The following is a 45,954-nucleotide window of genomic DNA, read 5'->3' on the forward strand; positions in this document are numbered from 1 at the left end:
GCCCTTCGACCGGGCTGGGACTGGAAAAGCGAGGAATTCATCCCCCAATATGGCCCTTTATTGGTCGTTTCCTTTACCTTTGTCTGTTTGCCTGGCTTTTACCGGCTTTAATCAGTGCTTCCTTAAAGCTGCTGACCTGCCCGGAGCGCTTCCCGGACCCGGAGCGCCGGCGCGCGTGGGTCCTGCGTGTGACCATCAACTGCTGCAAGGATTTGAAAAAGTCCGCCTGGGCCCGGAAAAGAGTCTCTCTCGAGGCGGCGGCGGACGCGGCGGTCACCATGCCGGAAGCGGGGGAGAGCCCGGTGCTGGAGGCGGTGCTGGCCCTGCCGGAGAAGTACCGGCAAGCCGTTTACCTGCGCTATTATGAGGAATACGGAGTTGACGAAATCGCCGCCCTGCTGGGCTGCCGGCCCGCCCAGGTCAGCACCTGGCTCTACCGGGGCAAGGCGAAGCTGAGGACCATGTTAGGAGGCAGCTATGGACAAGAATGCTTTTCAGACTGAAATGAACCGGGTGGCCTTCACCCCCGCGGGGCGGGAAGCCCTGACGGAGGCGCTGATGGAGGGCGCCCCTGCCCGCCGCTCCATGGGCTGGGCCAGGCGGGGCCTGGCGGCGGCACTGGCGGCGGTGGTGCTGGCGGGCTCCGCCCTGGCGGCGGGGACGCTGTGGGAGCGCTATTTCGGGCGGCTGGATGAAACCCAGCAGGAGATCATCGGGACCCTGAGCCAGGAGCTCCCGGCGGCGGAGTCCAACGGGACCACCATGACCCCCCTGGCGGCCTTCGGGGACCAGGACTTCTACTATTTGATGCTGGAAATCCGCGCCCCGGAGGGCACGGTCCTGCCGGACTACGGCGAGGACGAGGGCTATTACCAGCTCTTCGGCGACACCCTTGAGGAGCGCTTCACCCTGACGGACAGCGCCGGGCAGGATGTGCTCTGCACCCTGGATTATACGTGGCTGAACGACGACCCAACGGACAATGTCCTCACCGCCGCCATCCGCCTCTGGTCCCTGGAGGGTACGGACCTTTGCGACGGGGCGGACAAGATTCTCCACATTCCCGGCCTCTGGGTCCAGAGCCCGGACAAAATCTACACGCCCGTTCTCACCGGCGGCTGGGACTTCAACATCGGGGCTCACTCCGGCGGCGTCGAGAGCCTGACACCGGACGTGGCCGGAGTGACGGTGGAGGACGCGGACTGCGGGACCATGACCATGGAGTATCTGCGGCTGTCCCCCCTGGGGATGCGGATTCGCCATAGCTGGTCGGAACCCAAGGAAGGGATTTACCCCGGCGCGGCCCTCTCCGTGGTAATGGAGGATGGGAGCGAGGTCTTTCTGAAGGATACCGTGGGGAGCGGCGGCGAGAACTGGAACGAGGAATTCGGCCCCTTCGAGGTTCCCGTCGACCTCGGCAAGGCCGTGGCCGTCCGCTGGGGCACGGCGGAGATTCCCTTGCGTTGAATCACAGGGCAGACGCGAAAAAGAGACACGGCGTAAAGCCGTGTCTCTTTTATGCTCTGAAAGGAAATCAGATATGAATGCCGCCCACGAAGTATGTATTGTAGTAGCCGTCGGTCAAGTCGGAGTAAATCACGCCGCCGCTCCGGGAGGAGGAGGAGTGAATCATCTGGCCGCCGCCGATGTAGATGCCCGCGTGGGAGCAGGCCTTGCCGGCGTTCCGGGCGGGGTCGTTGAAGAACACCAGGTCGCCGGGCTGGAGCTCGCCCAGGCTGTACACCCGGGTGCCCAGGCCGCTTTGCCACTGGCCGGTGGCCGTGTGGGGCAGGGAGACGCCGAACTGCTTGTACACATACATGGTAAAGCCGGAGCAGTCGAAGCCGCCGGGGGCCGCGCCGCCGTAAGCGTACCGGGTGCCCAGGTACTGCCGGGCAAAGTCCACGATGCTGCTGTCGCCCGCGCTGGCGCCGGGGGTGAGGGGGGTCTCGTTGGTCAGGCTGATATAGTCGCTGCGGACCCAGCCTTCGCCGTATGTACCGGTAATGTGATACCAGCCGTTTTCAATGCCGGTGACCGTGACGCCGGAGCCCAGGCCCAGGTTGTTCACGATTTCGCTGTCGATGTTGGACTCGGCCCGGACGTTGACGCCCCGGGCGTTGATCCGGCCGTAGTACTCGAACTCGGTTTCCTCGCTCATGGTGAAGAAATCGGCGGAGACGTATCCGTCGTCCCCGTTGTGGGCCACATGGTACCATCCGTCGGCCTCGCCCAGCACGGCGATAATCCAGTCCTTGTCCAGCATGGTGATGACGGAGGCGTCCAGGGATGGGTTGGAGCGGAGGCGGAGGGAGGAGCCGGTGGTTTTGCCGATGCCCACCACCAGGGGGTCTCCTTCAGCGGCGAAAGCCGTCAGCGTCAGGCAGAGCATGGTCATCAGGGTAAGCGCCAGAACCTTGGCGGCTTTTCCAGCAAGTCGATTCATAAGTGGTTGCTTCCTTTCTCGTATCTTTTGTAAAACGGTTGGGGTAAGCGGCCGGCTTTATTTCTCCTTGCCTGCCAAGGCCCGGTTCAGCCAGACGGTGGCGATGTCCATCGCCGCGTAGAGGCTGTCCTTTTCGCTTTTCTTCACCACTCGGTCCCGGGATTTCAGATCCGGGTCCGTGAGCTGAAGCTGGATGGAAACCTTGGAGGCCAGGTCCAGGTCCTGCTCCTTCTTTGTCTCCAATACCTGCATCATGATGATATATTTTTCAGCCATCGTGCCGTAGTAGATTAAGTTTCCTGTCCGGCGGAGCGGATGGCCCTTATATACAAGGCCCTCGGTTTTGCTGTTCTTGCTTCCAGCCATAAAAACCTCCCTCAAAAATTTTGTAACCAAATTGTAACATCTTTTTCCCGTTTTGTCAACAATGGAATCTGAGCAATCTGACGAAAAAGAACCAAGCGCTTTAGATATATCTGACAAAAAACGCAAAAATCCCGTGGAACATGGCCTCCCACTTGGGGAGCGGCAGGCCGTGTTCCACGGGATGCGCGTCGAAATTAATGACAATTTGTAACTCTTTTTGTTACTGACCCAGATACTTCCGCACCAGCACCTGCAGCAGCTCGTCCCGGTCAATCTTGCGGATCAGGGTCCGGGCGTTGTTGTGGTTGGTGATATAGGTGGGGTCCTCGGACAGGATATAGCCCACGATTTGATTGATGGGGTTATAGCCCTTCTCCTCCAGGGATTTGTAAACGGTGGAGAGAATCTGATGAATCTCCTCGTCCTTTTCCAAAGCGAGACTGAACTTTCTGGTGAAATCGTCCATAGGTACACCACCTTCCTTTCTGGTCACGTTCTAGTATACTCGATTTTTTCCGGACTGTAAAGGGTTTCGGCGGGAATTTTACGAAAGATTTTTACTGGAAGCCCTCCGGCTCAGCGCAGGACGGAGTCCAGCTCCTTCGCCAGCAGCTCCAGAATGCCTTTCACATCCTCGTCGGCCTCCTGGGAGGTGAGGCTGCGGTCGTCGGCCCGGAGCTCCAGATTGAAGGCCACGCTCTTCTTTCCCTCGGGCACGCCCTTGCCGGTGTAGACGTCGAAGAGATGGACGCCCTTCAAAAGTCCCTTGGCCCCCCGGCAGATGCACTCCTCCAGCTTGCCCACGGGGAGGCACTTGTCGCAGACCAGGGCAATGTCCCGGGTGACGGCGGGGAAGCGGGGCAGGGGCTCATAGACCGGCGTGCCGCCCATGCCTTCAAAGAGGGCGCTGAAGTCCAGCTCCGCGGCGTAGAGCTCGCAGTCCACGCCGTAGTTTTCCGCCACGGCGGGGTGAATCTGGCCCAGGGTGCCCAGGAGGCGCTCTCCCCGGCAGACCCTGGCACAGCGGCCCGGGTGATAGGAGGGGTTGGCGGTTTCCGCCTCGAAGCGGAAGCCCTCAATCCGCAGGCCCTCCAGCACGGCCTCCACGGCTCCCTTCATCCCGAAGAAGTCCATGCCGCAGCCATAGGCCCCCAGGGACAGCACCTTGGGCTCGTCAGCCATGCCGGAGCCGTCGTTTTTGGGGAAGTAGGTCCGGCCCAGCTCATAGAGCCGGACGGCTTTGCTGCGGTAGTGGCAGTTCCGGGCCAGGATTTCCAGCATGGAGGGCAGGGTGGTGGTGCGCATGATGGAGGTATCCTCCCCCAGGGGATTCAGGATCTTCATGGAGTTACGGAGGGGGGAGTCCGCCGGGAGGTTGATTTTGTCATAGCAGGCGGGGCTGATGAAGGAATAGGTGATGATCTCGCTGTACCCCATTCCCCGGCAGAGGGCCCCGGCGGCGTTCTCCGCCTGCTGGACAGGATTCCAGCCCCGGCGCTCGTTCAGCCCGGCGGAGAGGGTGTTGGGGATGTTGTTGTAGCCGTAGAACCGGGCGGCCTCCTCGGCGATGTCGGACCAGTGCTCCACGTCGGACCGCCAGGAGGGCACGGTGATAACGTCTCCCTCCAGGCCGAAGCCCAGGGCGGCCAGCGTCTTCCGGGTGTCCTCCTCGGGGATGTCCACCCCCAGGAAGCGGTTCATTTTCTCCGGCTCGAACTTTACCGTGACGGGGTTGGGGACGTAGTTCAGGATGTCAATGACGCCGTCCACCACCTCTCCGGCCCCCAGCAGCTCCACCAGCTCGCAGGCCCGGTTCACGGCGGGGAGGGTGTTGAGGATATCCAGGCCCTTTTCAAACTTGGCGGAGGCCTCCGTCCGCATTCCCAAGGCCAGGGCGGTTTTGCGGATGCAGCTGCCCTCGAAGTTGGCGGATTCAAAGACCACGTCCACGGTGTCTCCCACAATCTCGCTGTTCAGTCCGCCCATGACGCCCGCCAGGCCCACGGCCCGGGTGTCGTCGGCAATGACCAGCATATCGGGGGTCAGCTTCCGGACGTTCCCGTCCAGGGTGGTGAGCTCCTCCCCGGCCCGGGCCCGGCGGACCACGATTTTCCCGCCCTTGACATAGCGGTAGTCAAAGGCGTGCATGGGCTGGCCGTATTCCAGCATCACATAGTTGGTGATGTCCACAATGTTATTGATAGGCCGGACGCCGCTGGAGCGGAGCCGCTCCCGCATCCACTTGGGGGAGGGGCCGATCTTCACGTTCCGCACCATCCGGGCGGTGTATCGGGGACAGAGGTCCGGGTCCGGGGTCTCTACGTCCAGCAGGTCCGGGAGGGCGCCCTCCGCTCCGCCCTTAACCTCCGGGTCGTGGAGCTGGAGGGGCTTGCCGAAGGTGACCGCCGCCTCCCGGGCCAGGCCGATGACGCTGAGGCAGTCCGGGCGGTTGGGGGTGATTTCAAATTCCACCACATGGTCGTCCGCGCCGATGACGGGGCGGATGTCGTCCCCGGGCTTGCAGTCCTCGCGGAGGACAAAGATGCCGTTGGGGATGCAGTGGGGGAACTCCCTCTGTTCCGCGTGGAGGTCTTCCAGGGTGCAGATATGCTCCCGCGTCATATCCAGGGCCACGGTGTCGCAGGCGTGGATATTGGGGCAGCTGGTCCCAATTTTGTGGGTCCGCCCGCCGCTGTCGCACTCTACAAGGAAGCGTCCATTGCCATCGGGAAGAACCTCTGTGACAAATGCGGCTTTCACATCCCCGAAGATTTTGTATCCGGGGATAACGTCCTTGGGAATCGATGGCTTCTCCGGGTCGATGGGCTTGTAGTCGTTCAGCAGGGCGGCGGCCTCGATGACGGCGTAGGGGAAGTCCCGCTCGTCCAGGTTCAGCTCCTTCAAAGAGCAGAGCATCCCCTTGGACTTCACGCCCCGGAGATTGCCCCGGGTGATGTGCTTGCCGCCGGGAAGCCAGGAATTGTCCTTGGCCACGGGGACCAGGTCCCCCTCATGGATGTTCCAGGCCCCGGTGACGATCTGGACGGGCTCGTCCTGGCCGGCGTCGATTTGGCAGACCCACATGTGGTCGCTGTCCGGGTGGCGCTCCATTTTGTCGATGCGGCCCACCACCACGTTTTTGATCTCGGCCCCCAGGTCCTCGGTGACCTCCACCTTGGAGCCGGAGATGGTCATGGCCTCGGCGAAGTCCCGGTCGCTGACCGGGCCCACGTCTACGAATTCTTGTAACCATTTACGGGATAGCTTCATAGCTGATAACTCCTCATTTTCATTTAGCGGTGGGTTAGAATTGTTCTAAGAACCGGATATCGTTTTCGAAAATCAGCCGCATGTCGCTGATTTTATAGCGCCCCAGGGCCAGGCGCTCCAGCCCCATGCCGAAGGCAAAGCCGGAGTACTCCTCCGGGTCGATGCCGCAGCCCCGCAGGACCTTGGGGTGGACCATGCCCGCCCCCAGGATCTCAATCCAGCCCTCGCCCTTGCAGGTGGGGCAGCCCTTTCCGCCGCACTTGTAGCACTGGATGTCCACCTCGCAGCTGGGCTCCGTGAAGGGGAAGTGGTGGGGGCGGAAGCGGGTGACGGTCTCCGGGCCGTAGATTTCCCGGATGACGGCGTTCAGCGTCCCCTTGAGGTCCGCCATGGTGATGCCCTTGTCCACCACCAATCCCTCGATCTGGTGGAACATGGGGGAGTGGGTGGCGTCCACCTCGTCCTTGCGGTACACCCGCCCAGCGGAGATCATGCGGATGGGCACACCGTAGCCCTCCATGGCCCGAATCTGCATGGGGGAGGTCTGGGAGCGGAGGAGGACGGAGGAGTCCTCCGTCAAATAGAAGGTGTCCGTCCAGTCCCGGGAGGGGTGGTTTTCCGGGGCGTTGAGCTTGGTGAAGTTGTAATCCGCCTGCTCGATTTCCGGGCCGTCCATGATCTCAAAGCCCATGTTCAGGAAAATCTCCTTCATCTCGTCCAGCACGGAATACATGGGGTGCTTATGGCCCATGGGGGGCTTCTTCCCGGGGATGGTCACGTCCACGGCCTCCGCCGCCAGCCGGGCCTCCAAAGCCTTTTGGGAGAGGATGCCGGACTGGCGCTCAATAGCGGTTTCCAGGCTGGCCCGGACGTCGTTGGCCAGCTGGCCCATGACGGGCCGCAGCTCGGCGGAGAGGCCCCCCATCTGCTTCAAGACGGCGGTGAGCTCGCCTTTTTTGCCCAGGTACTTGACCCGGAGGGCCTCCAGCCCGGCGGTCTCCTGGGCGGCGGCAATGGCCTCCAGGGCCCCCTTGCGGATGGCTTCCAACTGTTCTTTCATAGACTGCTACTCCTTTTCTTGGATGTGGTTGGCTTACGTGTTTTTCAGCAGCGCCGCGAGGGAGCGCTCCATGGTGACGGTGAAGCGGGGCAGCTGGTGGAGCCCCTTGGAGAGGTTCGCGGCGTATTTGCCCGGCCCCGTCACCACCGTCAGGGGGAAGAGGCCCTCCAGATAGGCGTCGGCGTCCGGGTCCGTCTTGCCGAAGGGATAGGCGAAAAAGGTGGGCGGGGCTCCGGTCTCCTGGGCGATGCGGTCAAAGCTGTACCGGAGGTCGTCCAGGACCCGGCAGTAGAAATCGCTGCCGCTCTCCCCCTTGCGCCGCTGGACACCGTTGGCCTGGCCGGGGACGAAGTTCCCCATGCGCCCGTCCAGGTTGTGGATGGCGTAGCCGTGGGAGCCGATTTCCACCAGGCCGGAGGCGGTCATCTCCCGGCACATGTCCCAGGTGAGGAAGTTCCCCCCGGGGTTGTCCTGCATATAGGCCATGACGGCAATGGCGGCCTTGGTCTGGTATTTTTGAAGGAGGGGATAGGCAAGGTCGTAGTTGCTGCGGTAACCGTCGTCAAAGGTGATAAGGACGGGCTTTTCCGGCAGGGGCTCACCCGCCGCCAGCTCCCGGGGGAGGACGGATTCATAGCCGCTCTCCGCCAGCCACTGGAGGTCCCGCTCCAGCCGCCCCTCGGTGACGGTCATCTCGTTGCACTCCTGCCAGTCGTGGACCACATGGTGGTACATCAGCACCGGCAGATGGAGCTCATAGGTTACCGGCGCGCCCTCCGGCGAGGAGGGATAGACCTTGGGAACCTCCGGGACGGCGGCCTGCCGGATCTGAATGGCGGGCGGCTCCGGGACGGCGGCAAGGACGGCGGCGGGGGAGAAGGGAGCGGACAGCACCAGGGACGCCGCCAGCGCCAGGGGAAGGGAATACATGGCAGTCAGATCCTTTCTCAAAAAAGTCAAGGGGAGAGGGCAAAAGAAAAAACCCTCCGCCCCAGAATCATGGGACGAAAGGCAAGCCCTTCCGCGGTACCACCCAAATTCGCGCCATGCGGCGCGCTCTCGAGGCCCCGGTAACGGAGGGCGGACCGGCCGTGTCTCCACGGCGGCTCCCGGGCGAACCAAACGGCGCGTCGCGGAGGGGCTTGCAGCCGGCGGCCCTTCCTCTCTTGGCGAGGCGTGATCGTTATTTTCCCGTTCATTGCGGATTTGTGATGTTACCTATTATTTATAGCACAGGGGGTGGAGAAATGCAAGAGGGAAGTTTTCGATATTTTTCGCGGCGTGCTCAAGGGCAAGGGAGCGGTTGAAAATCCCGCTTCCTTTTTTCTCATTATTTCCGGAAACTGCTCTAAGTCAAAAACAAAGGCCCGCTCCAAAACCGGAACGGGCCTTTGCCTTTGTCTATTCAAAATGCTTCCATGCGTCCGCCCCGTTTCCCGCCTGGACCGCGGCACTCCGCCGGGCGCCGCCGGGAAGAAGCGCGGGGCCTTCCGCCTTCGGCTTACTCCACCCGCTCATAGGACTGCTCAAAAACCGTCCTCGGGATAACGTACGCGTTCTGGTGGTCGTCCTCCTGGCAGACCAGCCAGTCCCCAATTTCGCCCAAATGCCAGTCTCCCCACACAAGGACCTCCAGCCGGCAGTTCAGCTGGGCGGCCCAGATGCGGGGGCTGTCCTTGGCCACGCACTTTTTGGCGCAGGGAGCCAGCAGCATCGCCTCTTTTTTGCCAGCGTGGTACGCCTTGGGCTGCCACAGCCATTCTCCGTCCATGGGAAATTCCTCGTCCGTCAGCTCATAATCTCTCCGCAGAGTCTCTTCCGTGATGTAAGAAACTTCGTGCCTCTCGTCAATCAGGATGCAGAGCTCGGGGGCGGCTTTCTTGATGATATCGCCCTCCGGCGTGCGGAGAAGAATCTCCGTTCCCTCCGGGAACATGTCCATGGTCCGCACATAACCGGCAAGCGCCTTTTTCTTGTGGTAAAGCTCCGCCTTCTCTTTGCAGAACTCCTCCGCCCGCGCGGGCTCATACTCCTCCGCCCTGGGGGCGAGCCGCTTGAGGGGGGTGTGGAAATAGTCGGTCAGCCGCTGGAAAATCAGTTCTCCGGCCGTATAGAGCAGATTGCCGTCCGGGCAGTTCTTTTCCAGCAAAGCAAGCGGCAGCCGTCCCGCGGCTTTGGTCCGGTCGCCGCCGCCGTCGTTCCCCATGTCCCGGACAAGCCAGTGCACCACTTCATCCGCCCGGTCCCTGCGCTTGCAGCAGCGCACGGAAACCTTGACGCACCGCTCTCTTTCCAGCAGGCAATAGGCGACGCACACGGAAAGCTCATGGACGTCCATCATCATGTCGCTGACGATGCCCAGCATGTACGGCTCGGAGGTGTTCACCGGGGCCAGGGCAAAATGGTAGTCCGGATGGTAGCGCAGATTCATAAAGGCGCTGCCTGCGATCCGGAAGTCATCCAGGGCAAGGGCCGCGCTCTGGAGCAGGAGAATGATGTCCCAATCGAACCGCAGGGCGTCCAGCATTTCCCGGTCCAGCTTCTCGGTGCCCTTGAACTTCTGGGTATCCATGTACAGGCCGTAGTACAAAGCGGTGGACAGCAGGCGGTCCTCAATGGGGAACCCGGCCTTTTTCAGCATGGCCCATATCACGGTGACGCAGGCGCTGCAGTCCTGCCGCACCTCCTGCAGCTCCGGCAGGACCTCTCCCATGTCAAGCTCATGGTGGTCAATGACCGCGAGAGTCTGGCAGGGCAGCGCCGATACGTTGCGCTGTCCGGCCCTGCAGTCCACCGTAACCAAAAGCTCGGCCTCGCCGTCCATCCCCCGCAGGTGTTCCAGGGGGATGTTCAGCTTCTCAATCATCAAAAGCAGATTGTTTTTCGTGACCTTCCGTCCGCCGCTGTATACCAGCCGGGGGGACTTCCCCTTGCTCTGCAAGTATTTCAGCAGCGCGTAGCCGCTGGCGATGGCGTCCGCGTCCGGGTCATCATGGCATTGGATTACAATATTTTCATAGCGCAGTAAATCTTCTAATGTCATCAAACCGTACCTCCTCGTCAACTTTTGGCGCCGTCTCAAACAACACCGCGCCTCTTTGTTGCACAGCAGCAAAAAGGGCCCTTCCCCTATCCATACCGGCTGGCGCTTCTCATTATATCCGCCGTTGTCTCTTTTTTCAATACATACTTTTCAAGTTTATAAAAACGGAAGGTTTTACAGCGCAAACAGACAGCCGCGCAAGCCGGCCCGGCGTTTCCGCGCTTACAGGCGGCCGGTCAATCCGGCTGCTCCGGAGGAGGCCCTTTCTCCGCCTGTGTACAGCCCGGACCTGAATCCCATTGAAAAACTTTGGTCTAGAGAGTTCCCAGAAATCATGAGAAAAAAGGAAGCGAGGGCAGGGAGCGCAGGGCAAGGCGGAGGACGAAGACGGGCCGACGCCCGTCAAGGACGGCAATGCGGCCCTGCGATTCCTGGACCGCTGAACGTTTCTCTTTATTTTTAGGTGCGGCTCTAGAACGTGGAAAAGGTTACAAAGCGCCGCAGGAATGTGACCAACCGTCACCATTTTACTGATATAATCTTTCTTATTCAGCAGGGTGGTGTAAATTGTGATATATTGTCTTCCCGAAAGGCTCAAAAGGCTCCGGCAGTCCATGCACCTTTCACAAAAGCAGCTGGCGCGTCTGCTGAGAGTGGACAGAAGTACCATTTCCTCCTACGAAAGTAGTATCCGCCAGCCTCCGCTGGACACACTTTCCCGGATCGCCGACGTATTTGGCGTAAGCACGGACTATCTTTTGGGGAGGGCAAGCAATCTCTCCTTTGACATATTTGACCTCACCGGAGAGGATACGGCTTTGCTTTACAACATGGCCTCCAAGCTAACGGAGAAGAACCGCAGGATTCGCCAATTAGAAGAACCGTAAATTCAACAGCCGGGAATTTGAAAAAGGAGGTGCTTTCATGCCCATCCACGATAGGGAAGAACCGGGAAAGCCGGATCAAAGCGAAGACGGCGGCAAAGTGTTCATACCCGCTAAACCCAAAGTCCATTTTGACGACCCGGCGCAAATCTTCAGAGTGTGCGCCTACTGCCGCGTCTCAACAGACAGCGAGGAACAGCTTTCCTCCTTTGAACTCCAGCAGGCGCATTACCGCCAGCTGGCGAAGGAGCGGCCCAACTGGGATTTAAGGCACGTCTATGCGGACGAGGGCATCTCCGGTACATCCCTGAAAAACCGCGCGGAATTCAATGCCATGATCGCCGCCTGCGAGAGGGGTGAATACGACCTGATCGTGACAAAAAGCGTTTCCCGCTTTGCGCGAAATCTGGTGGACTGTATCTCCCTGATTCGCAAGCTTAAGAATCTCTCCCCTCCGGTGGGTGTGTTTTTTGAGACGGATCACCTGAACACGCTGGGGAAAGACTCTGAATTGATGCTGACCTTTCTCGCCTCCATTGCCCAGGAGGAATCCATTAAAAAGCGGGAAGCCATGGTCTGGTCCCTGGCCCAGAGGTTTAAGGACCGCAAGCTGCTGACGCCCCCGCCGCTGGGCTATGACCGGCAGAGGGACGCCGCCGGAAACTATATCAAATACGCGCCCCTTGTGGTCAACGAAGCAGAGGCCAAAGTGGTCCGCTTTATTTTCGACGCATATCTCCACGGCTGGTCCCAGGCGGATATCGCAGATTTTCTGACGGATATCGGCTGCCGGACAAAAACCGGGAGCACGGGCTGGAACAGCGGCTCCATCGGCTACATTCTCACAAATGAGCGGTACTGCGGCGACGTCCTGACCTGGAAAACCTTTACCTCGGATTTGTTTGAGCACAAGCGCAGAAAGAACCGGCAGGACCTGGACCAGTACCACTATCTGGGCCAGCATGAGGCCATCGTCTCGCGGGAGACGTTTGAGATGGTGCAGGCGCTTCTTCAAAACCGAAAGCACCATATCCGCGGCGGACTGCCCAGCCTTCAGGTCATAGACGGCGGAGTTTTCCGCGGATTCGTTCCCATCAACCACCACTGGGTCAACGACGATCCCGGACTTTACTACGATGCATCCAACAGCGTCAAGGGACCGGATCGGAAAAACCGGGTGCGGAAAAGCACGTTTTCCGCCTTTGATCTGGAGGGCTATCAGGTCGTCCGAAGCCAATTTTTGCAGGCCCGGTATGAGGGCCCGGCAATGACGGTCTCCAGGGACCGGATCACCTTCAATCTTTTCTGCATGAGACGGTTTGCGGATATCGCTTATATTCAATTGCTTCTCCATCCTTCCGAGCGGAAAATCGCCATCAGGCCCTGCGGCAGGGACGCGGTCCACTGCGTCAAATGGCGTTCCGACGCCGCTAAGCCGCTGTACCCGAAGGCGCTGTGCTGCCGGCACTTCGGCGCGGCGCTTTTCGGCATCATGGAGTGGGACCCGGACCTGCTTTACCGGGTCCGGGGGACCTGGATACGGCGCAGCGACGGTCAGATCATCCTGTTCAACCTGGAAAACGCCGTATCCGTGCTGCTTGCGCCAGCGGAGGACGCAGGAAAGAAACGGATTGAACTGCTCCCGGAGCAATGGGAACATGGCTTCGGCGAGGAATTCTATGGCCATATTGTAGAAAATGATATTTTCTACATGGCGAAAAGCGCGGCCTGGCAGTCCCACAGGCCCAGCGTCCCGGCTCCCGGTATGGCGCAGTACGGCGGTTCGACGGAAGAGGAGCTGCAAGCCATGATGGAAACACTCACAAGAGAGGCGGCTGCCGGTCATGCTGGAACGTAGTCAATTGGACGATATTTTTTCGAGCGCAAAGCCGGTGGACGGAGAGGAACCGGAAGCCGTGGCGGACCTGGCTGGATATCAGGTAACCAGGGCGGAGCTTTTCTCACACACCTACGAGCCGGCCATTACCATCTGGCCAACCCGGATCAAGTTCAATATGGCCTGCTTGCGGAGGTTTCCGGGTGTGACCCATATTCAAATTCTAATTCACCCGGAACAGCGGCGTTTGATTATACGCCCCTGTCTCCCCGACGCGCCGGACTCTCTGCGGTGGGCGAAAGGCGGGGGAGAAAAAGAGCTCTCTAACCGGGACATGCTGTGCAGAATCTTCGCGGCAAAGGTCTTTGACTTGATGAAATGGGATTCGGAATACCGCTATAAAATGCTGGGCAGACCCGCTGTTTATCAGGAGGAAATGCTGTTTTTGTTCAAGCTGACGGATTTTGAACTGTTTATGGGCGGGAAAAAGCGGCGGTCCTATCTTCCGGGAGAGTGGCGGGATTACTTTGGAGCCCCGGTGGAATCTCACGAAGAGCAATACAAAATCGATCTTGCGGACGGCTACATCACAACGGACAGAGTATAGGAGGTATACCGATGACAGCGGTTCCTTTCAGCAATGAGATTGAGGAAATATCCATGGATGGGTTTCAGGTGGTCAGCGGGGAGTATTTTACCCGCAGAGTCGCCTATTTTTCCCCGACATGCACCATCTGGAGCGCAGGAATCACCTTTAACAAGGTGGCCCTGACGGCGCTGAACAATTGTGAGCGGGTGCGCATTGAAATCCATCCTCAGAAGAAGAGCGTCCTGCTTGTGCCGGTGACACTCAAGGATAAGGATGGTATTCCCTGGAGGAAGAACATCAAAGATTACGCACCCCGGCGCATGGAGTGCGTCAAGTTTTCTTCAAAGCTTTACGAAATGTGGGGCTGGGATACCGGCTGTGTCTATAGGACGGCAGGGCGTATCGTGACAGTGGACAACAAGGTCATGCTGCTTTTTAATTTCAGCTCTCCGGAGCAGTGGAGAGGCAAAGAGAAAAAAATGGAGAAATGAACGGCGTCCATATCTCGTTTTATCTGAAGACAAGCCGAATCCACATTTTCACGGAAACGCTCCGGCTCATTGGATGCCCTAAGCGGATATGCTTTTTGATTTCCGCGGATGGACAGGCGCTGCTGATCCGTGCCCACGAAAACAGGGACCTCAAATCCCACAAGGTCCCGCAGGATGTGTACGATGGCAGGCGGTCCTTTGAAATCTCCAGCTGGAAGCTGTGCAAAATTCTGGCCGATCTCCACAGCTGGGATCTGAAACACTCTTACCGTATTCCCGGCGTACTGATGCGGGATCGGCGCTCGGTACGGTTTTCTTTGGCGAAGGCGGAGGTGATTGGTAAGGAATCATCTTGAGCGCCCGCTATCTCATTACGCCGGACGGAGGGAATCCGTCCGGCATTTTTTGTCCCCCAAGCATATTCATGAAGGGAGGTGGTGCGATTTGGAAAGCGCACGCCCCGGGGACCGAGCGGGGGGGCGGGCAGACGGTTCATTTCCATGGTGTTCGTTCCTTTCCTGATGTTCTCAATCGTACAGGACGGCGGTCTTTCGCTTCCGGTTCATAAGTTCCCTCCCCCTTTACACGGCACGGAAGGCCCACAAATTGCTGATCTGGGGTTCCAGCGTCTCATAATCCCAGAGCATGCTGCTTCGCTCGGCGCTGTTGGGGTCGTTGACGGTAAACTGCCCGTCCCGCATCCCGGTGATAACGATGAAGTGCCCGCTGGTGGTAAAATCCCCGGGGCCCACCACGCAGATGATGGGACGGCCCTCCCGCAGGGCGCTCTCCATCCTGGACTTCATCAGGGGCAGCTCCTCCCCCTCCAAGCCGAAGTGGGAAGCCCCCCGGCTCATGAGGCTCCAGGACGTTCCCGCGCCGTAGACATAATAGCCCTCCTGGCCGGCGTATTGGGCCACGGCATAGGGCGTGACCGTATTGTCCCCCGTCAGCCCGGCCGCCACCATGGAAAGACACGCCGGTCCGCAGCCGCTGACCGCCACGGAGCTGGCCCCGTAAGCCCCATAGCCCCAGCGCTGGTCGTACTGGAGCAGGAGCGGGATCTCCCCGACCTCCACCTCGCCGATGGTGTCGGCAAATACCCGCCCCTGCTTCTCCGGGTATTCCAGAACAAAGTCCAGCATATCCAGATTCCGGGACAGCATGTGCAGCAAATCCTCCGGGTAGTCCTGACAGCGGTCGATCACGTTCTGCACCCGCTCATCCTGAACCGCCAGATCCCGCAGGGCCTGTAAGGTCTCATCGTCCAGAGGAGCCTGGATGACTTCCGCCTGCCCGCTGCCCGCCGGTTCGGCCCCTTGATAGGCCGAGCCGGTGGGCGGGGGGGAGATCCGACGGAACGTGGAGATCATCTCCCGCCCCAGAACAATCAGCCCGGCAATGGCCAGCACCCACACAACGGCCTGAAGGAACCGTGCCCTCCGAATCTGTTTGCGCCGCCGCTCCCGGCGGAGGGCCTGCCGGCTTTCAAAATCAATCACTCGTTCTTCCATCGTAAGCATTCCTTTCTTGTATTCTTTGGTAAATGGAAAAGCGCCTCTGTTGGGTTTGATTCTATCAGACAGAGGCGCCGCATGCTTTAAGATGGTATTGCCGAATGATTAAAAATTTCCTAAGAAAACGCTGAGATTTTATAAGTCTCCTCCGGGCAGGCGGATGGCGAAGGTGACTGTGTGATTTTCACTGGACGCCTGGATGCTCCCGCCATGGAGAAGGACAATCTCTTTCGCAATGGCCAGCCCCAGGCCCGTGCCTCCCGTGCCGGTGGAGCGGGCCTGGTCCAGCCGGTAAAACTTATCGAAAAGGGCCTCCAGCTTTTCCGCCGGAATGTCCTCCCCCCGGTTCTGGAATCGAATGATGACGTCTTGCTCCGCCCGCCTGGCGGAAACCGTGATCTCGGTCTGGGGGTCGCTGTAGGCCGCCGCGTTTTTCAGGATGTTGCCGAACACCCGCGCCAGCTTTTCCGCGTCTCCCCGGACCGTCAGGTTCTCGTCCATCCTCAAAACCACCCGGTTGCCCCGTTCCGCCAGCAGTGGCGTCATCTCGTCCGCCAGTTGCACCAGCAGGTAGTAGAGGTCCACAGGCTCCTTGGACAAGGCGATCTGCTGGGAGTTATACCGGGTGATTTCAAAAAATTCATTCATCATCGTTTCCAGCCGGTAGGCCTTGTCCAGGGCGATGCGTACCCGCTTGGCCCGCTGCTCCGGCGGGCTGTCCGGCTCCTCCTCCAGGAGACTCAGGTAGCCGATTACCGAGGTCAGCGGCGTTCGGATGTCGTGGGCCAGATACATGACCAGCTCGTCCTTCCGCCGCTCCGCCTGGGCGGTTTCCTCTTTCCGCTCCGCCAGGGTCCGCTTGACGGCGTTGAGCTTGCGTTCGAAGGGCAGCATCTCCGGCGAGAGGCGGATCTGCTCCCCGTCGTCCGCCAGCAGGGACTCAATCCCCCGGTTGATCTCGCCAAAGTAACGGCTCATACCCCGGAAGACCCGCCACAGCATGAAAGCAAAGATCAGGAATACCGCGCCGCAGAAAAAGAGGTCCTTGTTGAGGCGGAAGTGATCGGCGTAAAAATAAAAGGCCTCCTGGCGGCTCATGTTCAGGACATGGACCAAAAACCAGACGATCACATCGCCCATCCGCCGCTTCCAGAGCAGCCGGTACAGGGCGGCGACGATGAAAACCGACAGCGCCACGCTGCCGCAGACCCGCCGGGTAAGCTTGGAGTGAAAGACCGAATACTCGTCCCTATCCGTTCGCTTCAATTTTATATCCCACTCCCCATACCGTTTTGATGTATCTGGGCTTGTCCGTGCCGTCCCCCAGCTTCTCTCTCAAATGCCGGATGTGGACCGTGATGGTATTGTTGGATTTGCTGTAGTACTCGTCCTTCCAGATTTGATGAAACAGCTCCTCGGCGCCCACGGCGCTTCCCCGGTTTTCCAGCAGGATGCGGAGGATGGAGAACTCCGTGGGGGTCAGATCCAGGGACCGGCCGTTCAGCGTGCAGGCGTGGGCCTTTTTGCTCAGCACCAGATCGCCGTGAATCAGCGTATCCGCCGGAACGGCGGGGCCCGTGTCCCCGGCGCGGGCGGGATTGTACTTTTTATAGCGGCGAAGCTGGGACTTCACCCGGGCCGCCAGCTCCAGGGGACGGAAGGGCTTGGTCACATAGTCGTCGGCCCCCAGGGTCAGGCCGGTAATTTTGTCGGTCTCCGCGTCCTTGGCCGTCAGCATGATGATGGGCCAGGTGTGGGTTTCCCGAATTTTCCTGCACAGGGCGAAGCCGTCGATGTCCGGCAGCATCACGTCCAGGATGGCGAGATCAAGGTCCGTGGTTTCGATGCAGGCCAAAGCGTCCCTGGCTGAGTAGAACTTGAAGATCGTGTAATCCTCTTCCGCAAGATACGTTTCGATCAGATCCGCGATTTCGGCTTCGTCGTCGACGACCAGAATCTTGTGGGGCATACGCATCCTCCTTTTTGCTCCGTTCCATCGTAACAGAAAGGGGCTTCCGGTTTGTTGCCTTTTTCCTAAAAAACGATGAAGATTTTCTTAAGCTGGTCTTTCATAGAAGGCGGCGGGACCGGAAAAGCAAGACGCCGGAGAACAAAGCCCCCTATCCGATTTTGAAAGCCCGCAGGGCTTCCGCCATCGGATAGGGGGTTTTTGTCACGGTTTAGTCATGTCTTCCGGCTGCGGGGCCTCAGCCGCGCCTTGCCGCGGGATTCCTCATTCAGCCGTATGGCGGCGCCTCCGCGTTCCGGCCCTTTACTCCGCCGCGGGCTTCAGCTTGGCAAGCTCCACCCGGGTTCCTCCGATGTCCACCGCCACTACTGTGGCGGGGTCGATGGGGTAGGCATAGCTGACGCCCACGTCGCCGTCGCAGGTCCCGTCCGGCGAGGTGCCCATGCTGCTCCCGCCGCCCCGCTGGGAGAGGTCCACATATTTGCCGTCCTTGGTCCAAAGGCCCTGGATGAGTTTGAGGACCGCCTTGCGCACGTCCTGATGGTCCAGCTTGTCCTGGTCCGGCTGGGGTTCCGGCTCGCCGGGCTTCGTAACCCGGATGGAGTTCACCGGGGCCAGGACCTCGTAGTCGACGTTCACCTCAAAGGGGCTGATTTCAAAGTCCGTGAGCCGGAAGGGGATGTCCTCCGCTGTGATCCTCACGTCCCCTGTGTATGCCGCCGCCGGGAGGATGTTCTCCAGCTGAAAGGTGAACTCCATGGGTCCCTTCAAAATGACGTCCTTCGGTCCAGGGCCGGTGCGCTTGCCGTCGTGCCAGGTCACCCGGTCGCCCTTGCCGTCCTCATAGGTGGCGATGTTCTCCAGGCGCAGAGTGAGCTTTGGTTGCTTCAGATAATCTTTGAAGGACATCCAGACCTCGAAGGTGAGGGTATCCTTCTCCCGGCTGACCAGGGGGAAGTTTAGCACGTTGACATGGTTCCAGTAGTCGGCCTGCCCCATGTCCAGCATGTTCTGAATGGACTGCTCCACCAGCTCCTGAGTGCCGCCGCCCACCTCGGCAAAACCGCGCTCAACGTCCTTCCGCACGTAATCCTTCCAGTCCTTCTCCGGCAGGGCGATGGAGCATTCCTCCGTATAGAGGTTGGTCTCTCCGGTGACCTCCTCGGGGATGTTGGGGGCCTTTACCGTCAGGGACATCCGCAGGGTATCCCCGTCCCAGATGGCGCCGTTCAGCGTGGCAGTCACGCCGTTTTTCGTTTTGCTCTGCCTGACGGCGGTGCCCATTTTGGCCAGGACGGCCTCCACGGCCTCCGGCGCGGCGGGGTCCTGCTCAAACCGGGGGAACCACTGAGAGAACTGCCCGGCGGGTTTCGGGGCCTTCTCCGTCTTTGCCGTGGGTTCCTCCGCCAGGGCGGCGCAGCTCAACGACGCCAGTAGGGTCAGGGCCAGCAGCCCTGAGATCAAATGCTTCCAAGTTTTCATGTGTGATACCATCCTTTCTTTTCCGGCAAGGGAAGAAATGCCCTCCCCGCTCCGTTCTGCTTAGTAAACGGAGCGGGAGGGCATTGTATCCCAGGATTTTGAAAAATTCTGAAAAATTTTTTACTCGGCCAGCCGCTCCAATTCGTCCAGCTCCACACGGGCGCCGTTCAGATTGACCGCCGTCACCGTGGCGGGGTCGATGGGGTGGGGATAGCTGACGCCCACGCTGCCGCCGAAGACTCCCTCCGGTGCAGTGGTTGAGCCCAAGCCGCCGCCCCGCTGGGAGAGGTCCACATAGCCGCCGTCCTCAGTCCACAGGCCCTGGATAACCCCAAAGACCGCCTTGCTCACGTCCCGGTCGTACAGTTTGTCCGGGTTCTGCTGTTTCAGCTCGTCGTACTCTTCGGGGCGGGTGTACTCCACCGGGGCCGGGACCTCAAAGTCAAGGTCCATGTCAAAGACGGATATCTCAAACCTGGTGAACCGGAAGGGAACGTCCTCCGCCGTGACCTCCACGGCCCCCTGGTAGTGAATGGGCCGGATGGGTTCCCCCAGGGTAAAGGTGAAGTCGATGGGGCCTCTCAAAATGGGGACGTCCGGTCCGGGACCGGTGCGCTCGTTTCCGATCCATCTAATCTCACCCTTTCCGTCCACATAGGTGGCGATATTTTTCAGCCGCAGGGTGATTTCCGGCTGTTCCAGATAGGCGTCGAAAGCAATCCAGGCCTCGAAGGTGAGGGTGTCCCCCTCCCGGCTGATCAGGGGGAAGTTCAGCAGGCCGACGTGGTTCCAGTATCCGGCCTGGCCCATGTCCAGCATGTTCTGAATCGTCCGCTCTATCAGCTCCTGAGAGCCGCCGCCCATCTCGGCAAAACCGCGCTCCTCATCTTTCCGCACGTACTCCTTCCAATTCTCCTCCGACAGAGAAAAGCTGCATTCCTCTGTGTAGAGACTGGTTTCCGCAGCCACCTCCTGGGGAATGTCCGGGGCCGTCACCGTCAGGGACATGTGCAGATAGCTTCCGTCCCACACGGCGGCGTTCAACGCGGCCGTCACGCCGTCCACGGTCTGGGTCTGTTCGATGGCCGTGCCCGTGCGGCTCAGGACCTCCTCTGAAATCTCCGGGTCCCTGGGGTCCGCCCCCATCCTGGGGAACCACTGGGAGAACTGCCCGGTCACCACGGCTACGGCGCAGGCGGAGAGGAGCAGCAGCGCCGCCGCGATGGCGATTACCCGCCAGTCCAGCCGCCGCCTCCGGCGGGGGCTCACGGTCTCCCGCCGCCGCATCCAGCCCCAGGGGTCCGCCAGGAGCCGCATCCGCTCCCGGAGGTAAGAGGGGGAGAAATCCGGCTGGGCCGCGTCCGCGTCTTGGAGCACCCGCTCATACTGGGCCAGGTTGGCGTCCATCAGCCCCCGGCGCAGGGAAGACTCAAACCGCGTCATAAGCATATCCCTCCTTTTTCAGCTGCGAGCGCAGCATGGCCCGGCCCCGCATCACCCGGCTGGCCACGGTGGACTCGTTGATGTTCAAGCGCCGTGCAATCTCCTTGTTTGTCTGCTCCTCCACGCACTTGAGCTCCAGAATCCGGCGGTAGCCCTCCGGCAGGGCGCGGATGAGGGACACCAGGTAGTCGTACTCGTCCTGGCGGTCCTCCGGGGCCGGGGGGTCCCAGTCCTCGGGGAAGGCCACGGTCCTCCGCTCCGCCCGGAGCATGTCCAGGGCGCAGTTTTTGGACGTGGTGACGGCGTAGCCCTCCGTCTCCTCCCAGGGGAGGGCGGAGACTCGATCCCAGCGTTTCAAAAGCTGAAACCAGGTCTGCTGGGCGGCGTCCTCCGCCCGGACAGGGTCTCCCAGAATGCGCAGGGCGACGGCGTAGACCTTCTTTTCATAGGCCTCATAGAGTTTGGTGAACCTCCTCTGGTCCTCCTCGCTCTCCAGCATGGCGAGGAACATAGCAAGCATAAGCGGTCACATCCTTTGTCTTGGTTTTGCGGTGCTTGTTAGGTAAACGGCGGGGAAGGGAAAAGTATCCCATGCTGAAAAATTTTTATGGAATTGTTTTGGATGGAGGGGCCGGTTCAGAAAGGGCTTGCACTCTTTGGAACAAGCGAATATATTATTTCCGAGCTTTAAGCTCGGAAATAATACCACTGCTTCGCGGGGTGCAGGCGAAAACGCCGCGTTCCGCACGACGCGCTTTACTGCGAGCGCTGGGCCACCGCCTGGGGGAGAACATGGAGCGGGATGCAGCGCCGGCGTTTTACCGGCCGCTATTGGAACCGCATAATCACTTGATAGCGGCGGTCAACCGCCTTCACAACCGGCTCATAGACCGCCTGGACCATCTTGGGGGCAAGCTCATCCGCGGCCTGCACGTTTGCCGCAGTATCAAACTTCTCTCCCAAACGGGAGCGCAGATCCCGTTCAATGGCCCTGTAATCCGCCAGGGTCAGTTCAATGTCTCCCCGCGCCAGCAGGCTTTCCTCAACGGCGTCTATGATAACGTCGTTCGGATCGATTTCAACTGCCTGCAAATAAGGGTGGCCGATTCGAATTGTGACCGTTTCCTTGGTCGGGTCCTCGATTACGTTGGCGGCTGTCAGATTGTCTAAAACGACAACGAAGCAGCCCGTTCCGGTATAGGATACATTCTGCGTCTTCTTCAGAATGTCAAGCTGTTTGATGAGGCGGTCGGTCAGCTTGGTGGCGACCGTGGCCTTTTGCACGCTGACGATCAGCTTTCGGCTCTCGTTCTGATCGGAGAGGATGACGTCGGAAAAATTGACCGCCATGCCGCTGGACTGTAGGTAAATCGTGTCTATAGCAATCCAAGAAATTAGCAAGGAATACCAGCGGCAGAAAACCAACCAATGCAGTCGGATGGGCAGATCAGCGAGAAAGCCTCAGCAATACCATGCGGAAGCTGTGGCAAGTACCGTAATTTCATGCCAGCCCCCTCCAAAAGCGTCCGGACCTCTTTGCCGTGATGCGTACGCATATTATCCATGACAACAATATCCCCTTCGTGCAGTGTGGGAATGAGCGTTTCCTTAAGATAGTCCAGAAATTTTGCGCGGGTCGTTCCACCGCTGTAAATCGTATAGGCCGTCTCACCATTGCGTCTTATGGAGGAAAGAATCGTGGTATTGGCAGGCGTATTCAAGGGAGTCTTGTCTGCTGACCGCTCCCCGATTGTAATATCCGGCTGGGCTGCGATCAGTTGGTCTATGCCCTGCAAATCTTCTTCCGTCAGGGCCGGTTTCCTTCCTCGCTGACTGGTTTGACGTTCTACACTGCCGGTTTTCTTCTTTTGTCCGCTCAAACGATACACGGTACTGGTACTTATCACCTTCTGATAACATTCTACACCTTTAGTCAATTCACTGTTGTTTGAGCTGGTGGACCGTATCGAGGTTGGCGAGGCCCAAAAGTGCGGCAATACCCGCATCCAGGACGTAAAGGTGTTTTATCGTTACGTTGGCTGTGTGGATAATGCGTTGTCCCAGGAAAGGCGGGCGGCGGTATGAACAAGCTGTATAAGGTGGGTATCTACTGCCGGTTGAGCGTGGACGATGCCTCCAACTCCGCCAAGGCCAGAAACTATATCCCCGCTGATGAATCCGTCAGCATCGAAAATCAGCGGGAGCTTCTGTCCAAGTTCGCCATGCTCAACGGCTGGGTGGAGACCAAGACCTATTGCGACGATGGGTACAGCGGGGGCAACTTTCAGCGGCCCGGATTTCTGGAAATGCTGGAGGACGCCCGGAACGGCATTATCAACCTTATTCTCGTCAAAGACCTCTCCCGCCTGGGGCGGGACTTCGTGGAGGTAGGCCGGTACACAGATGTGTAATTTATTTAAGGATACACGCTGACAACTTGCACTTACAGATACTCATGCCAAGCCAGCATATAACCTGAACCAGCAGTAGGGAGCAGCTACATCGGTAGTTGCTCTCTACTGCTGGTTGTTGCAGTCCCGGTTATCTTGATTTATGCCACATTTCTGTATCTTGTGTAGAAATACTCATAGATACGTTGGCGATATTCGGAAATGCTGATCTCATCAAAGCTCTCAGGCAACCCTTGCCACAGTGTATCGCGGATCAAATTATCAACGGCGGCTTTGGTCTCCTGCTTATCTGTCCAGTGGTCAAACTCCGCAATCTTGGCTTTAATCTTGGAGAGCAACTCTACCGCAACCATTTTAATAGCCTTTATATCCGATTTGGACAAGTTATCCTTAAACAGCATATCATAAAGTGACAGTTCTTCGTCGCTGGAAAAGCCCTCCCGAATGTAACGTTGCTGTTCCTCGCTCATGCTATTTGCCAAATCCATAAGATCCATAAATGTCTTTTCGATGGTTGCCCTGTCCTGTTCACTGTTGTAGGCTGCGATGATTTCCTGATAGCGCTGCATATAATCTATGCGATTTGGATTTGCTGACAACATTCCACTGAGCCGAATCTGTATCAACTCCTGAAGGTCTTTCAACACTAAATTTTGCGTTTTCTTTCTGGAAAATTCACGCATCAGGAGTTCAAAGTCGATTTTGCTGATATCAAATTGCTTGGATTGTATAATACCTTTTTGATGTGGTTCGATGGAAACATACTCATTCACGATTTTGTTGATCTCCACCATAAGATCAGTGTTATCTGCATGTTTGCGTTTTTTCTGAAGAGCATCGTAAATCGCAATTATCGCGTCTTTATAAGCCTTCGTTGTTGAATCTATATCATCCCTGTCCACATATTTCATCAAACGACTCAATTCGCCTGCATAGGTCAAATAGGTTTTTCTGACCTCCAAAGACTCACACATGGCATTAACCGCGTCTTGTATCAACGAAAGCTTCTCAAATGTACCTTTCGCCGCATTTACCAAGACTTTCAACGAGAAATTATGCTCCGCTAGAAACGCATCAGCCGATGTGATTACCTCATGAATCCGTCCAATGAGCTTGTCCTTGTCTACTGTGGGATCGCTACCGCCTGCGCCTCTATTCCCAGTATAATCCGCTAGTGCCTGCCGCAGCGCCTTTACAATACCAACATAGTCTATGATAAGGCCATTACTTTTTCCCTCTGCCACACGGTTGGCCCGAGCAATGGTTTGCATCAGCGTGTGAGCCTTGAGGGGCTTATCCAGATATAGGCACGACAAGGACTTCACATCAAAGCCTGTAAGCCACATAGCGCATACAAATACAACTCGGAACGTGCTTTCAGGGTCCTTAAAATCTTTATCCAGCTCTCGTTTCTCCATCTTTTTACGGTGAGGCAAAATATCCAGTCCCCATTTTCGGAAAGTTTGAACCTCGTTCTGTTCCTGGCTGATAACCACACACATCTCTGTCTCTTGCATCCACTGAATCTTACGCTGCAACTCCTGCGCTTCTTGCTGAGAGATATGTTTGAGTTTCTCCCGTAATGCTTCTATCTCCAAGGCCCAGTATTTCTGGACAAGGTTATACATCCGCACACAGGTGACCTTGTTGAGACAGACAAACATCGCTTTTCCGCTGGTCCAAAGATCGGAGTAATGCCCCACAAAATCCTTGGCTATGGAATCCAGGCGTGGTTCCGCTGTGAGCAAGTGTATCTCCTTGGCAAACTCCCGTTCCAGCTTTTCCTGCTGAGTAGGGTCCAGATCAGCCCTCTCAATGGCCTCCAAAATCCGATCATTGATTTCGGGATTGTCGATATTCAGGATTTTCTCGCCCCTGTTTTCATAATAAAGCGGCACGGTGGCCCCGTCCTCCACAGCCCGTTTGAAGTCATAGATGGATATGTATCCGCCAAAGGTTCGCTCAGTGATGTTGTCGCTGGACAGCAAGGGTGTACCGGTAAAACCTATCCTTGCCGCCGTTGGTAACAATGCACACATATTCTCCGCAAAAACACCATACTGGCTACGGTGAGCTTCGTCGGACATGATAATAATATCGTGGTCGGGTAAAATCGGGGTTTCCATCTGGCAGTTAAATTTCTGTATCAATGTAAAAATAAAACTGGGGTTGCCTCTGAGTTTATCCACCAAGTCAGAACCATTGGAGGCAATGAATTGAGACGCTTTCGCCATACCGAGTAGTCCGCAGTTCTCAAAAGTGTCACTGATCTGCTTGTTCAGTTCATGCCGATCCGTCAGAATCACAATGGTAGGGGCGCCAGCAAACTTTCTGCGGATTTTTGCCGACAAAAATACCATAGAATAGCTTTTGCCGCTCCCTTGGGTGTGCCAGAAAACGCCCAGCTTACCGTCCCGCAGCTTTCGCGTCTCGTAAGCTTTGACAGCCTCGTTGACACCCAGGTACTGGTGATTCCGAGCAAGAATTTTGACCGTCCGACCATCGGAGTGGTCATAAAGGATAAAGTTTTCCAGCAAATCAAGGAAGGTCTCTTTCTTGCAGATACCCCGAAGCATGGTTTCCAGCGCTACATTACCTTCATCATCTTCAGAAAGCCGTTTCCATTCATGGAAAAACTCAAACTTACTTCCCAGCGTTCCTACCTTGGCCTCCACACCGTTGGAGAGAATGAGAAAGGCGTTGTAATAAAAAAGATGGGGAATCGAATCCAGATAATCGGTGTAGTTATCCGTGTAGGCATTCTCCACATCTACTGTGTTCTTCTTCAATTCCACGAAAAGCAGTGGGATGCCATTGACAAAGCCCACGATGTCTGTCCGGCGGCGGTAATAGTCCCCGTGGATTTTCATCTCCTTAACAGCGAGAAAAAGGTTCCTGCTCTGGTCGGTGGGATGCTGAAAGTCAATGACTTGAGCGTATTTAACCTCTGTCCTGCCACCCGGTTTCCGCACCGTGACCGGGATGCCGTCGCGAATTAGCGCGTATTTCTCCTCGTTGATTTGCATAAGGGATGCGGTAGAGAGGGTGCTTTTCATCTTCCGCTGGGCCTCGTCCATCTGTGCGGGGGTAATCCACGGATTGAGGGTCTGCAAAGCGGCACGGAAATAACGAGTCAGAAGGATTTCCTTGTACGATGTTCTCCCAAAGGTGCCGTTTTCACCAAACTGTTCGGTGTTGTAGGCAAAGGCAACCTCCCAGCCAAGCTCATCCTCCAGCAGATGGCCGGTGCTTTCTTGAATGAGGATATTTTCGGAGTAATCATAGCTCATCACACCACATCCTTATTTTAGGAAGTTCATTATCAGTTTAATCATTGTTTCTTTTTCATCGGGACGCGATTCAGCAATCATCACTATAACTGCCACTAATGTATGATCTGCAATAACTTTATCGCCATTCTCATTGAACAAAAGATTATTTCTTTCGAGGAAATACAAGAATATTGCGGCTGCAATGCGCTTGTTTCCATCGGCGAATGAATGATTTTTTGTAATAAAATACAAGAGATTTGCCGCTTTTTCTTGTACTGAAGGATAAACATCAACCCCGCCAAATGATTGGTATATATTTCCGATACTGCCCTTAAACGAATCATCTTTCTCATTTCCAAAGAGAGTACTTTCGGCAGAAAACCTCATTTTGGAAATCAATTCCATACACTCGTCGTATTTCAAAGAGTAAACGGCACCATCGCCTTTGGGCTTCTCTAAACGATCGTGATCATAATCGTCAAGCATATCCAGCGCCAACGAGTATTGCTCGATTACACTTAAAACCTGTGCGACATCCAGTTTATTGTCTGATCTTCTCATAATATTCACAGCCTTTCGGATTTGATCTATAAGGCTATGATATGCTTTCTCGGTATTCGCTATGTATTCATCCTTGGCTACCTGTATAAATGGTGCAACAAGTTGCATAAGTCCCATAGTTTCTGCTACTTGTCTACTATCGAGCAAATATTTAGATGTGCCATCCACTCTATCTACTAAAAAGCAAGCAGTATTTTCACTTTTAGTTTGACTGTAAAAAGCCGGTGAATGTGTTGTAATAAAGATTTGACGTTCGCCGGTATATAACAGAAACTCTTTTGCCATTTCAAAGCAAGCAAGGTATTCTACTCCATTTTCTGGTTCCTCAAATCCCCAAATGTACGCACCACCTACGGAGCGTTTCGGTCTACCTTTCTCAATATTATCTTGCAAATATCTTAAAATTGAAGGAATGTGTCTTGCCTTTATTCCATCACCACGGTGGCTCAAATCGATTCCTTGCACATATTTATCACTTGTAGAAAAAGACATATCTCTAAAAAGTGTACTTAAATTCGATGGCATTTGAATGGCGGACCTTATCCCCAGTACCTGCCTTAACTGATTAGTCAAGCCAGATGTTAGGTCTTCCAACCGTTCTGAGTACTCATCATTTAAGTCCTTAAGTGCGCTGTTTGCCGTATCTGTCATGGACTCATACAATTTGGCAAGCAAATTCTTAAAATAATCGTCGCTTTTTACAGCAGGGATATATTGGTATTGTATTCTTTGCAACCAAGTAATTCCACGAGATGCTGGCTTGAAAAGAGTGTCCATATTATCGGAATGCAAGCCATTGATGCGCCACGTTTTTTTCCAAGTTTTCACGCCATGTTCAATAAATGTTTCAGGAACTACAATTTCCAATGCAATAGAAATCTCCCTTGCTTGTTTTTGCCCGCGTTTTGCAAACTTGGAATAGTCGCTTTCAAAGTCAAAAGGCGTATCGAAATCTGTTTTTTCATTAAAAAACAGATTTAATGCTTTCAAGACATTTGATTTGCCTGAATCATTCTTTCCAACAAAGCAATTGAAATCTTTAAGTTCAATTGTTTCATCGACAATGGAGCGAAAATTTTTTATATGAACTCTTTTTATGGTTACCATATTTACACCTCAATTTCTCCGCTCATCAGCTTCGGCAGCAGACGGTCGCGGGCTTCAACAAGCAACCCTATTTGAGAGTTCAAAGCAGTTATTTTATCATGTATTGCAGAGAGTATATTATCTGCTTTGTTTAGAATTTCCTGTGTGGGAACCAATATCAGTAAACCTTCAATTACTCCACGATAAAGTTCTTGTTGGTTGGTAGAGCCGCGCCCCATTCCCATTAAAAATTCCTGTTGGTACTTTATTGATTGATAAATAAAATTTTGATATTCTTTAGTTCTTACAAGAGTAACATGAGAATCAAAAGTTGTATTTTGGTATACTCCAAATACTTGTCCCACTCGCCCAAGTGTGCCAGTCCCAGTGGAACAGATAACAGTGTCTTTGTCTTGTAAATTTAACTCTAGCGAATAGTCTCTTGATTCTCTCCGCACCTCACTAATATCCATAATGGATCGACGTATGCACTTCTGGCTAATTACAAAATATTTCCCATTATCATCATATTTTGGGGAAATCCCACGTCTTAAAACGGAGGCTATTCTGCCAAGGCTTTGTTGCTCCCACCCCTCCGGCACTCCGTCCACAACCGGCGTGGTTTCGTGCCCCGGAAACCGCAAATCAACGAACCATTCCTTATACAGCCGCTGGGCTGCTTCTTCCAATAGCTTGATTTGCTTTTGGTTGTTTTCGATGAGATTGTCGTAGGTAGAGAGTACATCAATCACTCTTTGCATATATAACTCGTCAGTAATCGGAACCAGCATTCCCCTTAATTGTTTTAATGATAAAAATTGCTGACTCGAACCTTTTTGATTCCCCGACATATGCCCTTGTGCGTTAGGAGAATGTAAATAATAGTTAATCCATCTTCCTTTTAACTCAGAACCACCACATTTAAATAACGCTACATTTTTAATTGCATAGTTGGGAATGTTCTTGACAACTGCGGCTTCTCCAACGGTTCCAATCATTGACATAAGAACATCCCACTGTTCTACAAGGCTTCTCTCATTTATGGCTATGTAATCTTGTTCTGAAATGTAGTAAGCATCTGTTGGATCTATTTGACCATCTTTTATGTGTTTTCCGGTGACAAGTTTATACCCTGATTCTGTTTGCTTAGGTGTATCATGTGTGCCATCTCTTACAGATATACAGAATTCATCGGCTCGAACATATTCCCACTTCACAGCCCCATCTCCTCCCAATTCCGTGAGATGGTCTCCATCAGCTCGTTGGACTCCTTTTGCAATTCCGCCAGCTCCCGGTGAATTTCTTCCATCCGCTGGGCAAAGTCCACACCGTCATCCTCCACTGGGGCCACACCTACATAAGCGCCGGGGGTCAGGGAGCAGCCCTTTTCCTCCAAGATCGTCTCTTTGTCTGCGATTTTACAAAGGCCGGGGATATCCTGGTATTCTCCCTCGCCGAATTTCTCATAAAGCCATACTGCCTCTTTTGCCACAACAATTTGAGCGTTTTTAGTGGCAATCTCCTCATCAAACTGTGCCTGGATGCGCTTCTTTTCCCGGCGGTCGGCACTCTCCACGGTCGCCTTCGCCTGCTTTTGCAGCTCCTTCAGCTCGCCTTGGAGCCGGGTCAGCGTTTCAGCAAAGGGGGGGCTGCCCAGCGCCGCTTGGTATTCCTCCATCAAAGCCTGGTACTTCTCCGCCTCACCCCGGTAGAGCCACACAATAGCAGTCAGATTTTTCAACTGCCATTCACTCCACTCATTCAGCGTCCGGTCTACTACTGTATAATAGTTTCGTGCATCGATGAACAGCACCTTGTCCAATAGTTCCTGGTTCTTTCCCCGGTCAAAGAACCAGAGGGAGCAGGGGAGGCTTTTGGTATAGAAGAAGTTGTTTCCTACGGAAATCATCACGTCCACATGACCAGTTTCAATGAGCTGGCGGCGGATGTCTTTGTCCTTGCCCTGACTGTCCGTGGCGGAGGAGGCCATGACAAACCCGGCCCGGCCTACTTCATTCAGATAAGCGTAGAAGTAGGAGATCCACAGGTAGTTGGCGTTTCCGAGTTCTTTATCCTTGTTGACTGAGGGCAGGCCGAAGGGCAGCCGCCCAGCGCTGGAGGCGGATTCCGACTTTACCTTGTCCACGTTGAAAGGCGGATTTGCCATCACATAATCGCAGCACCCGGCGAGGTTGTGAGCGTCGTGGTAAAAGGTATTGGCCTCGTCGCCGGACTGAATGACACCTGTTAACCCATGAACAGCCATATTCATGAGGCACAGACGAGCGTTATACTCCACCTTTTCCTGCCCGTAGAAGGTCATGGTGTGATTGGCGCGCATCCCGGCCCGCTCTACGAAATCGCCAGTCTGGACGAACATCCCGCCACTGCCACATGTCGGGTCCAGCAGGATACCCTCTCGGGGTTCCAGAATATTTACGATCATTTTGACAAGCGATTTCGGCGTAAAGAACACCCCGTCATCCTGCGCAATGTTCTTGGCGAATTTGTTGAGGAAGTATTCATAGATGCGTCCAATCACATCGCCGTCCACATCGTCCAGTGATTTGTTGTTGAAAATGCGCAACAACTCGGAAAGCAGTTCGTCTGAGAACATGGTGTACTCTTTGGGAAGAACCCCGACGAGCTGTTCACTCTGGGTTTCCACCAGTGTCATAGCGTTGTTGACCACTTCGCCGAGACTGGTCATGGCGTGGCCTTGTATGTCTGTCAGATTTTGCGAGGAAACGTCCTCCGGCAAATCAACAAGCCAAGCATACTGTGCCATTTGGGGAAGGAACAATGCGCTTTTCTCTGCAAAATCGCTTGCCTCTACCGGCAGGACACGTCCGCCACGAGATGGCCGATTCTTTAGAATCTCAGACTCCACCAACTTGAAGCGGCTATACGCATAGCGGAGGAAGATCAATCCGAGGACTGGCATACAATATTCGTTTGAGGTAAGCTTGGAGCCAGCACGAAGCAGATCAGCGGACTCCCAAAGGTCCGCCTCCAGTTTTCTGATATTGATTGCCTCGGCCATATATTTTAGTCTCCCGTTCGTCAATTTTCTCTTTAATTTTAGCACAGTATTGTGTAAGCCGCAATACTCTCTGGGTCAGATTTCCTTGAAGGGAATCAATTCTGTCTTGACTATTTTCTCTTGGGGAGTCTGTATAAGGTAACGAATCACCCGCTTTGCAAACACTTTGCTCACCATCGTATCCCACTCAGCCAACCGGACGATCTCCGCAGTGCCGCTCACAAAGTCAACCTGGATTTCGCCCCACTCGCCGTCGCAGTCTGCCTGATACTCGTAGACTGCGGCGGCGATTTTCTTTTTTATCCGCTTCACTGACTTCCGCCGGAGCCGGACGGCGTGGAGCGCACCAGCCTCCACCAGCAGGACGGTCAGTTTTTCCACGGCCCGCTGGTATGCCCTCTCCGCACCGCTGGCGGTACTGCCCTCAAACATCACCGCCAATTCCACAAAAGATGTGCGCTCAGATATTGGACTGACCCGGCCACAGGTCATGCAGATGGCGTTGCGTTCCTCCAAAAGCCGCTGCTCCCGATAAGACAGCTTCTCAAAAGCGGCACGAACCGTTGCTGCCTGAGAGCCGTTCCAGAGGATCGCCGTATAGTCCCAGGAATCGTCCCGTGTTACATCCTCGCCGGTTTCCTCTCCGTCCTCGTCCTGGGCCGTAACATAGAGTGAAACCTGGCTGCGGTTGAACCGGGCCACGGTCAAATACTGCTCTGCTGTTTCCTCAGAACAGCCCTCTCTTGCGGCATACTCGCTGACAACCTCACCCTTGGACTTGCCCGTTTCGTTGTAGAGCCACGCAATGCCGCGCACCCGCTTGTACTCGTCCAGAGAGGAAAAAGAACCGCTTTCCTCCATCATCCGGCATTGGATCAGTGCGTTTCCAATCGCGTGATGGGCGTATGTAAGAAACTCCGCGCCCTTATATGGGGCGTAGCTTTCCAGACACTCCAGCATGGCAAGAACGCAGCTTTGTTTGTAGTCCAGAAACCGTTCCGGGTCATATTTGTCCAGCCCCTCCCGCAAAAGAAAGTTTCTGACCCGGCTATTCAGGCGCGGCTCTATGTGGTGCAGGAAGTATGCGAAGAAACGGAGATCATGCCACGTTTGCGCGGCAACGATATACTCGTTGACCGGATAAAGCTCTGGAGGCGGAGGCGTAAGCTGGTACACATGGGTGACTTCAAACATAGTGAGACCGTGGGTGTTTCCTTGAAACGGATATTTTACAAATCGCTCTTTCACAGCCTCACCACCTCCATCATTTCAAATAGTTCTGCGCCTCCGCCAGCAGTGCCTCCTGCGCCATTTCCGCTTCATACGAACCGGCGGCATACTCCCGATCAGCGATGGCGTGTTCCAGTTTATTCTTCGCCAGCCGCTTCATCACAGCGGCGGTCTTTTCGTCTATCGTCCCCCGATGCAGTTTTTGAATAATCGTGTTGGTGCGGCGCTCATAAATTTTCTTCAGTGGGTGATCGTCAGCCCGTTCCCGCTGCTCTCGTCCCCGGAGATTGCCAATCTGACGGCAAGTGCGTCCGCGCTTGTCCCCCGGAGCCAGACCGCCGCAGTATTTTGTGGGCCTTGCGTCTGTGGTCAGGAACCACGTTCCGCAGATGGGGCATTTGCGGGGCGCATGACCTACGCACAGCCCCTCAAACAAGTCGGAGCGAAACATTCCCACAAAAGAGACATAGTGCATCCGCTTCACAAGCTGGGATTTCTCTTTGCCGGGAATGGTCGCGGCGGCGTACTGGACGGAGGCGTTTGCAAGAGACATCCAGCCGGGGTTTTCTGCTGATAAATCAGGGGCAGCAGAAAAGTATTGCCCAAAGCTGGCAGCGTAACCGTCCGGTGTTCTGTCGCTCTCATGCAGCTTCTCCGCAAATGGCAGAAGCTCCCGCTTGAACTCTGCCAGGGAGAACCCCAGGTGCGCCATGACAGGCAATACCCGCAGCAAAGTGAACGCCTTTTGGTATTCCGGCGAAACCACCCCGGCAAGGTTTCCAGATTTCGCAAAGTCCGTTGTATTTTGCAGATAGTCCTCCGTAAAAACGGCATTGACATAGCTACGGACAGTTTCATACTCCAGGCAGGAGAACGGCGGCACATTCCGCAAAAGCTCTACAATCTGTAAGGCGCTCACCCTCGCCATTTCCATCTGCGCCGTGTCTGCCTGTCCAAGTTGGAGTGACCCCATATACAGGTTGAGCGGAATACAGAGTTGGGACAGCTTCGCTATGACTTCATCAAAGAGATTGAGCGCGGCGCAGGCCAGTGTCCCGGTCGGCATAGACTTTCCCTCATAGGTCACATTGTCCTGCCAGAAATCCAGCGTCAAGAGCGTGTGTTCAATCAGATTCAAGCGTCTCTCCCCCTGTCATGTTTTTTGTTTTTCATTATACCACAGGTTCCAGTGATTGGAAAGACAGCTTGTCATGTTTTTTGAAACGGAGCTGTCATGCTGTTAGCCTGTTTTTCTCGATTTTGCTCATAACCATAGTAGAGAGCCGTTGACTGGACGCGCCGGGAGCGTATCAGTCAGCGGCTCTTTTTTCGGAAGTCAGAGGACTTCCGAAAAATGCGGGAGTGCAGAGGGCCGCAGGCCCTTTGCGCCGAGTCCAGAGCGGCGAGCGTCTGGTCAGTGTCCAGAGGTGAAACCTTTGGGGCGGGTGCAGGGCGGCAGCGCCTGCTCAGGTGTCCAGAGGGTGAAACCCTTGGTCCAGTAGGATTGATGCTTGCGTCAATCCATACTGGGTTATTATCTGGCGCAAAGCACTCAGATTCGGCGGCTTCGCCGCCCCCTGGCTACTCCCGGAACAGCAAAAAATGAAAAACAGGAAGGAGAGCAAAATGGCAAAAAGATTAACCCGGCACAACGGGAGAGCCGGAAAAAGCGGCGTCTACAAATCAACGCACAACGACCGAACCTTTGATACCGAACACGCCGGCCACATTGACAGTGAGCGGATTCAGCAGAACATCTATTGGGATTGCTTCCGGGGCGCGACCTATCCGGCCCAGCAGGACGGCGAGGTGTCCTTTGCGGATGTGGAACGGGCCTTTTATCTGAACCGCTACTCAGATTATCTTGACGGCCAGCATGAGCGGAACGCCAAACGCCGCCACTCCGAGCGTGACCGAAGCGTGGATGATCTGCTGGCAGACAAACGCTTCTGCCCGGAGGAAACAATTTACCAGATCGGCACAATGGAGGATTCCGTTTCCCCGGAGGTGCTTCTGGAAATTGTCGGGGAATTTATGATGGAGCTGGAGCGGCGCTTCGGTGAACACATCCATGTCATTGACTGGGCGCTCCATCTGGATGAGGCCACGCCCCATATCCATGAGCGGCACGTTTTCGACTATGTGAACCGGTATGGTGAGGTGGAGCCAAAGCAGGAAAAGGCACTGGAAGCACTTGGCTTTGAATTGCCCGACCCTGAGAAAAAACAGGGGCGCACCAACAACCGAAAGATGGTCTTTGATGCGGTCTGCCGCGTCATTCTTTTTGATATTTGCAGAAAACACGGTCTGGCGGTCGAGGAAGAACCTGACCCCGGCAACCGTGGGCGCAGCTATCTGGAGAAGAACGACTATATCATTCAGAAACAGAAGAAAGTGATTGCGGAGCAGGAGACGGCGATTGAAGAAAAGGCACAGGCGTTAGAGGCCGTGTCGCTTCGGCTGGAGGATGCCGAGGCCCTGATTGATAAGGTCACGGAAATTGCTTACGACAAGGCTGTGGAGTTTGTGACCGATGCCGTCCGCGCCGAAACGCAGATGCAGGATGAGAAGATCGTTTCCGATTACAAGGACTGGTGTCTGGCCCCGGAGCGGCGCTTTTCCACAGCGGAGAAAGGGCTGATCGGCAAGGTGCTGGGAAAGGCGCAGGAGCTGATCCACAAAGCCGCTCAAAAGGTGCTTGCCAGAGTGCAGGCGGTTTTGCGAAAGCCGGAGGTCAGAGCCGCTGCCACCAGACAGATCAAAGAGAAGGCCAGAGAATCCGTCTTTGCCAAGCTGGAACAGGGCAGGGCCGAGATTGCCAGACGGGACGCTGAGCGCAGAGCGGCGCAGTCCACAGCAAGGCACAGCATGGAGCGGTGATTGCTATTACACTGGCAGAGGGAATTTTGGTAGCCGCTGCCGAAATTCCCTCTGTCATGTTTTTTGAAACGGGACTGTCATGCCATTAGCCCGGTTTTTTCAGATTTGCTCATAACCATAGCAGGAGGGCGCGATGGACGCCCGATTTTTACAGATTGGAGGTATGCGAGAATGAATGAAAATGAAGAATTGCAGTCCGGGTTTCCCGACTGGCTGACAGAGGACTACAAACTCATAGAGCCGGAGTTCTGCCGGACGTTCCTTCAGGAACATCCCATGCGCTGCATCCGGGGGCGGTTCTACACGGTGGACGGGCTGGTGGCGGACGAGAGCGTCTTAAAAAAGGAAATCTACGACCAGATCAGCCCGTGGCTGGAAACCAAAATCGCCCGAAAGGTGGACGAGCTTCTGAACGCCCTGCGGATGGCGGCGTACTCCGAGCCGATAGAGTTGGAGTGCGACCGTATCCATGTTGCCAACGGCACATTGTTTGTAGATGGCCGCTTTACGCTGGAGAAAGCCTACTGCAACAACCGCCTGACCGTCAGCTATCGGCCCGACGCGCCGCCGCCGGAGAAGTGGCTGCGCTTTCTGACGGAGCTGCTGTACCCGGAGGACATCCCCACCTTGCAGGAATATCTGGGCTACTGTCTGCTCCCCACCACCAGAGGCCAGAAGATGCTGATGCTCATTGGCAAGGGCGGCGAGGGCAAGAGCCGGATAGGACTGGTGATGCACTCCATCTTTGGGGACAGCATGAACACCACCAGCATCCAGAAGGTGGAGAACAATCGGTTCAGCCGCGCCGACCTGGAGAGTAAGCTGCTGATGGTGGACGATGATATGGACATGAGCGCCCTGCCCAAGACCAACTATATCAAGTCCATTGTCACATCCGAGTGTAAGATGGATATGGAGCGCAAGGGCGTTCAGAGCTACCAGAGCCAGCTTTATGTGCGGTTCCTCTGCTTCGGCAACGGAGCCTTGACTGCCCTCCATGACAGGTCTGACGGCTTCTTTCGCCGCCAGATCGTGCTGACCACAAAGGATAAACCGGCAGGAAGAGCAGACGATCCGTTTCTCTCGGACAAGCTGATTGCGGAGCGTGAGGGTATTTTCCTCTGGTGCCTGGACGGGCTTCACCGCCTGCTGGTAAACAATTACCGCTTCACCATCAGCGACCGAGCTAAGGAGAACATCTCTGTTGTGGTCCGGGAGGCCAACAACATTGTGGACTTTCTGACCTCAACTGGCTATGTCCAGTTCAAAGCGGACAGCGAAGCCGCTACCCGTGACCTCTACGCCGCCTATAAGGTCTGGTGCGAGGATAACGCAGAAAATTCGCTTTCCCCCAAGAGCTTTTCCGGCTTCATGGCCCAGAACGCCGATGTCTACCAGCTGGAGGCCACCAACAATGTGTATATTGGCAGCGGCAAGCGGTGCCGGGGCTATGTGGGCATCGAGGTCCTGATAAGGCCGACTGCATTATGAACAGAGAAATGAAATCATCCGTACATGCGTACACAAGTACACACCCCCTTGTACCGATGTACGCATGTACGGATAGTTTTGAGTTCGCTCTTATTCCTTATAGGCGGTCAAGCTGACCTGGCCTCAAAAAGCCGGGTCAAAATTCAAGCCTTGTGATTTTCGTGAAAAATGTCATTCAGAGGTGAACAGGTTACGCTCATGAGTGATTTACGAAACCGTGTATCCGTTTTACGGACAAGCGGTCTTTCCCACGGTTCCGGCGGGTATCCCACGAAACTGTGAAGTGGATAGGTGGCCTTTATGACCTGGGCTTCATGATAGCAAATCTGAGCGGAAATTACAACTGTAAAAGTCTTTATCATTCCGTAAAAACGCTTTACGGAATACAAAATCAAATTCATCAGAAAGTGAGGGAAAAGAATGAAATCCGATATGAGGAACGAAATCAAGGCGTACATTATGCGCCAGGGGATGACCATGCAGGAGGTGGTGGACATTCTCGCTGATGTGTACGGCTGGTCGGACAGCGTGTCCAATCTGTCCAACAAGCTCCAGCGGGAGTCCCTCCGCTACAAAGAGGTTGTCCAGCTTGCCGATGCGCTGGGCTATGACATTCAGTGGGTCAGGCGCAAGGTTGACTGACCCAACAGACTACGAATTATGGAGGTACTTGATTGAACGATTTTGAAAACTATGAATACGACCCCATTGACCTGTGCGCCTGCTATGAGCCGATGTTTGAAGCACCGCAGGAGCTAATTGACGAGTGGGCAGCGGCCCGCGAGTTTGAAGAACCGGATGGAGTTCCCACCTTTTATGTGGAGGACGAGTACGGAACGCTGTACTTTTACTACGGCAATACCCGTATCCGGGTCGCTGAGCATTTCAATGACAAGGGAAAGCCCATTGGGACACTGATCGAGGATGTAATCCGCTATTCCGCTGCCCATCAGACGGAGAAAAACTGATAGATAAGAATTGAAATCAGCCTGCGCTTATGGTATGATTGCACCAGCATGAGTATTGTAAGCGCGGGTTGTTTCATGATTGAAGGAGGTAACATTTTGAAACAACCGCAATATAACACCGCGCTTTATATGCGTCTCAGTCGAGACGATGAGTCCTTTGGCGACAGCGTTTCCATTGAAACCCAGCGCACCGTCCTCACCCAGTATGTCAGAGAACACCCGGAGTTCCATGTGGTGTCCGAATTTGTGGACGACGGATGGAGCGGAACGAATTTCGACCGGCCCCAGTTCAAGCGGATGATGGAGGAAATCGAGGCAGGGAACATCAACTGCGTCATTACGAAAGATTTATCCAGATTTGGCCGCGAACACATCATGATGGGCTACTACCTGGAGTTCGTGTTTCCGAAGCTGAAAGTCCGCTATATCGCCGTCAACGACAACGAAGATACCGACAAGGGCTTGTCAGACTTTGTTCCGTTCAAAAATCTCATAAATGAGTTCATGGCAAAAGATACCAGCCGCAAGATTAAGGGCGCGTTTCGGGCAAAATTTCTCAACGGTGAGAGGGTCAATTACCTGGCTCCTTTTGGCTACCGGAAACACCCTGACATCAAGAACAAGCTGATGATCGATGAGGAAACCGCCTGGATTGTCCGCAAAATTTTCGACCTTTCTTTCCACGGTATGGGGGTCAATCGAATTTCCAAACTCCTGATGGATGAAAAAATCCCGTGTCCCGGATGGTTCCAGTATACCCGCAACGGAGGCTGCGCTCATTTCTTTGAAGGCCAGCCGGAGGAGAAGCGGTATGTCTGGTCCAAAACACATGTTACAAACATTCTGAAGGATGAAACCTATATCGGCAACACAATTCACCACCGTCAGGGAACGGTTTCCTACAAAAACAAAAGGGTGGTCCGCAATCCGCAGGAAAAATGGCTTCGCATTGAAGGAACCCACGAGGCGATCATCGAAGCAGACGTTTTTGAAGCGGTGCAGAAACAGATCGCCAGCCGCCGCCGGGAATGCAAAGATCACAGCTCACAGATTTTCGCCGGCCTTTTGAAGTGTGCTGATTGTGGGTGGTCGATGCGCTATGGTATCCAAAGCAGCGCCAGAAATCCGTATGCCTACTACAAGTGCGGCAAATACAGCGACTTTCAGACCAGGGGCTGCACCTCGCACTATATCCGCTACGATGCGCTCTACGCCTATGTGCTGGCGAGAATACAGCATTGGTCGGCGCGGGCCATCCAAAACGAGGATGCCCTTCTGAACCAGCTTCTGAGTGCCGGAGACCGGGAGCGAAATGCCGCTAAAAAGAAGCAGACTGCGGAACTGAAAAAGGCCACGAAGCGCAAAGCCGAGGTTGACGGGCTGTTTGCAAAGCTCTATGAGGACTGGGCGGCTGGACGCATTACGGAGTACAACTTCAATATGCTCACCGCCAAATACCAAGCCGAGCAGGGCGAACTGGAGGAGAAAATCGACACTCTGACTGCGGAACTTGATACGGTAAAGCAGACGGAAAGCGATGCCCGGAACTGGATTGACCTCATCCGGCAGTATGCCGACCCTACGGAACTGACCGCTCCTCTGCTGAATGCCCTGATTGAGAAAATTGTTATCCATCAGAGCGTTAAGGGCGAGGACGGCGAGCAGGAGCAGGAGATTGAGATTTTCTACCGCTTCATCGGCAAGATTGATTGAACACTGGAATTTGTATCCTTAACAGAACTACACGGACGTTGTGTTTCCCAGCCTGGGGTGTCGGTTTGTTTCTGTTCTGGACTGTTTGGACAGCGAGGGCGATAACACGGATATGCTCCACTTCCGCAGTCTGATGAACGATTACCATTTGCGGGACCTGAGCAGTAAAATCAAATCGGTGCTGCACAGCAAAAAGGCCAGCGGTCAGTTCATTTCCGCATACGCCCCCTACGGCTACCGCAAGAGCGCCGGGGACAAGCACAAGCTGGTCATTGATGAGTACGCTGCCGGTATCGTGCGCCGGATATATGATATGCGGCTGGCGGGTACGGCCTACGGCCAGATCGCCGCCGCCCTCAACCGGGAGGGCATTACCTCGCCGCGTGTCTACTGGAGCCAGATCAACGGCAAGGACAGCTGCAAAGCCGCCCAGCTCTGGACCTATGCAACGGTAAAAACAATTCTCCACAATGAGGTCTATAAAGGAACGCTGGTAATGAATCACACCGGCACCCGTTCCTATAAGGACCACACGCAGATCGGCAAGCCGGAAACCGAGTGGATTCGTCATGAGGCGCTGCATGAGGCCATTGTTACCGCAGAGGAATGGAAAACGACTTACAGCGGCAGATCGACAACATCCCCAGCGCCTACCCCGGCTATGACGAATACCGCTACGATCTGGACGAGATCATCCACAACCCCCATGAATTGGCTGCTTTCCTGACTTCCATCCTCCCGCGTTACACGCTGGCCGAGGTTCAGGCGGAGTTACAGCGGGTATTCAACAAGCAGTACACCCTTACCACCACCACGACGGTTGAAGTCCGCTACCGCACGGAAACCCGAACGGATAGCGAGGGCAACAGCTACACCGTCCAAGTCCCCTATAACTATTACATCCTCAATGTGAAGCTGACCGCCCGCTCTATCGCGTCCATCGCCCCGGAGCTGCTGACCCCGGAGCAGTTGGAGATGTTCAATATCTATCTGGAAACAAGCGGCAACAATCCCCTTGTGTTTGGCGGCGGTTCCTACGACATCAGCGCGTCCGAGGACATCAGCGGCGTTCATTTTGTCAACGGGACGAGGCCGGGCAATACCGCCGTGGTGGACATCGCGAAATCACAGGTGGGGAATGTGAACGGCCAGCCCTATTGGAGCTGGTACGGCTTTGACAGCCGTGTGGAGTGGTGCGCCTGCTTCGTGTCCTGGTGCTATAACCAAATGGGCTTGACCGAGCCAAAATTTGCTGGCTGCACGTCCGGGGGCATGGCATGGTTCCAGTCACGGGGCCAGTGGGCCAACCGGGGGTACAGCGACATTGCCCCCGGCGACGCGATTTTCTTCGATTGGGACAACAGTGGCAACGCCGACCATGTGGGCATCGTGATCGGCACGGACGGTACGAATGTCTACACCGTGGAGGGCAACAGCGGAAACGCCTGCAAGATCAAGAGCTATCCCCTGAACAGCAGCGTTATCCGAGGTTACGGATCTGTATTCTCTGCCCCTCCATGACGATGTGAGGGAGCGGGCGGAACGGACGCTGGTGGAACGGGAGGCCCAAGCTGTCCCGCCCGCCGTGGAGCCGACGCCGGAGGGCATTTCCGCCGAGCTGTACGACCTGATGTGCGCCTATGACCCGGAATTTATGAAAAACTATGAAAACCGGGACGATCAAATCAACGGGACTATCCGGGAAATGCAGGCGGTTGGCCCCACGTCCTTTGAGCTGGTGATCGTGGGCATCCGGGACGACGAACAGGCCCCCGCCGCCCTCCGGGAACGCGCCGCCGCCCTGATGGACACCATCGACCGCTACAAGGAGCTGAACAACACCTTTTCCATCTATCAGATACGGGGCGGGCCGGAAACACGGGATTTCCGCTTTGAGCCGTACTACCGCCTGCTGGCGACCGGGCGGACGGTTGACCCGGCGAATTATGACTTGGTATATACCGCCCCGCTTCGGGACATTGACACGCTGGAAAGCATTTACCGCCAATTCAACATCGACCACCCCGCCGACTTCACGGGACACAGCCTTTCCGTTTCCGACGTGGTGGTGCTTCGTCACGGCGACCGGCAGGAGGCCCATTTTTGCGATGATGTGGGTTTTCGGGAAGTGCCGGAGTTTTTAAGAGAAAATCCCCTGCGTACCGCCGAGCTGTCCACCGAGCAGAACGAGAACATGATCGACGGCGTTTTGAACAATGCCCCGTCCCCCGGCGAGATTGCGGCCAAGGAGGAAGCTGGGGAGCCGGTTGCTGAACAGCCGCCGCAGGCCGATACCCCGGAGCAGACGGAAGCCCCGGAGCAGGCCCCCGTTCATTATTACACCATCAACGAGGGAGCGGCCCGCCGTGCCAAGGAAGCCAACAGCTTTTACGACTACAAGCCCGGAAGCGCCACGGCAGAATACCGCAGTATGGTGGACAAGGCGGTGGAGATTGCCCAGCGGCAGAAAAAACGGGTTGACCCGGATTTTCACGATAGGATAGACCAACTTCTTGACACCTACGCCCGCCTGCTGGCGCAGAACATGAATAAGGGCTATGAGATCGCCGCCCGCGTCCCCTCCGTGATGATCGCCGGGCCTGCCAATTTCCCCGTGAAGAAAAAGCAGAAACAGCTTGCCGCCGATGATAAGAATATGCAGGAATGGCAGGATATTCAGGGCTTGCTTGACAAAATCCGCAGTACGGGCATGGGCGGCATCAGCGCCGACGACCCCAACGCCATTGAAAAGCTGCAAGCCAAGCTGGAAAAACTGGAAGCCACGCAGGAAATGATGAAAGCGGTGAACGCCTACTACCGCAAGCACAAGACCCTGGAGGGCTGTCCTCACCTCTCCCAAAAGAGCATTGAGGCGTTCCAGTCCGGCATGGCCGGGGGCGGCGGGAGAAGCCCCTTTTTGCCCTGGCAGTTGTCCAACAATAACGCCACTATCCGGCAGGTGCGGAGCCGCATTGAGCAGTTGACCCGCCAGCGGGAAAATGTCTTTGTGGGCTGGGAGTTCGACGGCGGCACGGTGGAGATCAACCGGGAGGCCAACCGCCTGCAAGTTTTCTTTGAGGGCAAGCCAGATGAGGCCACCCGGAGCATCCTGAAAGAAAACAGCTTCCGTTGGTCGCCCAAGGCCGGGGCGTGGCAGCGGCAGTTGAACGACAACACCTTTTGGGTGGTTGACCGCATTTCGTTCCTGCGGCCCCTCTCCGGCGAGAAGCCCAGCGAATTGCAGATCAAGGCCCGGCAAGCACAGCAGGAAAAGCCCTCCATCCGGGCGCAGTTGAAAGCGGCCAAGGAGGGCCAGCAGCCGAAAGCCCCTGCCAAGGATAAATCGCAGGATTTGGAGGTGTGACGATTGCGAAAATATGAGGATGTGGACATCATCGCCTCCCTGGGGGCGGTGATGGAGCTGAATACCGAGCATTACAAAAGTGATTTCCGCTATGACATGGAAATGTTCATGGAGGCGGCGCGGCATCCCACCGAGGAAAACACCCATTTGCTGTGGCTGTCCCGCCGCTGTGGAACCGAGTGCTTCCGGGAGCGTGACGTTTATCTGAAAGAGAGCCAGGCAAGCCACACCTGGGCGTTCCACGCCACCACGGGGGACAGCATTTTGGCCTACGCTGTGGAGATCACTGGCCTGCGGGACGGCAAGGTGATGGGCAATCTCTATGAGCTGGATTACCGTCAGCACGCCGCCAAGCTGGGACAACAGGCGCTTCCCATTCAGGAAGTCAGTCTGAAATTTGAGGACGGAACCGAGGGCCGTTATCCCTATGAGCAGTACAATCACGGCATCTATGGGATGGTTTCGGAGCATGGCAAGGTGGTAAGCAGACACTATGAGCCGGAGAGCGAGGACGCCTTGCGGGGTTTGCTGACCGCCGCCCGCCAAGGCAGGCAGAAAAACCGTGCGGCCACGTTCAAGATCAAGATTGGCCGCAAGCCCTCTATCCGAAAACAGCTTGCCGAGGCTAAGAGCGCCGCCGCCCCGAAAAAGGCCCCGGCCAAAACGAAAAATCACGAATTGGAGGTAGGATAATGGTACATTTCACGGTTGAGGAAGAAAACCTGGTCTGTGTCTACTACAAGGCCGACCGGCGCAGGACGATGGGCCGCATGACCGCCGCCCTCCCCGATATGGACAGGGATATGCAGGCGTTGGCCCGGCAGACGATCAGGAAATTGGAGGCCATGACGAACGCCGACTTTGAGGATATGCGCTTTCTCTTTACGGACGAGTAACAGGGAACCGGCGCGGCAGGTTAGGCGCTGACAGGCAGCAGAATGGGTAATACGACCTGCGGGAAAGGTACAGACGCAGCGCGGGTGTACCTTTTCCGCAGGTGCCGCAAGCGGCCCGCCGGAGGCGGGGCGCTTGCGTAAACGGTAGACGCTGGGGGTATCAGAAAAGCAGGACGTGGAGCCGGTAGAATGGCCCCGCGTCCTGCCTTATTTTTTGCCGGTTTTCTACGCATTTAGAACGCCGTTTCAGCGGGTATTTGATAAATCATTCAGCCACCCCAACGACCGGCCCCCGGAAGCTCTGAAAACAGCGGGCTTTTATCCCTCTGAATGCGTAGGCCATAGCGAACTATTATTTTAATTTTCGGGCGTACCTTTTCGCAAATGCTCTGGTAACATCTGATCAATCTCCGATGATCTAAAGAACTGTTCTTCATTTTCTTTAAGAGCTTTTTGTGCCGCCATGTAACTCTTTGCATTAGTTTTTGGCGCAGATTTGTAGATTTCTGCTGTTTGCTCTTGCAATTTATCCCGTATGCTGACTATTTCCTGTTCACTCAATGTGTCAAAATCCGTTAGTAAAGACACATACTTTTCTCGTATTATCCATAAATCATCCGACGTCGAACGATGTCTCCTAATGTCATCGGCCAAATTGAAATCTTTGATATATAAATTTAAGCCAAGCAAGGCAGTTGAAACAATGGCACTAATCCAGGATAATACTGTTTGATCCGATATTACTGCTGTCAAAATTCCGCCAGTAGTGACAGCAGAAAGTATAATCTGCCAATGCTTAATACCCTGATTTTTATTTGTGAGCTGCTCTGCTTGTTTTAGATGAGTTGTATAGGTATAAACAAGCCGCCCGTATGCCTCACGGATTTGAATTTCTAACGCCTCTTTATGCGATTGACCCACCAAATTGTCTCTCCCATCATTGAGTAATTATTCCGCCATGTACTGCAACACTTTTCGTAAACAAATCATACTATCGCTTGTATCAATCGACTGTCCACTTCCAGGAGCCGTTAAGCAAAGCGGGAAAAATTGGCCGGAATGTTGATTTAAGTAATCAAGCAATGTTCTTTCATAATCGCCCCATTCAGATGTTGAACTTTCTCCATCTGAAAGCCATCGCCAGTTACCCATCGCCGCATAGACAAAACTGTCAATAACTATCCCAGATAGATGGTAACTTTTGAAGTGTTCATCCCGGATGCGCCTAATATGTTTGCAGGTGTCATACAAAAGGCCATCGCTACTACTATTTTTCTTTTTCATAGCATCTTGCTCTGCCTTTGGGTTTGTAGACCGCCAATTCCCACCCATGTTTGTATCAGGGTATTTATATGTTTCATCCCAATTTCTAAATGCGGGAAGGATTTCAAATTGAATCCCATCGCTGAAATTTATCTTCACGACCTGACCATCGGCACGAATATCGCTACGCGGATAGGTGGTCAATATAGCATTTCTAACAGCTTGTAATAAACGTGACTGCCCATTACCCTTTATAACATCGTATCGGCCATATTCCCGTTCTGGCAATTCAACCAAAATATCAAGATCACTTGTGTCTATGGCTGTTCCACGGCCATACGAACCAACATAAAAACTGTGTTGTGTGTCACTTGTAATATCCCAAAATTCACGATTTATCGCTTTTGTCACAGACCGATACCTTGTAGAAATAGTAGACCTGACTTCTTTCTCAATTACTTCTCCATGCTTACAAACTGGCACTCCCATAGAAATGACCTCCTTACCTGACTACGATTTGTTAAATTATACCACATATCACCTCAAATATCAAGTTTGCATTAACTAAGAAACTGGGACGCAGAGTTGAAATGTTGGCCTCCGCGCCCCAGCTTTTTATGTCCATTTTCTATGCGTTTAGAACACCATTTCAACGGATGTTTGATAAATCATTCAGCCATCCCAACCACTGGCCCTTGGAAGCCCTGAAAACAGCAGGTTTTTATCCCTCTAAATGCGTAGGCTGATTATCTCCCGATAAAGCGGATAATATCGCCATCTCGTGAAACATACCCCGCGGACACCAATGTTTCTAAATCACTGTCGAACATCACTTCAGCGCCTTGAACTATTCTCGGTTGCTGTGGTGGAAGATATTTGTGTCTCAATTCCTCGTATGTTATCTCTTTGGCATTTGATATAACCTGCAAAAGGCTATAATTGTATATTGGCTCAAATCGCATATTCCCTTACTCCTTACAAAGTTTAATTTACAGCTTGCTATTTTTGCGGCAGTATTCCAGTTAAGTGATATTGCAACAATAATCATATATCAAATTTCTTGCTGTTGCAAGAAATTTCCCAATATCTTTTCCTCTGCCGTTCGGCCTCCTTACGGCGGCGCATTTTCTTGGCGCAGGCGGGGCAGTATTTCGCCCGGTTGGACTTCGGCGTGAAACTGGCCCCGCACTCACAGCACCGTTTCAAATGGTCGTGGCCCTTTGTGATCTCGGCGCACAGAACAGCGTCCAGTGGGAGGACAGCCGCCCGGAACCAGCGACACAGCAGGGAGTAGGAAATGCTCTGCACACAGATACATTCCTCCCCGTCGTCCAGCAGGAGGCAGTTGCCGCCCACGTTGTTGCAGCACTCCCGCGTCA

Annotated in this window: 40 protein-coding genes and 3 pseudogenes; 19 read left to right on the forward strand and 24 right to left on the reverse strand. The window is 55.0% G+C overall.

Annotated elements, in window-relative coordinates; genetic code table 11:
- Nucleotides 1–110: 110 nt before the first annotated feature.
- Both Q1M04_RS10835 and Q1M04_RS10840 read left to right on the forward strand, forming a co-directional pair.
- A complete protein-coding gene (locus Q1M04_RS10835; RefSeq protein WP_300346644.1) occupies nt 111–503 on the forward strand; it encodes an RNA polymerase sigma factor in 393 nt (130 codons plus the stop codon).
- Nucleotides 478–1,467: a hypothetical protein gene (locus Q1M04_RS10840; RefSeq protein ID WP_300346642.1), complete on the forward strand. Its 990-nt coding sequence runs from the start codon at nt 478–480 to the stop codon at nt 1,465–1,467. Before Q1M04_RS10835 ends, Q1M04_RS10840 begins: the two co-directional genes overlap by 26 nt.
- Nucleotides 1,468–1,534: 67 nt before the next feature.
- Here the strand turns inward: Q1M04_RS10840 and Q1M04_RS10845 are convergent, their stop codons facing one another.
- The 7 genes from Q1M04_RS10845 to Q1M04_RS10875 all read right to left on the reverse strand — a co-directional run bounded on the left by Q1M04_RS10845 (nt 1,535) and on the right by Q1M04_RS10875 (nt 10,185).
- Nucleotides 1,535–2,446: an SH3 domain-containing C40 family peptidase gene (locus Q1M04_RS10845; RefSeq protein ID WP_300346640.1), complete on the reverse strand. Its 912-nt coding sequence runs from the start codon at nt 2,444–2,446 to the stop codon at nt 1,535–1,537.
- Between the two features lie 57 nt (nt 2,447–2,503).
- The gene (locus tag Q1M04_RS10850; protein ID WP_204789258.1) at nt 2,504–2,812 is read right to left on the reverse strand and encodes a hypothetical protein; all 309 of its coding nucleotides are present in this window, start codon (nt 2,810–2,812) and stop codon (nt 2,504–2,506) included.
- Between the two features lie 220 nt (nt 2,813–3,032).
- Nucleotides 3,033–3,278, reverse strand: coding sequence for an IreB family regulatory phosphoprotein (locus tag Q1M04_RS10855; protein ID WP_204789257.1), 246 nt, complete (start codon nt 3,276–3,278; stop codon nt 3,033–3,035).
- A gap of 110 nt (nt 3,279–3,388) precedes the next feature.
- Nucleotides 3,389–6,082: a phenylalanine--tRNA ligase subunit beta gene (gene pheT, locus Q1M04_RS10860; protein ID WP_300346636.1), complete on the reverse strand. Its 2,694-nt coding sequence runs from the start codon at nt 6,080–6,082 to the stop codon at nt 3,389–3,391.
- A gap of 34 nt (nt 6,083–6,116) precedes the next feature.
- Nucleotides 6,117–7,142: a phenylalanine--tRNA ligase subunit alpha gene (pheS, locus tag Q1M04_RS10865; RefSeq protein ID WP_293278626.1), complete on the reverse strand. Its 1,026-nt coding sequence runs from the start codon at nt 7,140–7,142 to the stop codon at nt 6,117–6,119.
- 33 nt (nt 7,143–7,175) lie between these two features.
- The gene (locus Q1M04_RS10870; protein WP_300346634.1) at nt 7,176–8,072 is read right to left on the reverse strand and encodes a polysaccharide deacetylase family protein; all 897 of its coding nucleotides are present in this window, start codon (nt 8,070–8,072) and stop codon (nt 7,176–7,178) included.
- Nucleotides 8,073–8,643: 571 nt separating this feature from the next.
- Entirely contained in the window at nt 8,644–10,185 is a 1,542-nt protein-coding gene (locus tag Q1M04_RS10875; protein WP_293278682.1) for a bifunctional oligoribonuclease/PAP phosphatase NrnA, read from the reverse strand.
- Nucleotides 10,186–10,754: 569 nt separating this feature from the next.
- Here Q1M04_RS10875 and Q1M04_RS10880 point away from each other — a divergent pair.
- From Q1M04_RS10880 to Q1M04_RS10900, 5 genes are all read left to right on the forward strand, one after another.
- Nucleotides 10,755–11,072, forward strand: coding sequence for a helix-turn-helix domain-containing protein (locus Q1M04_RS10880; protein ID WP_293278630.1), 318 nt, complete (start codon nt 10,755–10,757; stop codon nt 11,070–11,072).
- A 37-nt stretch (nt 11,073–11,109) separates the two neighbouring features.
- A complete protein-coding gene (locus tag Q1M04_RS10885; protein WP_300346631.1) occupies nt 11,110–12,927 on the forward strand; it encodes a recombinase family protein in 1,818 nt (605 codons plus the stop codon).
- A complete protein-coding gene (locus Q1M04_RS10890; protein ID WP_295757837.1) occupies nt 12,914–13,513 on the forward strand; it encodes an integrase in 600 nt (199 codons plus the stop codon). The genes Q1M04_RS10885 and Q1M04_RS10890 overlap by 14 nt, the downstream gene beginning before the upstream one ends.
- Before the next feature lie 11 nt (nt 13,514–13,524).
- On the forward strand, nt 13,525–13,986 hold the full coding sequence (locus Q1M04_RS10895) for a hypothetical protein (protein WP_300346629.1): 462 nt from the start codon (nt 13,525–13,527) through the stop codon (nt 13,984–13,986).
- Between the two features lie 95 nt (nt 13,987–14,081).
- Complete coding sequence (locus Q1M04_RS10900) at nt 14,082–14,342, forward strand: hypothetical protein (protein ID WP_300447730.1); 261 nt, start codon at nt 14,082–14,084, stop codon at nt 14,340–14,342.
- Between the two features lie 225 nt (nt 14,343–14,567).
- Here the strand turns inward: Q1M04_RS10900 and Q1M04_RS10905 are convergent, their stop codons facing one another.
- The 8 genes from Q1M04_RS10905 to Q1M04_RS10940 all read right to left on the reverse strand — a co-directional run bounded on the left by Q1M04_RS10905 (nt 14,568) and on the right by Q1M04_RS10940 (nt 22,286).
- Nucleotides 14,568–15,500 carry a C39 family peptidase gene (locus tag Q1M04_RS10905; protein ID WP_300346625.1) on the reverse strand — a complete coding sequence of 311 codons (933 nt, stop codon included), beginning with the start codon at nt 15,498–15,500 and terminating at the stop codon, nt 14,568–14,570.
- Between the two features lie 138 nt (nt 15,501–15,638).
- Nucleotides 15,639–16,769, reverse strand: a complete 1,131-nt coding sequence (locus tag Q1M04_RS10910) for a HAMP domain-containing sensor histidine kinase (protein ID WP_300447733.1) — start codon at nt 16,767–16,769, stop codon at nt 15,639–15,641.
- Nucleotides 16,753–17,472 (reverse strand): VanR-ABDEGLN family response regulator transcription factor, encoded by a 720-nt coding sequence (vanR, locus tag Q1M04_RS10915; RefSeq protein WP_300346621.1) that lies wholly within the window; start codon nt 17,470–17,472, stop codon nt 16,753–16,755. The genes Q1M04_RS10910 and vanR overlap by 17 nt, the downstream gene beginning before the upstream one ends.
- Before the next feature lie 303 nt (nt 17,473–17,775).
- A complete protein-coding gene (locus Q1M04_RS10920) occupies nt 17,776–18,954 on the reverse strand; it encodes a DUF4179 domain-containing protein (RefSeq protein WP_293278642.1) in 1,179 nt (392 codons plus the stop codon).
- A gap of 120 nt (nt 18,955–19,074) precedes the next feature.
- On the reverse strand, nt 19,075–20,397 hold the full coding sequence (locus tag Q1M04_RS10925) for a hypothetical protein (RefSeq protein ID WP_300346619.1): 1,323 nt from the start codon (nt 20,395–20,397) through the stop codon (nt 19,075–19,077).
- Nucleotides 20,384–20,917, reverse strand: coding sequence for an RNA polymerase sigma factor (locus tag Q1M04_RS10930; protein WP_295757823.1), 534 nt, complete (start codon nt 20,915–20,917; stop codon nt 20,384–20,386). Before Q1M04_RS10930 ends, Q1M04_RS10925 begins: the two co-directional genes overlap by 14 nt.
- Nucleotides 20,918–21,225: 308 nt before the next feature.
- Nucleotides 21,226–21,747 (reverse strand): hypothetical protein, encoded by a 522-nt coding sequence (locus tag Q1M04_RS10935; protein ID WP_300346617.1) that lies wholly within the window; start codon nt 21,745–21,747, stop codon nt 21,226–21,228.
- Between the two features lie 44 nt (nt 21,748–21,791).
- On the reverse strand, nt 21,792–22,286 hold the full coding sequence (locus Q1M04_RS10940; protein ID WP_300346615.1) for a transposase: 495 nt from the start codon (nt 22,284–22,286) through the stop codon (nt 21,792–21,794).
- Between the two features lie 52 nt (nt 22,287–22,338).
- Between Q1M04_RS10940 and Q1M04_RS10945 the strand changes: the two genes are divergently transcribed.
- Both Q1M04_RS10945 and Q1M04_RS10950 read left to right on the forward strand, forming a co-directional pair.
- A complete protein-coding gene (locus Q1M04_RS10945; RefSeq protein WP_366140825.1) occupies nt 22,339–22,482 on the forward strand; it encodes a DUF4368 domain-containing protein in 144 nt (47 codons plus the stop codon).
- Nucleotides 22,479–22,805: pseudogene (locus Q1M04_RS10950) on the forward strand (recombinase family protein); the annotation flags it as partial. The gene Q1M04_RS10945 and the pseudogene Q1M04_RS10950, both read left to right, overlap by 4 nt.
- A 143-nt stretch (nt 22,806–22,948) precedes the next feature.
- On the opposite strand, the gene Q1M04_RS10955 reads toward Q1M04_RS10950, so the two are convergent.
- From Q1M04_RS10955 to Q1M04_RS10980, 6 genes are all read right to left on the reverse strand, one after another.
- Complete coding sequence (locus Q1M04_RS10955) at nt 22,949–26,098, reverse strand: type I restriction endonuclease subunit R (protein ID WP_300447739.1); 3,150 nt, start codon at nt 26,096–26,098, stop codon at nt 22,949–22,951.
- 12 nt (nt 26,099–26,110) lie between these two features.
- Nucleotides 26,111–27,748 (reverse strand): AAA family ATPase, encoded by a 1,638-nt coding sequence (locus Q1M04_RS10960; RefSeq protein WP_300447742.1) that lies wholly within the window; start codon nt 27,746–27,748, stop codon nt 26,111–26,113.
- A 2-nt stretch (nt 27,749–27,750) separates the two neighbouring features.
- Complete coding sequence (locus Q1M04_RS10965; protein ID WP_300447746.1) at nt 27,751–28,944, reverse strand: restriction endonuclease subunit S; 1,194 nt, start codon at nt 28,942–28,944, stop codon at nt 27,751–27,753.
- The gene (locus tag Q1M04_RS10970; RefSeq protein WP_300447749.1) at nt 28,941–30,770 is read right to left on the reverse strand and encodes a class I SAM-dependent DNA methyltransferase; all 1,830 of its coding nucleotides are present in this window, start codon (nt 30,768–30,770) and stop codon (nt 28,941–28,943) included. Before Q1M04_RS10970 ends, Q1M04_RS10965 begins: the two co-directional genes overlap by 4 nt.
- Before the next feature lie 75 nt (nt 30,771–30,845).
- Complete coding sequence (locus tag Q1M04_RS10975; RefSeq protein ID WP_300447752.1) at nt 30,846–32,018, reverse strand: hypothetical protein; 1,173 nt, start codon at nt 32,016–32,018, stop codon at nt 30,846–30,848.
- 16 nt (nt 32,019–32,034) lie between these two features.
- Nucleotides 32,035–33,138, reverse strand: a complete 1,104-nt coding sequence (locus Q1M04_RS10980; RefSeq protein WP_366140823.1) for a DUF6076 domain-containing protein — start codon at nt 33,136–33,138, stop codon at nt 32,035–32,037.
- Between the two features lie 488 nt (nt 33,139–33,626).
- Here Q1M04_RS10980 and Q1M04_RS10985 point away from each other — a divergent pair, with 488 nt between their 5' ends.
- The 10 genes and pseudogenes from Q1M04_RS10985 to Q1M04_RS11030 all read left to right on the forward strand — a co-directional run bounded on the left by Q1M04_RS10985 (nt 33,627) and on the right by Q1M04_RS11030 (nt 43,312).
- Nucleotides 33,627–34,880 (forward strand): hypothetical protein, encoded by a 1,254-nt coding sequence (locus tag Q1M04_RS10985; RefSeq protein WP_300447754.1) that lies wholly within the window; start codon nt 33,627–33,629, stop codon nt 34,878–34,880.
- Between the two features lie 171 nt (nt 34,881–35,051).
- Nucleotides 35,052–36,371, forward strand: coding sequence for a phage/plasmid primase, P4 family (locus Q1M04_RS10990; RefSeq protein ID WP_300447757.1), 1,320 nt, complete (start codon nt 35,052–35,054; stop codon nt 36,369–36,371).
- Nucleotides 36,372–36,791: 420 nt separating this feature from the next.
- Entirely contained in the window at nt 36,792–37,013 is a 222-nt protein-coding gene (locus tag Q1M04_RS10995; protein WP_300447759.1) for a DUF6471 domain-containing protein, read from the forward strand.
- A gap of 32 nt (nt 37,014–37,045) precedes the next feature.
- Nucleotides 37,046–37,339, forward strand: coding sequence for a hypothetical protein (locus tag Q1M04_RS11000; RefSeq protein WP_300447762.1), 294 nt, complete (start codon nt 37,046–37,048; stop codon nt 37,337–37,339).
- A 96-nt stretch (nt 37,340–37,435) separates the two neighbouring features.
- A complete protein-coding gene (locus tag Q1M04_RS11005) occupies nt 37,436–39,052 on the forward strand; it encodes a recombinase family protein (RefSeq protein WP_366140824.1) in 1,617 nt (538 codons plus the stop codon).
- 313 nt (nt 39,053–39,365) lie between these two features.
- Nucleotides 39,366–39,779, forward strand: coding sequence for a recombinase family protein (locus tag Q1M04_RS11010; protein ID WP_300447775.1), 414 nt, complete (start codon nt 39,366–39,368; stop codon nt 39,777–39,779).
- A pseudogene (locus Q1M04_RS11015) lies at nt 39,662–40,573 on the forward strand (CD1108 family mobile element protein); the annotation flags it as partial. The gene Q1M04_RS11010 and the pseudogene Q1M04_RS11015, both read left to right, overlap by 118 nt.
- 316 nt (nt 40,574–40,889) lie before the next feature.
- Nucleotides 40,890–42,416, forward strand: a pseudogene (locus Q1M04_RS11020) (YodL domain-containing protein); the annotation flags it as partial.
- Nucleotides 42,417–42,419: 3 nt separating this feature from the next.
- A complete protein-coding gene (locus Q1M04_RS11025) occupies nt 42,420–43,109 on the forward strand; it encodes a hypothetical protein (RefSeq protein WP_300346611.1) in 690 nt (229 codons plus the stop codon).
- On the forward strand, nt 43,109–43,312 hold the full coding sequence (locus tag Q1M04_RS11030) for a transposon-transfer assisting family protein (protein WP_300346609.1): 204 nt from the start codon (nt 43,109–43,111) through the stop codon (nt 43,310–43,312). The genes Q1M04_RS11025 and Q1M04_RS11030 overlap by 1 nt, the downstream gene beginning before the upstream one ends.
- Nucleotides 43,313–43,669: 357 nt before the next feature.
- Here Q1M04_RS11030 and Q1M04_RS11035 read toward each other — a convergent pair whose 3' ends face one another.
- From Q1M04_RS11035 to Q1M04_RS11045, 3 genes are all read right to left on the reverse strand, one after another.
- Entirely contained in the window at nt 43,670–44,233 is a 564-nt protein-coding gene (locus tag Q1M04_RS11035) for an SLATT domain-containing protein (RefSeq protein WP_300346607.1), read from the reverse strand.
- A 27-nt stretch (nt 44,234–44,260) separates the two neighbouring features.
- Entirely contained in the window at nt 44,261–45,064 is an 804-nt protein-coding gene (locus Q1M04_RS11040; protein WP_300346605.1) for an SMODS domain-containing nucleotidyltransferase, read from the reverse strand.
- A 555-nt stretch (nt 45,065–45,619) separates the two neighbouring features.
- Nucleotides 45,620–45,954, reverse strand: a 335-nt coding sequence (locus Q1M04_RS11045) for a cysteine-rich VLP protein (RefSeq protein ID WP_300447766.1), incomplete at its 5' end; no start/stop codon positions are given.

It is taken from the genome of uncultured Oscillibacter sp. (assembly GCF_950073225.1).
Lineage (GTDB): Bacteria > Bacillota > Clostridia > Oscillospirales > Oscillospiraceae > Oscillibacter.

Excerpts from the sequence above, each read along its gene's own strand:
- Q1M04_RS10840 (WP_300346642.1), top strand. The coding sequence starts at position 478 with ATGGACAAGAATGCTTTTCAGACTGAAATGAACCGGGTGGCCTTCACC.
- Q1M04_RS10845 (WP_300346640.1), bottom strand. The coding sequence starts at position 2,446 with ATGAATCGACTTGCTGGAAAAGCCGCCAAGGTTCTGGCGCTTACCCTG.
- Q1M04_RS10850 (WP_204789258.1), bottom strand. The coding sequence starts at position 2,812 with ATGGCTGGAAGCAAGAACAGCAAAACCGAGGGCCTTGTATATAAGGGC.
- Q1M04_RS10855 (WP_204789257.1), bottom strand. The coding sequence starts at position 3,278 with ATGGACGATTTCACCAGAAAGTTCAGTCTCGCTTTGGAAAAGGACGAG.
- pheT (WP_300346636.1), bottom strand. The coding sequence starts at position 6,082 with ATGAAGCTATCCCGTAAATGGTTACAAGAATTCGTAGACGTGGGCCCG.
- pheS (WP_293278626.1), bottom strand. The coding sequence starts at position 7,142 with ATGAAAGAACAGTTGGAAGCCATCCGCAAGGGGGCCCTGGAGGCCATT.
- Q1M04_RS10870 (WP_300346634.1), bottom strand. The coding sequence starts at position 8,072 with ATGTATTCCCTTCCCCTGGCGCTGGCGGCGTCCCTGGTGCTGTCCGCT.
- Q1M04_RS10875 (WP_293278682.1), bottom strand. The coding sequence starts at position 10,185 with ATGACATTAGAAGATTTACTGCGCTATGAAAATATTGTAATCCAATGC.
- Q1M04_RS10885 (WP_300346631.1), top strand. The coding sequence starts at position 11,110 with ATGCCCATCCACGATAGGGAAGAACCGGGAAAGCCGGATCAAAGCGAA.
- Q1M04_RS10890 (WP_295757837.1), top strand. The coding sequence starts at position 12,914 with ATGCTGGAACGTAGTCAATTGGACGATATTTTTTCGAGCGCAAAGCCG.
- Q1M04_RS10895 (WP_300346629.1), top strand. The coding sequence starts at position 13,525 with ATGACAGCGGTTCCTTTCAGCAATGAGATTGAGGAAATATCCATGGAT.
- Q1M04_RS10905 (WP_300346625.1), bottom strand. The coding sequence starts at position 15,500 with ATGGAAGAACGAGTGATTGATTTTGAAAGCCGGCAGGCCCTCCGCCGG.
- vanR (WP_300346621.1), bottom strand. The coding sequence starts at position 17,472 with ATGCCCCACAAGATTCTGGTCGTCGACGACGAAGCCGAAATCGCGGAT.
- Q1M04_RS10920 (WP_293278642.1), bottom strand. The coding sequence starts at position 18,954 with ATGAAAACTTGGAAGCATTTGATCTCAGGGCTGCTGGCCCTGACCCTA.
- Q1M04_RS10925 (WP_300346619.1), bottom strand. The coding sequence starts at position 20,397 with ATGACGCGGTTTGAGTCTTCCCTGCGCCGGGGGCTGATGGACGCCAAC.
- Q1M04_RS10930 (WP_295757823.1), bottom strand. The coding sequence starts at position 20,917 with ATGCTTGCTATGTTCCTCGCCATGCTGGAGAGCGAGGAGGACCAGAGG.
- Q1M04_RS10935 (WP_300346617.1), bottom strand. The coding sequence starts at position 21,747 with ATGGCGGTCAATTTTTCCGACGTCATCCTCTCCGATCAGAACGAGAGC.
- Q1M04_RS10955 (WP_300447739.1), bottom strand. The coding sequence starts at position 26,098 with ATGAGCTATGATTACTCCGAAAATATCCTCATTCAAGAAAGCACCGGC.
- Q1M04_RS10960 (WP_300447742.1), bottom strand. The coding sequence starts at position 27,748 with ATGGTAACCATAAAAAGAGTTCATATAAAAAATTTTCGCTCCATTGTC.
- Q1M04_RS10970 (WP_300447749.1), bottom strand. The coding sequence starts at position 30,770 with ATGGCCGAGGCAATCAATATCAGAAAACTGGAGGCGGACCTTTGGGAG.
- Q1M04_RS10985 (WP_300447754.1), top strand. The coding sequence starts at position 33,627 with ATGGCAAAAAGATTAACCCGGCACAACGGGAGAGCCGGAAAAAGCGGC.
- Q1M04_RS10990 (WP_300447757.1), top strand. The coding sequence starts at position 35,052 with ATGAATGAAAATGAAGAATTGCAGTCCGGGTTTCCCGACTGGCTGACA.
- Q1M04_RS10995 (WP_300447759.1), top strand. The coding sequence starts at position 36,792 with ATGAAATCCGATATGAGGAACGAAATCAAGGCGTACATTATGCGCCAG.
- Q1M04_RS11010 (WP_300447775.1), top strand. The coding sequence starts at position 39,366 with ATGCGGCTGGCGGGTACGGCCTACGGCCAGATCGCCGCCGCCCTCAAC.
- Q1M04_RS11030 (WP_300346609.1), top strand. The coding sequence starts at position 43,109 with ATGGTACATTTCACGGTTGAGGAAGAAAACCTGGTCTGTGTCTACTAC.
- Q1M04_RS11040 (WP_300346605.1), bottom strand. The coding sequence starts at position 45,064 with ATGGGAGTGCCAGTTTGTAAGCATGGAGAAGTAATTGAGAAAGAAGTC.